General features: G+C 66.0%; 51 protein-coding genes and 1 other RNA gene (2 of these 52 cut by a window edge). 16 read left to right on the top strand and 36 right to left on the bottom strand.

All coding sequences use genetic code 11. The annotated features are described in order from the left end of the window. From AB7M16_RS29595 to rsmH, 13 genes are all read right to left on the bottom strand, one after another. On the bottom strand, nt 1-956 hold the 5' portion of the coding sequence (locus tag AB7M16_RS29595; RefSeq protein WP_439364017.1) for an FtsQ-type POTRA domain-containing protein. Its footprint begins 73 nt before the window's first position; the window shows 956 of its 1,029 coding nt (coding positions 1-956); its start codon is at nt 954-956; the stop codon falls past the left edge of the window. A 347-nt stretch (nt 957-1,303) separates the two neighbouring features. Next, a complete protein-coding gene (locus AB7M16_RS29590) occupies nt 1,304-2,290 on the bottom strand; it encodes a D-alanine--D-alanine ligase family protein (protein ID WP_439403483.1) in 987 nt (328 codons plus the stop codon). A gap of 136 nt (nt 2,291-2,426) precedes the next feature. Continuing rightward, entirely contained in the window at nt 2,427-3,344 is a 918-nt protein-coding gene (gene murB, locus AB7M16_RS29585) for a UDP-N-acetylmuramate dehydrogenase (protein WP_453945980.1), read from the bottom strand. Nucleotides 3,345-3,348: 4 nt separating this feature from the next. Further along, nucleotides 3,349-4,752, bottom strand: a complete 1,404-nt coding sequence (gene murC / locus AB7M16_RS29580) for a UDP-N-acetylmuramate--L-alanine ligase (RefSeq protein ID WP_439401096.1) — start codon at nt 4,750-4,752, stop codon at nt 3,349-3,351. A 149-nt stretch (nt 4,753-4,901) separates the two neighbouring features. Continuing rightward, a complete protein-coding gene (gene murG, locus AB7M16_RS29575) occupies nt 4,902-6,002 on the bottom strand; it encodes an undecaprenyldiphospho-muramoylpentapeptide beta-N-acetylglucosaminyltransferase (protein WP_172787245.1) in 1,101 nt (366 codons plus the stop codon). Nucleotides 6,003-6,109: 107 nt separating this feature from the next. Beyond that, nucleotides 6,110-7,261 carry a putative lipid II flippase FtsW gene (gene ftsW, locus AB7M16_RS29570; protein WP_172787244.1) on the bottom strand — a complete coding sequence of 384 codons (1,152 nt, stop codon included), beginning with the start codon at nt 7,259-7,261 and terminating at the stop codon, nt 6,110-6,112. Between the two features lie 239 nt (nt 7,262-7,500). Then, a complete protein-coding gene (gene murD, locus AB7M16_RS29565) occupies nt 7,501-8,898 on the bottom strand; it encodes a UDP-N-acetylmuramoyl-L-alanine--D-glutamate ligase (RefSeq protein ID WP_453945977.1) in 1,398 nt (465 codons plus the stop codon). A 7-nt stretch (nt 8,899-8,905) separates the two neighbouring features. Further along, complete coding sequence (gene mraY, locus AB7M16_RS29560; protein WP_172787242.1) at nt 8,906-10,009, bottom strand: phospho-N-acetylmuramoyl-pentapeptide-transferase; 1,104 nt, start codon at nt 10,007-10,009, stop codon at nt 8,906-8,908. 138 nt (nt 10,010-10,147) lie between these two features. Continuing rightward, nucleotides 10,148-11,530: a UDP-N-acetylmuramoyl-tripeptide--D-alanyl-D-alanine ligase gene (locus tag AB7M16_RS29555; protein WP_453945975.1), complete on the bottom strand. Its 1,383-nt coding sequence runs from the start codon at nt 11,528-11,530 to the stop codon at nt 10,148-10,150. Beyond that, the gene (locus AB7M16_RS29550; RefSeq protein ID WP_453947282.1) at nt 11,527-12,999 is read right to left on the bottom strand and encodes a UDP-N-acetylmuramoyl-L-alanyl-D-glutamate--2,6-diaminopimelate ligase; all 1,473 of its coding nucleotides are present in this window, start codon (nt 12,997-12,999) and stop codon (nt 11,527-11,529) included. Before AB7M16_RS29550 ends, AB7M16_RS29555 begins: the two co-directional genes overlap by 4 nt. A gap of 84 nt (nt 13,000-13,083) precedes the next feature. Continuing rightward, nucleotides 13,084-14,850, bottom strand: coding sequence for a peptidoglycan D,D-transpeptidase FtsI family protein (locus AB7M16_RS29545; RefSeq protein WP_453945973.1), 1,767 nt, complete (start codon nt 14,848-14,850; stop codon nt 13,084-13,086). Next, nucleotides 14,847-15,239, bottom strand: coding sequence for a cell division protein FtsL (ftsL, locus tag AB7M16_RS29540; protein WP_212254604.1), 393 nt, complete (start codon nt 15,237-15,239; stop codon nt 14,847-14,849). The genes AB7M16_RS29545 and ftsL overlap by 4 nt, the downstream gene beginning before the upstream one ends. 3 nt (nt 15,240-15,242) lie before the next feature. Beyond that, nucleotides 15,243-16,232 (bottom strand): 16S rRNA (cytosine(1402)-N(4))-methyltransferase RsmH, encoded by a 990-nt coding sequence (rsmH, locus tag AB7M16_RS29535; protein ID WP_453945970.1) that lies wholly within the window; start codon nt 16,230-16,232, stop codon nt 15,243-15,245. Nucleotides 16,233-16,673: 441 nt separating this feature from the next. Between rsmH and AB7M16_RS29530 the strand changes: the two genes are divergently transcribed. Further along, nucleotides 16,674-17,537 carry an N-acetylmuramoyl-L-alanine amidase gene (locus AB7M16_RS29530; protein WP_172787237.1) on the top strand — a complete coding sequence of 288 codons (864 nt, stop codon included), beginning with the start codon at nt 16,674-16,676 and terminating at the stop codon, nt 17,535-17,537. Between the two features lie 118 nt (nt 17,538-17,655). On the opposite strand, the gene AB7M16_RS29525 is transcribed toward AB7M16_RS29530, so the two are convergent. Next, the gene (locus AB7M16_RS29525; protein ID WP_453945968.1) at nt 17,656-18,885 is read right to left on the bottom strand and encodes an RNA polymerase sigma factor; all 1,230 of its coding nucleotides are present in this window, start codon (nt 18,883-18,885) and stop codon (nt 17,656-17,658) included. Between the two features lie 136 nt (nt 18,886-19,021). After that, nucleotides 19,022-19,375 (bottom strand): YciI family protein, encoded by a 354-nt coding sequence (locus tag AB7M16_RS29520; RefSeq protein ID WP_172787235.1) that lies wholly within the window; start codon nt 19,373-19,375, stop codon nt 19,022-19,024. Nucleotides 19,376-19,524: 149 nt separating this feature from the next. Between AB7M16_RS29520 and rnpB the strand changes: the two genes are divergently transcribed. After that, nucleotides 19,525-19,942: RNase P RNA component class A (gene rnpB / locus AB7M16_RS29515), an RNA gene on the top strand. A 227-nt stretch (nt 19,943-20,169) separates the two neighbouring features. Here rnpB and AB7M16_RS29510 read toward each other — a convergent pair. Together AB7M16_RS29510 and AB7M16_RS29505 are read right to left on the bottom strand one after the other, a co-directional pair. Further along, nucleotides 20,170-20,883 carry an alpha/beta fold hydrolase gene (locus tag AB7M16_RS29510; RefSeq protein ID WP_453945967.1) on the bottom strand — a complete coding sequence of 238 codons (714 nt, stop codon included), beginning with the start codon at nt 20,881-20,883 and terminating at the stop codon, nt 20,170-20,172. Between the two features lie 67 nt (nt 20,884-20,950). Beyond that, on the bottom strand, nt 20,951-21,388 hold the full coding sequence (locus AB7M16_RS29505) for a DUF983 domain-containing protein (protein ID WP_373569521.1): 438 nt from the start codon (nt 21,386-21,388) through the stop codon (nt 20,951-20,953). Nucleotides 21,389-21,467: 79 nt separating this feature from the next. On the opposite strand from AB7M16_RS29505, the gene AB7M16_RS29500 reads away from it, so the two are divergent. Next, nucleotides 21,468-22,838 (top strand): aminotransferase-like domain-containing protein, encoded by a 1,371-nt coding sequence (locus tag AB7M16_RS29500; RefSeq protein WP_453945964.1) that lies wholly within the window; start codon nt 21,468-21,470, stop codon nt 22,836-22,838. Between the two features lie 135 nt (nt 22,839-22,973). After that, nucleotides 22,974-23,717 carry a TSUP family transporter gene (locus tag AB7M16_RS29495; RefSeq protein ID WP_439364029.1) on the top strand — a complete coding sequence of 248 codons (744 nt, stop codon included), beginning with the start codon at nt 22,974-22,976 and terminating at the stop codon, nt 23,715-23,717. Nucleotides 23,718-23,767: 50 nt separating this feature from the next. Here AB7M16_RS29495 and AB7M16_RS29490 read toward each other — a convergent pair whose 3' ends face one another. From AB7M16_RS29490 to AB7M16_RS29475, 4 genes are all read right to left on the bottom strand, one after another. Continuing rightward, nucleotides 23,768-25,168: an MATE family efflux transporter gene (locus AB7M16_RS29490; RefSeq protein ID WP_453945962.1), complete on the bottom strand. Its 1,401-nt coding sequence runs from the start codon at nt 25,166-25,168 to the stop codon at nt 23,768-23,770. Between the two features lie 52 nt (nt 25,169-25,220). Continuing rightward, nucleotides 25,221-27,020 (bottom strand): ABC transporter ATP-binding protein, encoded by a 1,800-nt coding sequence (locus tag AB7M16_RS29485; RefSeq protein WP_453945960.1) that lies wholly within the window; start codon nt 27,018-27,020, stop codon nt 25,221-25,223. 349 nt (nt 27,021-27,369) lie between these two features. Continuing rightward, the gene (locus tag AB7M16_RS29480; protein WP_172787228.1) at nt 27,370-28,956 is read right to left on the bottom strand and encodes a DHA2 family efflux MFS transporter permease subunit; all 1,587 of its coding nucleotides are present in this window, start codon (nt 28,954-28,956) and stop codon (nt 27,370-27,372) included. Nucleotides 28,957-29,162: 206 nt separating this feature from the next. Then, on the bottom strand, nt 29,163-30,485 hold the full coding sequence (locus tag AB7M16_RS29475) for an HlyD family secretion protein (RefSeq protein ID WP_172787227.1): 1,323 nt from the start codon (nt 30,483-30,485) through the stop codon (nt 29,163-29,165). Between the two features lie 196 nt (nt 30,486-30,681). On the opposite strand from AB7M16_RS29475, the gene AB7M16_RS29470 reads away from it, so the two are divergent. Both AB7M16_RS29470 and AB7M16_RS29465 read left to right on the top strand, forming a co-directional pair. After that, the gene (locus AB7M16_RS29470; RefSeq protein WP_172787226.1) at nt 30,682-31,317 is read left to right on the top strand and encodes a TetR/AcrR family transcriptional regulator; all 636 of its coding nucleotides are present in this window, start codon (nt 30,682-30,684) and stop codon (nt 31,315-31,317) included. Nucleotides 31,318-31,360: 43 nt separating this feature from the next. After that, nucleotides 31,361-31,696, top strand: coding sequence for a DUF6665 family protein (locus tag AB7M16_RS29465; protein WP_212254904.1), 336 nt, complete (start codon nt 31,361-31,363; stop codon nt 31,694-31,696). 15 nt (nt 31,697-31,711) lie between these two features. Here AB7M16_RS29465 and AB7M16_RS29460 read toward each other — a convergent pair whose 3' ends face one another. The 7 genes from AB7M16_RS29460 to AB7M16_RS29430 form a co-directional block, all read right to left on the bottom strand. Beyond that, nucleotides 31,712-32,440: a Crp/Fnr family transcriptional regulator gene (locus AB7M16_RS29460; protein WP_172787224.1), complete on the bottom strand. Its 729-nt coding sequence runs from the start codon at nt 32,438-32,440 to the stop codon at nt 31,712-31,714. Between the two features lie 72 nt (nt 32,441-32,512). Continuing rightward, entirely contained in the window at nt 32,513-33,868 is a 1,356-nt protein-coding gene (locus tag AB7M16_RS29455) for an amidase family protein (RefSeq protein ID WP_453945957.1), read from the bottom strand. Between the two features lie 60 nt (nt 33,869-33,928). After that, on the bottom strand, nt 33,929-34,939 hold the full coding sequence (locus AB7M16_RS29450) for a taurine ABC transporter substrate-binding protein (protein WP_172787222.1): 1,011 nt from the start codon (nt 34,937-34,939) through the stop codon (nt 33,929-33,931). A 21-nt stretch (nt 34,940-34,960) separates the two neighbouring features. Further along, nucleotides 34,961-35,800: an ABC transporter permease gene (locus AB7M16_RS29445; protein ID WP_172787221.1), complete on the bottom strand. Its 840-nt coding sequence runs from the start codon at nt 35,798-35,800 to the stop codon at nt 34,961-34,963. After that, nucleotides 35,797-37,095 carry a M20 family metallopeptidase gene (locus AB7M16_RS29440; RefSeq protein WP_453945955.1) on the bottom strand — a complete coding sequence of 433 codons (1,299 nt, stop codon included), beginning with the start codon at nt 37,093-37,095 and terminating at the stop codon, nt 35,797-35,799. Before AB7M16_RS29440 ends, AB7M16_RS29445 begins: the two co-directional genes overlap by 4 nt. Nucleotides 37,096-37,300: 205 nt before the next feature. Further along, the gene (locus AB7M16_RS29435) at nt 37,301-37,897 is read right to left on the bottom strand and encodes a histidine phosphatase family protein (protein WP_453945953.1); all 597 of its coding nucleotides are present in this window, start codon (nt 37,895-37,897) and stop codon (nt 37,301-37,303) included. 165 nt (nt 37,898-38,062) lie between these two features. Continuing rightward, a complete protein-coding gene (locus AB7M16_RS29430) occupies nt 38,063-39,265 on the bottom strand; it encodes an extensin family protein (protein WP_453945951.1) in 1,203 nt (400 codons plus the stop codon). A gap of 146 nt (nt 39,266-39,411) precedes the next feature. Between AB7M16_RS29430 and AB7M16_RS29425 the strand changes: the two genes are divergently transcribed. After that, nucleotides 39,412-39,534: a hypothetical protein gene (locus AB7M16_RS29425; protein WP_257187567.1), complete on the top strand. Its 123-nt coding sequence runs from the start codon at nt 39,412-39,414 to the stop codon at nt 39,532-39,534. Between the two features lie 57 nt (nt 39,535-39,591). Here AB7M16_RS29425 and AB7M16_RS29420 read toward each other — a convergent pair whose 3' ends face one another. Then, nucleotides 39,592-40,491 (bottom strand): DUF2147 domain-containing protein, encoded by a 900-nt coding sequence (locus AB7M16_RS29420; RefSeq protein ID WP_453945950.1) that lies wholly within the window; start codon nt 40,489-40,491, stop codon nt 39,592-39,594. A gap of 193 nt (nt 40,492-40,684) precedes the next feature. Here AB7M16_RS29420 and AB7M16_RS29415 point away from each other — a divergent pair, with 193 nt between their 5' ends. Both AB7M16_RS29415 and AB7M16_RS29410 read left to right on the top strand, forming a co-directional pair. Continuing rightward, nucleotides 40,685-41,464, top strand: a complete 780-nt coding sequence (locus tag AB7M16_RS29415) for a DUF2147 domain-containing protein (protein WP_453945948.1) — start codon at nt 40,685-40,687, stop codon at nt 41,462-41,464. Nucleotides 41,465-41,775: 311 nt separating this feature from the next. After that, nucleotides 41,776-43,203, top strand: a complete 1,428-nt coding sequence (locus AB7M16_RS29410) for a FecR domain-containing protein (protein ID WP_453947281.1) — start codon at nt 41,776-41,778, stop codon at nt 43,201-43,203. A gap of 213 nt (nt 43,204-43,416) precedes the next feature. On the opposite strand, the gene AB7M16_RS29405 is transcribed toward AB7M16_RS29410, so the two are convergent. Together AB7M16_RS29405 and asd are read right to left on the bottom strand one after the other, a co-directional pair. Beyond that, complete coding sequence (locus tag AB7M16_RS29405) at nt 43,417-43,980, bottom strand: NUDIX hydrolase (RefSeq protein WP_453945946.1); 564 nt, start codon at nt 43,978-43,980, stop codon at nt 43,417-43,419. Between the two features lie 64 nt (nt 43,981-44,044). Beyond that, complete coding sequence (gene asd / locus AB7M16_RS29400; RefSeq protein ID WP_172787215.1) at nt 44,045-44,908, bottom strand: archaetidylserine decarboxylase; 864 nt, start codon at nt 44,906-44,908, stop codon at nt 44,045-44,047. Between the two features lie 35 nt (nt 44,909-44,943). Between asd and AB7M16_RS29395 the strand changes: the two genes are divergently transcribed. Further along, nucleotides 44,944-46,608, top strand: a complete 1,665-nt coding sequence (locus AB7M16_RS29395; RefSeq protein ID WP_453945944.1) for an aminotransferase class III-fold pyridoxal phosphate-dependent enzyme — start codon at nt 44,944-44,946, stop codon at nt 46,606-46,608. Nucleotides 46,609-46,916: 308 nt separating this feature from the next. Here AB7M16_RS29395 and AB7M16_RS29390 read toward each other — a convergent pair whose 3' ends face one another. The 3 genes from AB7M16_RS29390 to AB7M16_RS29380 all read right to left on the bottom strand — a co-directional run bounded on the left by AB7M16_RS29390 (nt 46,917) and on the right by AB7M16_RS29380 (nt 49,472). Further along, nucleotides 46,917-47,576, bottom strand: coding sequence for a hypothetical protein (locus AB7M16_RS29390; RefSeq protein ID WP_172787213.1), 660 nt, complete (start codon nt 47,574-47,576; stop codon nt 46,917-46,919). A gap of 120 nt (nt 47,577-47,696) precedes the next feature. Beyond that, nucleotides 47,697-48,386, bottom strand: coding sequence for a class I SAM-dependent methyltransferase (locus AB7M16_RS29385; protein ID WP_260382588.1), 690 nt, complete (start codon nt 48,384-48,386; stop codon nt 47,697-47,699). A gap of 33 nt (nt 48,387-48,419) precedes the next feature. Further along, nucleotides 48,420-49,472, bottom strand: a complete 1,053-nt coding sequence (locus AB7M16_RS29380; protein ID WP_172787211.1) for a glycosyltransferase family 4 protein — start codon at nt 49,470-49,472, stop codon at nt 48,420-48,422. A gap of 273 nt (nt 49,473-49,745) precedes the next feature. Between AB7M16_RS29380 and AB7M16_RS29375 the strand changes: the two genes are divergently transcribed. From AB7M16_RS29375 to AB7M16_RS29365, 3 genes are all read left to right on the top strand, one after another. Then, nucleotides 49,746-50,462 (top strand): L,D-transpeptidase, encoded by a 717-nt coding sequence (locus AB7M16_RS29375; protein WP_453945941.1) that lies wholly within the window; start codon nt 49,746-49,748, stop codon nt 50,460-50,462. Nucleotides 50,463-50,560: 98 nt separating this feature from the next. Next, a complete protein-coding gene (locus AB7M16_RS29370) occupies nt 50,561-50,983 on the top strand; it encodes a c-type cytochrome (protein WP_453945939.1) in 423 nt (140 codons plus the stop codon). Nucleotides 50,984-51,168: 185 nt separating this feature from the next. Then, the gene (locus AB7M16_RS29365) at nt 51,169-51,507 is read left to right on the top strand and encodes a GIY-YIG nuclease family protein (RefSeq protein ID WP_453945937.1); all 339 of its coding nucleotides are present in this window, start codon (nt 51,169-51,171) and stop codon (nt 51,505-51,507) included. A gap of 106 nt (nt 51,508-51,613) precedes the next feature. Here AB7M16_RS29365 and AB7M16_RS29360 read toward each other — a convergent pair whose 3' ends face one another. Both AB7M16_RS29360 and AB7M16_RS29355 read right to left on the bottom strand, forming a co-directional pair. Then, complete coding sequence (locus AB7M16_RS29360) at nt 51,614-51,892, bottom strand: hypothetical protein (protein ID WP_453945935.1); 279 nt, start codon at nt 51,890-51,892, stop codon at nt 51,614-51,616. Continuing rightward, nucleotides 51,889-52,680, bottom strand: a complete 792-nt coding sequence (locus AB7M16_RS29355; RefSeq protein ID WP_453945933.1) for a DUF899 domain-containing protein — start codon at nt 52,678-52,680, stop codon at nt 51,889-51,891. The genes AB7M16_RS29360 and AB7M16_RS29355 overlap by 4 nt, the downstream gene beginning before the upstream one ends. 143 nt (nt 52,681-52,823) lie before the next feature. Here AB7M16_RS29355 and AB7M16_RS29350 point away from each other — a divergent pair, with 143 nt between their 5' ends. From AB7M16_RS29350 to AB7M16_RS29340, 3 genes are all read left to right on the top strand, one after another. Next, nucleotides 52,824-54,044 (top strand): helix-turn-helix domain-containing protein, encoded by a 1,221-nt coding sequence (locus AB7M16_RS29350; RefSeq protein WP_453945931.1) that lies wholly within the window; start codon nt 52,824-52,826, stop codon nt 54,042-54,044. A 29-nt stretch (nt 54,045-54,073) separates the two neighbouring features. Next, nucleotides 54,074-54,712 carry a Vgb family protein gene (locus AB7M16_RS29345; RefSeq protein WP_453945929.1) on the top strand — a complete coding sequence of 213 codons (639 nt, stop codon included), beginning with the start codon at nt 54,074-54,076 and terminating at the stop codon, nt 54,710-54,712. A 129-nt stretch (nt 54,713-54,841) separates the two neighbouring features. Then, nucleotides 54,842-55,642, top strand: the 5' portion of a protein-coding gene (locus AB7M16_RS29340) for a DUF4403 family protein (protein ID WP_453945927.1). The gene runs 768 nt beyond the window's last position; 801 of the gene's 1,569 nt are visible here — the first part of the coding sequence; the start codon lies at nt 54,842-54,844; its stop codon lies off the right edge, out of view.

The raw sequence follows: 55,642 nt of genomic DNA, 5'->3' as shown, positions 1-55,642 counted from the left end.
GAGAGCTGCACCACCAGCCGGTCCGGCAGGCGCATGTCGACGGCGACGATGTCGCGAGAGAACAGCCGGTCTTCCTTGTCGAGCTTGGACAGCGTCGCAAGCGCGTTGCCGACGTCCTGCTCGGGCAGGCGGATGTCGAGACCGTCCTTGAGCCGCAGGTTCCAGCGCCGCTCGCCCACGTAGATCGCGGCCTTGGTCACCGAATTGACCTGCGGGTAGCGCGACAGCAGCGCCAGGAAATCACGCGCCTGGGTGTCGGCGCCCTTGCCGACCACGAGCGGCAGCGACAGGAAGCGGCGCGAAACATAGGGCTCGAGCACGGCGCCATCGTCGGCGATGACGGAGAGCCGGCCGGCCTCCTGCCACAGCGCGAACGCCTTGCGCTCGGTGAGCTCGATCATGAGCTGGCCCGGATAAAGCTTCAGCACGGTCGCATCCGCAATCCAGGGATTGGCCTTGAGCTTGTCGCGCACCGCGTCCGCATCGAGGAACAGCAGCGAGGAACGGCCGCTGACGCCGCCGATCGCGAGGATCTCGTCCTGCGTCAGCTGCTTGCGGCCGTTGATCACGACGGAGGTGATGCGGAAACCGGCGGAATTGGCCAGCGCATTGCGGGCATCGCTGACCGCGGTGACGAAATCCTGGAGGTGGCCGCCCTTGACGATGCCGAAGCCGCAGCTGCCGATCAGGAGCAGCACGGTCATGCTGAGGCCGACCCGGCGCGGCAGATAGCGCTCGACCAGCGCGACCACGCGCGGCGGCGGCTCGCGCTCGACGACGGCCCTGACCTTGGCCTTGGCTTTGGCCTTGTCGTTGGCGGCAGCGCGCGCCTCTTCGTGCTTGTCCTGCATCCACTCGCGCAGAAGCACGCCCGCTCCGATAGCGGCCGCCTTCAGGTCAGCTTGGGGCCTCAGCGATCTGAAAAGCGACCGGGTGAGGCTTCCTGCTCCATCCATTGCACGAGCTCGTCAACAGTTTGCCCGCGACATCGCGCGGATCCTGGCGAACATGACGTCTCGGTGCCGGGCCGGGTGCTGGTCTTCAGCAGAAGAAAACCTCTCCCCTTCAAAGCGTTCGCTGGAGGTGACATCACCCGCGACAGCTCTCGCGCCGGCAGCCAAAGCGCCATATGCGCCGCCAGCGTTAACCTTCGGACGTCCTGGTAAACAAAAGGTAAAATTCGTTAACGACTTGCGCATTTTGCCCCGCAATGTGAGGCGTTTGCGCCGCGATGTCCGGCATTTTACCGGTTTTGGTCGCCAAACCGGCCGGTTTCGCCGATTCGGCCGTTAACCAGTCCTGACTATTTCCGCACACGCTGGCAGGCGAGCTCGACCAGGCCGCGCAGGAAGTCGACGAACTCGATGCCTTCGGCTTTCAGCGCCTTGGGGTAGAGCGAGGACTTGGTCAGCCCGGGCAGCGTGTTGGTCTCGAGATAGACGAGGCCCTTGTCCGAGACGATGAAGTCCGAGCGGGAATAGCCGGTGCAGGACATTGCGCGATGGGCCAGCATCGCCTGCTCCTTGAGCGCGGCGGTGATCTCGGGTGCGAAGCGGCCGGGGCAGATCTCCTGGGTCGACTTCAGAAGATATTTCGCCGCGTAGTCGAAATTGCCCTCACCCGGAATGATCTCGATCGGCGGCAGCGAGATGATCGAGCCGTCGGTGCGCTCCAGCACGCCGCAGGTCGCCTCCACGCCGGCGATATAGGGCTCGATGACATACTCTTCATGCTTGGCCGCGTTGCGGACGGCGACGAGGTCCTGCTTGGCGTTGACGAAGATCAGGCCGTAGCTCGACCCGTCGCGCGCGGGCTTTGCGATCAACCGGCCGTATTCGGCGAAGGCCTCGTCGATATCATCGAGCGCAAGATTCTCCGGCGGCGTCACGCCGCCGAGCGCGGCGAAGCGCTTGGCTGCGATCTTGTCGAAGGCGAGATGCGAGGACGCCGAGCCCGAGCCGGTGAACGGCACGCCGCGCGCCTCGCACATCACCTGCAATTCGCCGTTCTCGGCACGCCCGCCATGCAGGCCGAGCACCAGCACGCGATCTTCCGCCTTGGCCCGGTCGAGCGCCTGCGCGAGCGGAACGCCTGACGTGCCCGGCTTGAACTCGTCCTCGAACGGGCGGGCATGCTCGAGCAGCTGCTTCGACTGCACGACGTGCACCTTGTCCTCGACGTCCCACCACCAGAGGTCAGCCTCGGGCAGCGCCTGATGCAGCGCCTGGGCGGTGGCAACCGAGACCAGACGTTCGCGGTTGGAGCCGCCGAAGAGGATGGTGATGCGCATGGTCATAGTCCGCAATCTCTCCAGTTCGTCATTCCGGGGCTCGCGAAGCGAGAACCCGGGATCCATCTAGCCGCAGATACAGAGGCGAGATGGATTCCGGGTTCGATGCTAGCGCATCGCCCCGGAATGACGGTGGTCATAAAACCCCGATCCGCTTGATTTCCCAGTGTAGCTCAATTCCGGAATTCGCCTTGACGCGTTCGCGCACGGTCTCGCCGAGCGTCTCGATGTCATGCGCGGTGGCGTCACCCGTGTTGATCAGGAAGTTGCAATGCATCTCCGAGACCTGGGCGCCGCCGACGCGCAGGCCGCGGCAGCCGGCGGCATCCACCAGCTTCCAGGCGGAATGGCCGGGCGGATTCTTGAAGGTCGAGCCGCCGGTCTTCTCGCGGATCGGCTGCGCGGTCTCGCGATGGCTCTGCACGTCCGCCATGCGCGCGCGGATCGCCTCCGCGTCCCTGATCTCGCCGCGAAAGCGCGCGGAGGTGAAGATGATGGAGGGATCGACGCCGCTGTTGCGATAGACGAACTTCATGTCCGCATTGGAGAAGACGTGCTTGGTGCCGTCGCGCCCGACGCCCCTCGCCTCGATCAGCACGTCCTTGGTCTCGCCGCCATTGGCGCCGGCATTCATGCGCAGCGCGCCGCCGATCGTACCCGGAATGCCGAAAAAGAATTCGAGCCCGCCGATATTGGCGGACGCCGCAACCTCCGCCACGCGCTTGTCGAGCGCGGCAGTACCTGCGGTGACGATGTCGCCACTCGCACTCGCCTCGCCGAAGGCGCGCGGCGCGAGACGAATGACGACGCCGGCAATGCCGCCGTCGCGCACGATGAGGTTGGAGCCGACGCCGATGACATAGACGGGAATGTCAGGGGCCAGATGCGCGAGGAAGTAAGCGAGATCGTCCTCGTCCGCCGGCGTGAACAACACCTGCGCGGGACCGCCGACGCGAAACCAGGTGAGCTCGGCCAGTAACTGGTTCGCCAGCAGCCGGCCGCGCAGCTCGGGCATCGCGGCTTTGAGTGAAGGGGTGATGTCGGGAAATCCCACCGCGTTACCCCAGCGCCTTCAATTCGCCGGGCAATGCATACGCCCATTGCGTGATGTTGCCTGCCCCAAGACACACGACGAGATCGCCTGGTTTCGCCAATCCCTTGACGATGCCGGCGAGCTCCGTCGCTGCCGGCAGCGGGACCACCTCGCGGTGACCATGCGCGCGCAGGCCCGCGACGAAATGGTCGCGGTCGATGCCGTCGATCGGCGCTTCGCCCGCGGCATAGACGTCGGCGACGACGACCGCATCGGCGTCGTTGAAGCAGGTGCAGAATTCCTCGAACAGCGATTGCAGACGGGTGTAGCGATGCGGCTGCACCACGGCGATCACCTTACCGGTGTAGGAATCGCGCGCTGCCTTCAGCACGGCCGCGATCTCCACGGGGTGATGGCCGTAATCGTCGATCACGGTGACGCCGTTCCACTCGCCAGTCTTGGTGAAGCGCCGCTTGACGCCGCCGAAGCCAGCCAGCGCCTTGCGGATCGCCTCATCCGACACGCCGAGCTCATGCGCGACCGCAATTGCAGCCGTCGCATTCGAGGCATTGTGCCGGCCCGGCATCGGCAGCGCGAGGTCGGCGATCTCATGCGTGGTGCCGGTCTTGCGGTCGCGGATCACGACCTTGAACTTCGAGCCGCCGCCGCCTGCGGTGAGATCGACCAGGCGCGCATCGGCCTGCGGGTTCTCACCGTAAGTGATGATGCGGCGGTCCTCGATCTTGCCGACGAGGCTCTGCACCACGGGATGATCGATGCACATCACGGCAAAGCCGTAGAACGGAAGGTTCTCGATGAAATGACGGAACGCGTCCTGCACGGCCTCGAAGGTCTTGAAGTGATCGAGATGCTCGGGGTCGACATTGGTGACGATCGCGACATCGGTCGGCAGCTTCAGGAACGTGCCGTCGCTCTCGTCGGCCTCCACCACCATCCAGTCGCCGGCACCTAACCGTGCGTTGGAGCCGTAGGCGTTGATGATGCCGCCGTTGATCACGGTCGGGTCGAGCCCGCCGGCATCGAGCAGCGTTGCGACCATCGTCGTCGTCGTGGTCTTGCCGTGGGTACCGGCGATGGCGACGCAGCTCTTCAGCCGCATCAGCTCGGCCAGCATCTCGGCGCGGCGCACCACGGGAATGCGTTTCTCGCGCGCCGCCATCAGTTCCGGATTGTCGCGCTTGATCGCGGAGGACACGACCACGACCTCGGCGCCGTCGATATTCTCGGCCTTGTGGCCGACCGAGACCTTCGCGCCCTTCTTGCGCAGACGGTCGAGATTGTAATTGTCGGCGGCATCCGAGCCCTGCACGGCATAGCCGAGATTGACCAGCACCTCGGCGATGCCGCTCATGCCGATCCCGCCGATCCCGACGAAGTGGATGGGTCCGATCTCGCGCGGCAGTCTCATGTGGTTTCCTTGGGGTCATCGTCCGCGAAGGCGGACGATCCAGTACTCCGCGACGCCAGAGATTCAAATCAACTGCGTCGGATACTGGATGCCCCGCTTTCGCGGGGCATGACAAGTGGCTTTTTTGGCCATCCGGGCCGGAACAGACGTCAGATTCCCGCGACCTTGACCACGAGATCCGCCAGCCGCTCGGCCGCGTCGAGCCGGCCAGCGCCGCGGGCGGCTTCAGCCATCGCGGCAAGGCGCACGGGCTCGGCGGCGAAGCCAGAAATTTCGGACGCCAGCCGATCGGAGGTGAACTCGGTCTGCGGGATCCGGATTGCGCCCTCGACCTTGACCAGGACGCCGGCATTGGCGAACTGGTCCTGGTCGATCGAGCCGGGCAGCGGCACCAGGATGGAGGGCCGGCCGATCGCGGCGAGCTCGGCCACGGTGCCCGCACCGGAGCGCGATACCACGAGATGATTGGAGGCGAGGCGCGCCGGCAGATCCGTGAAGAACGGCGCGAGCTCGGCCTTGATCTTGAGCTTGTCGTAGACGGCGCGCACGCGGCTCATGTCCTCTTCGCGCACCTGCTGGGTGAGAATGAGACGGCTCCACAGCGCAGGCTCGAGTCGCTCGATCGTATCAGGCACGATGTCGGCCATGATGCGCGCGCCCTGGCTGCCGCCGACGACGAGCAGGCGCAGCGGCCCGTTCGGCTCGGGCGCGGCATATTTCACCGCGGCGGCCGCGAGGATCGCCGGACGCATCGGCGTGCCGACGGTCGTCGTCTTGCCTGCCAGCGCCGGATCGCGATCGAGCACGCCGGGCAAGGACGTCGCGATGGCGCGCACGCGGCTCGACAGGAACCGGTTGGCGCGGCCGAGCACGGCGTTGGCGTCGTGGATGATGCCGGGTACGCCCGCGAACTTCGCCGCGACCAGCGGCGGCAAGGTCGGATAGCCGCCGAAGCCAACGACGGCGACGGGCTTCAACCGCTTGATCAGGGCGTAGGCCGACAGCGTGCCGGCGGCGAGCGTGAGGCCGGCATAGGCGAGCTGAAGCGGATTGCGGCCGCGCGCGGTCTCGCTCCTGACGACGTCGATCATGTCCTTGCTGAACAGCCCGCTGTAGCGCAGCGCGCGCTCGTCGGTGACGAGGCGGACGCGATAACCGCGCCGGATCAATTCGACGCCGAGCGCCTCGGCCGGGAACAGATGGCCGCCGGTGCCGCCCGCGGCGAGAAGAATCAGGGGGGACGTGTCCATGGTAGGCCTTTTTACAAGGTCTGTCCCGTCATTGCGAGCGAAGCGAAGCAATCCAGAATCCCTCCGCGGGACAGTCTGGATTGCTTCGCTGCGCTCGCAATGACGACTTACGCGTAACTGCGCATCGCCTCGGCGTGGCCGCTCGCCTCGACCTCGGTGCGCGGGCGCAGCCGCGTCAGCGCCAGCATCATGCCGACGCCATAGGCGAGCGAGATGATCGAGGAGCCGCCATAGGAGATGAACGGCAGCGTCATGCCCTTGGCGGGGATGAGCTGCAGGTTCACCGACATGTTGATCGCCGCCTGCACGCCGAACAGGATCGCAAGACCCGAGGCGGCAAAGCGCGAGAACATGTCCTCATTGGCATAGGCGCGCGACAGCGTGCGGATGACGACGAAGGCGAACAGCGCCAGCATCGCAAGGCACAGGATGATGCCGAACTCTTCGGCCGCGACCGCGAAGACGAAGTCGGTGTGGCTGTCCGGCAGGCTGCGTTTGGCGATGCCCTCGCCGGGTCCGAGCCCGAACCAGCCGCCGTTATAGAAGGCCTCCATGGCGGTATCGACCTGGAAAGTGTCGCCGGAGGCCGGGTTCATGAAGCGCTTGATGCGGCCCGCGACGTGCGGAACGAAAAGATAGGCGCTGAACAGGCCGGCCGCGCCGAGACCTGCGAGCCCGAACACCCAGATCATGCGCATGCCCGCGATGAAGAACAGCGAGCCCCACACCATCAGGATCAGCATGGTCTGGCCGAAATCCGGCTCCATCACCAATAGCGCGACCAGCATCAACAGCAGCACCAGCGCCATCGAGGTCGCCGGCATCTCCGGCCGCCTGGTCGATTCCGCGAACAGCCAGGCCGCGATCACGACGAAAGATGGTTTTGCGATCTCGGAGGCCTGGATGTTGACGCCGAGCAGCGTGATCCAGCGGCGCGAACCCTTCACCTCGGGGCCGATGGCGAGCGTGAGCACGATCAGGATGATGCTCGCCGCGAAGATGATCAGGGCCGAGCGGCGGATCGCGCGCGGCGACAGGAACGACACCCCGAGCAGCACGATGCAGGAGGGCACGAGGAACAGCACATGGCGGCTGAAGAAGTGGAAGGCATCGAGCCCGATGCGGGTCGCAACCGGCGGGCTCGCCGCCAGCGACAGGATGACCCCGGTCAGCATCAGCCCCAGGATGGCGCCCATCAGCGGCTTGTCGACGGTCCACCACCACTCGGAAAAGGGGGTGCGTTCTTCACGGGAGAGCATGGGCGGCCGCTTTCGGACAGAGGTCCGTCCATTGGTCGCCGAGGTTGGTTACCGGGGGGTTAAGGAAGTGCGGATGTTTGAAGATGATCTCTGGCCACAAGACACAATGTCATGCCCCGGCTTGACCGGGGCATCCAGTACGCCGCGGCTCCTCGGTTCAATCACAACCGTCTCTGGAATACTGGGTCGCCCGGTCAAGCCGGGCGACGACAGCGGAGTTGGCCGGACGAGTGCGCGCCCTACACCACCGGCTTCACACCCGGCAGCGCCTGCACCAGCTCGCGGAACTTGGTGCCGCGGACCTCGAAGTTGCGGTACTGGTCGAACGAGGCGCAGGCCGGTGACAGCAGCACGACGGCATCGGCGAGGCCCGAGCCTTCCGCATCGCGCGCGGCGTGCTCGACGGCGACATCGAGGGTCTGGCAGATCTCGTGCGCGACCGAGCCGAGCGTTCCGGAAAATTCCTGCGCGGCTTCGCCGATCAGATAGGCTTTTCGAATCCGCGGGAAGAAACCGGTCAGGCTAGTAATGCCGCCGGCCTTCGGCTTGCCGCCGGCGATCCAGAAGATGTCGCCGAAAGACGACAGCGCGTGCGCGGTGGCATCCGCGTTGGTGCCCTTGGAATCATTGACGAACAGCACGTTGCCGCGGCGGCCGACCTGCTCCATGCGATGCGCAAGGCCCGGAAAGCTGCGCAGGCCGTTCTGCAGCACGTCCTGGCTGATGCCCATCGCAAGCGCGGCAGCGGCGGCGCAAGCAGCGTTCTGCGCGTTGTGCTGGCCGCGCAGCGAGCCGATGCCGCCGAGCGCGGCAATTTCACTGCGGGCGCCGCCCGAGGCGCGCACGATGGTGCCGTGCTCGACGTAAATGCCTGACGCGAGCGGGTTCTTGACGGAGATGCGCACCACGTTCTTGCCCGCGCGATCGAGCCGGTCGGCGATATCGCGGCAATAGCCGTCATCGACGCCGACGATCGAGGTGCCGCCGCCTTGCACGCCGGCAACGAGGCGTTCCTTCACCGCGGCGTAATGCTCGATCGTGCCGTGCCGGTCGATATGGTCCTCGCTGACATTGAGCAGGATGCCGACGGAGGGATCGAGCGAGGGCGTGAGGTCGATCTGGTAGGACGACATCTCGATGACGTGGACGCGGCCCATGCGCGGCGGCTCCAGCGACAGGATCGCGGTGCCGATATTGCCGCCCATCTGGGTGTCGTAGCCGGCGACCTTGGTCAGATGCGCAATCAGCGCCGTCGTGGTCGACTTGCCGTTGGTGCCGGTGATGGCGACGAACGGCGCATCGGGTGCGTGGCGGCGCCGCTCGCGGCAGAACAGCTCGATGTCGCCGATCACCTCGACGCCGGCCTCGCGCGCCTTCAAGACGCTCCAGTGCGGCACAGGATGGGTGAGCGGCACGCCGGGCGCGAGCACGAGGCTTGCGAACTTGGCCCAGGAGACGTTGCGCATGTCCGCTGTGATGAAGCCGGCCTGCGCGGCCTTGGCGACGTTCTCGGCGTTGTCGTCGGCGGCGACCACCTCGGCACCGCCGGCTTTCAACGCATGGCAGGAGGCGAGCCCCGAGCCGCCGAGGCCGAACACCGCGACCGTCTTGCCGGCGAAGGACGTGACGGGGATCATCGATCGGTCACCGCAGCTTCAGCGTCGAAAGGCCGGCGAGCGCCAGCATCACCGAGATGATCCAGAAGCGGATCACGATCTGCGGCTCGGTCCAGCCCTTCTGCTCGAAGTGATGGTGGATCGGCGCCATCCGGAACACGCGCTTGCCCGTGAGCTTGAAGGACACCACCTGCACGATGACCGAAACTGCCTCGAGCACGAACAGGCCGCCGATCACGGCGAGCACGATCTCGTGCTTCACCGCGACCGCGATCGCGCCGAGCATGCCGCCGAGCGCAAGCGAGCCGGTGTCGCCCATGAAGATCGAGGCCGGCGGCGCGTTGAACCAGAGGAAGCCGAGACCGGCGCCGAGCAACGCGCCGCAGAGCACCGCGAGCTCGCCGGTGCCGGCGACATATTTGATCTGGAGGTAGTCGGCGAACACCAAGTTGCCGGTGAGATAGGCGATCATCGCGAAGCTCGCCGTGGCAATCATCACGGGCACGATGGCGAGGCCGTCGAGACCGTCGGTGAGGTTCACCGCATTGCCGGAGCCGACGATGACGAAGGCGCCGAAGACGACGAAGAACCAGCCGAAATGCAGCACGGTATCCTTCAGGAAGGGAATCGTCAGCGCGGTCGAGGCGGGGTCGCGGTTCAGCCGCACCAGCGCGTAGCAGGCGACCAGCGCGATGACGGCTTCGATCAAGAGGCGGAGCTTGCTGCCGAACCCGGTCGTGGTCTGCTTGGTCACCTTGAGGTAATCGTCATAGAAGCCGACGAAGCCGAAGCCGAGCGTCACCGCCAGCACGATCCAGACATAGGGGTTGAGCGGATTGGCCCACAGCACGGTGCCGACCGTGAGCCCGGACAGGATCATCAGCCCGCCCATGGTGGGCGTGCCCTTCTTGGCGAGGTGCGATTGCGGACCGTCGGTGCGGATCGGCTGGCCCTTGCCCTGACGGATGCGCAAATGATCGATGATCCAGGGGCCGAACAGGAACACGAACAGCGCGCCGGTCACGATGGCGCCGCCGGTGCGGAAGGTGATGTAGCGAAAGACGTTCAGGACGGTGCGAAAGGCACCGAAGCCCGGAAATGTGTTGGAAAGCTCGATCAGCCAGTAAAACATTCAGACGGTCCTATGGCGCCTTTGCATATCCAGGTGCCTCATGCGCATTCGCTGGTCTTCGTCATGGGCCGCGCGTTTCGGGAAACGGACGGCTTCCGCCGCAAAGGTGGGATTCGGGAACGGCGCCTTCCAAGCAGTTTACGCCTTTGCCTGCAAGGCGGCCACCAGCCCCGGCACAAACTTGTTGACCCAGAACATCTTCTTGCTGCCCTTGACAACCACGACGTCGCCTGCCTTCAGCAGATTTGCGACCTCGGCCGGTTTCAGCGTGGCGGGATCGTCATGCCAGCCGAGGCCCTTGCCCGCTGGCAATGCGTCGAACAGGTGGCGCATCAGCGGCCCGACGCAAAAGACGCCGTCGATGCCGTCGAGATGCCTGGCGAGGCCGGTGTGATACCTCGGTGCGTCCTCGCCGAGCTCGAGCATGTCGCCGAGAATCGCGATGCGGCGGCCACCGCTCATGTTGCGCGCCTGCAGGCTTTGCAGCGCCGCCGCCACGCTGGCCGGATTGCCGTTGAAGCTGTCGTCGATCACCGTGATGTCACTGACCGCCTGCTCGACGCCGCGGCCGGTCATGATGCCGACGCGGTCGAGCTTGACCGCGAGCGTCGCGACGTCGAGATGCGCGGCATGAACCGAGGCGAGCGCAGCCAGCGCGTTGTGCACCCGGTGCGGCGCGCCAGGGGTGAGGCTGAAGGCGATCTCCTTCTTGCCGATCGCGGCCACGACCTGCCAGCTCTCGCCGTGCGGCGCGTGCGCGACCTCGTGCACCTCGGCATGCTCGCCGCCGAAGCGCACGACCTTGCCCTTCCACTCGGAAGCCTTGATTCCGGCGGGCAGCACCAGCACGCCGTCCTCGGGCAGGCCGAGCGCGATCGACACCTTCTCGCGCCTGATGGCCTCGAGCGAGCCGAGCTTTTCCAGATGCACCGGCTGGACGTTGACGACGAGCGCGACGGTCGGCTGCGTGAGCTCGCTGAGCCGGGCGATCTCGCCTTGCTGGTTCATGCCCATCTCGACGACCCAGAGGCTGGCGTCCCGCCTGGCATTGCACAGCGTCAGCGGCACGCCCCAGAAATTGTTGAAGCTCGACGGGCTGGCATAGGCGTTCGGATAGGCGGCGAGAAATTCCTTGGTGCTGGTCTTGCCGGCGCTGCCGGTGAGCCCGATCACCGGGCCATTGAAGCGCGCGCGTGCGGCGCGGGCGAGGCCCCAGAGGCCGTCGATCAGCGTGTCCTTGACGACGATCTGGGGAATGCGGATGCCCGCGATCTCGTGCGGCCCGATGATCGCGACCGCGCCTGAAGCTTCCGCCTTGTCGGCGAATTCCCAGCCGTCGCGCGCGCTGGCGAAAGCCGAGACGAAGCCGCCACTCGGCGTGCCGCTCAGCGCGACGAACAGGCTGCCCGGCTTCACCAGGCGGCTGTCCTGGGTGACGAAATCGATTCCCGTCTCCGGGAACGATCCGGCCACGCCCAGCGCACGCGCGACCTCGGCAACCGTCCATATTGGCCCGCTCATGCAACCCTCGACGCTAGTGCGGCGGCGACCGCCTCGTGATCACTGAAGGGCAGCGTCTGGCCGCCGACGATCTGCCCGGTCTCGTGGCCCTTGCCGGCGATGAGCAGCGCATCGCCCTCCTGCAAGTCATCGATCGCGGCGCGGATCGCCTCGGCCCGGTCGCCGATCTCGCGGGCGCCCTTCGCGGTGGCGAGGATGGCGGCGCGGATGGCTTCCGGCTTCTCGCTGCGCGGATTGTCATCGGTGATGATGACGGCATCGGCATTCTCCGCCGCGATCTCGCCCATGATCGGACGCTTGCCGGCATCGCGGTCGCCACCGGCGCCGAACACGACGACCAGCCTGCGCTTGGCATACGGCCGCAGCGCCTGCAGCGCCTTCGCCAGCGCGTCGGGCTTGTGCGCGTAGTCGACGAAGATCGGCGCGCCGTTGCGCGCGCCGACGCGCTCGAGCCGGCCCTTGGCGCCTTCGAGATGTTCGAGGCTCGCAAACACGTTTTCAGCATCGCTGCCGGTGCCGATGGCAAGCCCGGCCGACACCAGCGCATTCTCGATCTGGAATTCGCCGACCAGCGGCAGCCGGATCGCGTAAGCCCTGCCGCGATGCTCGACCGTGAGCTTTTGCGAGAAACCGTCGACCACGGCCTCCGTGAGGCGGATGCCCTCGCCCGCGCCATCGCCGTTGCGGCCGACCGCCATGACGCGCAGGCCGCGCGATGTCGCCGCCTCGATCGCTTCCGCCGAGCAATCATGATCGGCCGAGATCACCGCGGCGCCATCAGGCGGCACCAGCTCGCGGAACAAGCGGAGCTTGGCCGCGAGATAATGCGCAACGGTCGGATGGTAATCCATGTGGTCGCGCGAGAGATTGGTGAAGCCGCCGGCCGAGATGCGCACGCCATCGAGTCGATATTGATCGAGCCCGTGCGAGGACGCCTCGAAGGCAAGATGCGTGACGCCCTCGCGCGCGATCTGATCTAACTGCCGGTGCAGCGCGATCGGATCCGGCGTGGTCAGCGAACCGTAGACGGTGCGCTTTTGCGAGACGAGACCGATGGTGCCGATGCTGGCGGAGGCGTGCCCGAGCCGCTCCCAGATCTGGCGCGTGAACGCGGCGACCGAGGTCTTGCCGCTGGTTCCGGTCACCGCGGCAATCGTCGCAGGCTGCGCCGGGAAAAATCTTGCCGCGGCCAGTGCCAGCGCGCGGCGCGGATTGGCGACCACGATGAACGGCACCTTGCAAGCGGCCGGTGCGTGGTCACCGACGACGGCCACCGCGCCGGCGGCGACCGCAGCATCGACGAAGCGGGCGCCGTCGGTCTTGCTGCCTGCCAGCGCGAAGAAGAGATCGCCCGGCTTCACCGCGCGGCTGTCGAGCGCAACGCCGCTCACCTCGAGCGCCGCGGCAGCGGGCTCGATCGCGGCATCATTGCCCGGAACATCCTGACCCAAGAGGTCGCGCAGCTTCATGGTCTTCCAGTCGATATGCCCAGCCGGAAAGCCGATTCCAAAGGACAATCCCGACTCAGCACCGGCGATGGCCCACCCGGTTGATTACTGGGTTGTCCTGGATGCTGCAAGAATAAGGCGCTCGGACGGCGGCAGGTCGAACCGCGGTTCGACGCCGAGAAGCGGCGCGATCCGCTCGATCACCTTGCCCCCAGTGGGCACCGCGTTCCAGCCCGAGGTGATGAAGCCCTTCGTTTCAGGTATCGCCTGAGGCTCGTCCAGCATGATCAGGACGTGATATTTGGGATCGTCGCAGGGCAGGATGGCCGTGAAGGAGTTGAGGACGCGCTTCTTGGCGTAGCGGCCATTGATGACCTTCTCGGACGTGCCGGTCTTGCCGCCGACGTAATAGCCTTTGACGTCGGCGGTCTTGGCGGTGCCGATCTCAGCATTGAGCCGCATCAGGAACCGCATTTTGTCGCTGGTCTCCGGCTTGATGACGCGCTTGGCCATCGCCATGGCTTCGGACTCGCTGCGTTTCATGAATGTCGGCGGAACCAGATAGCCGCCGTTCACGAGCGCGTTGATTCCCATCACCGCTTGCAGCGGCGCTACGGACAGGCCCTGGCCGAACGCAGCGGTGACCGTGTTCAGCTCGCTCCAGCGCCGCGGCAGGAGCGGCGCCGCGCTCTCCGGCAATTCGGTGCGCAGCCGCGTCATCTGGCCCATCTTGGCGAGGAAGGCCTTGTGCGCCTCCACGCCCTGGCCGAGCGCGATCCGCGCCGCGCCGATGTTGGAGGAGTAGGTGAACACTTCCTTGGTGTTGATGAAACGCCCGAGCGGATGACTGTCGTGGATCGTGAACTTGCCGTAGTGCAGGTTTCCGCGCGCGTCCCACATCGAGTTCAGATTGATCTTGCCGGAATCGAGCGCCATCGCCAGCGTGAACGCCTTGAAGGTCGAGCCCATCTCGTAGACGCCGGTGGTCAGGCGGTTGATCCGATCGGGGTCGTGCGCTTCCTTCGGATTGTTGGGGTCGAAGTCCGGCAGCGAGACCATCGCCACGATCTCGCCGGTCTTGACGTTGGAGACGATGCCGGAGGCGGCCTTGGCGTGGAACTTGTCCTTGGCCTTCACGAGCTCGTCGCGCAGCGCATGCTCGACGCGCAGATCGACCGCGAGCTCGATCGGCTTCTGCAACCGGTCGGTGGCAAAGCCGGCGCGGTGGAGATCGGCGAGGCCCTGATTGTCGAGCCACTTCTCGAGGCCGGCGATACCCTGGTTGTCGATATTGACGAGACCGATGAGGTGGGCGACCTCGTTGCCGGTCGGATAGACCCGCTTGTTCTCGCGCAGGAAGCCGATGCCGGGAATGCCGAGCTTGTGGACGGCCTGCTGCTGCGCCGCCGTGACCTCGCGCTTGAGCCAGACGAAGCCCTTGCGCGTCTTCAGGCGCTCGCGCACCTCGGCCTCGTCGAGGTCGGGAATGGTCGCGGTCAAGAGCTCGATCGCCTCGTCCTTGTCGATGATGCGGCGCGGTTCGCCGAACAGGCTCGCCGCCTTGACGTCGGTGGCAAGGATGGCGCCGTTGCGGTCGACGATGTCGGGCCGCGCGGTCGCAACCACCTCCTGCGCTGCGGCACGGCGCGCGCTGTGGGCGTCGGCGCCGATCGCGAACATCACGAGCCGCCCGCCGATCAGGGCGTAGACCGAAGCGAAGGCAAGCATCGCAAGGCCGACGCGCGCGCGCGCCTTCGCGGCGCGATCGACGTTGCGCCCGTAGAGCAGGCTTCGGATCAGCCGCCGCCGCCAAGGTTCAACTGACCGCTGGGTCGACTTTTCGGTTGGTCTTGCAGGCGTTGCCGGGCTCATTGCTTGTCCTCGCGCTGAGGCACGGAACCCGTGACCGTGTCGGGATCGCTCGCGGCTTCGATGGTCTTGAGCATGGCCCCGATCGGATCGGGCTCGCCCGGCCTGAACATCCGCGGCGGACGCTCCGGCAGGTTCTTCAGCGAATCATATTGCGTGCCGTTGACCGGCTTGAGGTGCAGATGCCGGTCGGACAGCCCTTGCAGGCGGTGAGGCGCATCGAGCTTGGCCCACTCGGCCCGCAGCCCCGCGATCGCATCGCGCTGCTCGCGGATCTCCGCACGCAGCCGCAGCACCTTCTCGGTGCGCGCCGTGGAGTCCATCTTGATGCGGTAGACATGGGCGGCTGCGAAGATCAGCGCGCCGATGACGAGGAGGTGGATGATGCGCATGCGCTAGCCGCCCCTCATCACGTCGGCGAGCTTGGGCCAGGACGATGCCTCATCGATCTCATGCGCCGGCGCCGAGGTGCGCTCGGCGGCGCGCAGCTTTGCCGAGCGCGCGCGCTGATTGTGCGCCACTTCGTCCTCGCCGGCGACGAGCGGCCGCCGCGTCAGCAGCTGGAAACTCGGCGCAATCTGCGCGACTTCCGGCAGATGCCGCGAGCCGCCGCCGGTCTTGGAACGCCCGGAGAGGAAATTCTTGACGATGCGGTCTTCCAGCGAATGGAACGAGACGACGACGAGGCGGCCGCCGGGCCTCAGCACGCGCTCGGCGGCAGCGAGCGCCGTCTGGAGTTCCTCGAGCTCTTCGTTGACGAAGATGCGCAGCGCCTGGAACGTCCGCGTCGCCGGGTGAATGTCGCCGGGCTTCGATCGCACCACCCTGCCGACGAGATCGGCGAGCGCGCGCGTGGTCGTGAACGGAGTGTCCTGCCGGTCCGCCACGATGGCGCGGGCGATGCGGCGCGAATGCCGCTCCTCGCCGAAGAGATAGATGATGTCGGCGAGATCGCCTTCGGAGGCGCGGGCGACGACGTCGGCCGCGGTCGGGCCTGCCTGCCCCATCCGCATGTCGAGCGGACCGTCGAGGCGGAAGGAGAAGCCGCGGCCGGCCTGGTCGAGCTGCATCGAGGACACGCCGACATCCATCACGACGCCGTCGACGCCGTCGACGCCTTGCGCGGCGCAGACCTCGGCGAGGTTGGAGAAGCGGTCCTCGACCAGCGTCAGCCGGCCCGCGGAGCGTTCGACCAGTTCGGCACCCCCGGCAATCGCGGTGCGGTCGCGATCGATGGCAATGAGTCGGGTTCCCGGCACTTCCAGGATCGCGCGGCTATAGCCGCCGGCACCAAAAGTGGCGTCGACATAGACGCCGCCCTCGCGCGGGGCGAGATGGGCGATGGCCTCACGGCCAAGAACGGGAATGTGCGGAGCCGAGCTCATGCGCAACGCCTGCCGACCGCCCGGCCCGATATCCAAGCGAGATCGGGGCCGAACAAGCCCATAACGCCTCGAATCATTGCGCGTCGCGGCGGTTCCACGACAAAGCCCCTGTCCAGCATGGTTACCGAGCCCGGCCGTCCCGGGCCACAAACCCGGTGTTCCCAGTGGAATTTGTCGGGCAGCCATGGGATTTCGAGCCAAAATACGCTTTGGCCGCCTCCGGACGCGGGTCGGCTCTTCATCCCTCAGTAACGGCCCTTAGCGTTAAGAAAGCGTTGCTCGGTTCATGACAAGTGGAAAAGGTAACGAGGGCAGTGATGCTGCATCCACACACATCGCCAAAATGAATCCGTTAACCGCGCCGCGCGATTGCGCGCGATGGAGGGTAAAGGAATAGTAAAGAGAAGGGCTTGCCCCACTCTCCGTCCGTCCGAGCTGCTCATGCCCTCCGGTTCGTCCACGCCGTCTGGATCTGATTCGAAGCGTCACCGCGTTCTCCCGGTTCCCAAGACCGTGGCGGGCCTGCGGACGTTCGAGCCCGATTCCTCGATCGTCTCGGACATCATCCCCTCGCCGAACCATGGCGAGCGCAACAAGGGACGGCAGCCGGACATGATCCTGCTGCACTACACCGGCATGCCCGATGTCGAGGGCGCGCTGGCACGCCTCTGCACGGCCGGCACCGAAGTGTCGGCGCATTATGTCGTGCTGGAGGACGGGCGCATCGTGCAATGCGTGCCCGAGGCCAAGCGGGCCTGGCACGCCGGCGTCTCCTCCTGGGCCGGCGAGGACGACATCAACTCCTGCTCGATCGGCATCGAGATCATCAATCGCGGCCATGACTGGGGCTATCCGGAGTTTCCGCTGCGCCAGATCGCCGCCGTGATCGCGCTGTGCCGCGGCATCATGCTGCGGCGGAAGGTGCCGGCGCACCGGGTGCTCGGCCATTCCGACGTCGCGCCCGCCCGCAAGAAGGATCCCGGCGAGAAATTTCCGTGGCACTCGCTGGCCAATTCCGGCGTCGGCCATTGGGTGACGCCGGCACCGATCGTCCGCGGCGACAGCCTGATGCTCGGCACCATCAGCGACGCGGTGCTGAGCATGCAGCAGGCGCTCGCAAGGTACGGCTATGGCGTGCCCCTGAACGGCAAGTACGACGCTGCCACGATGGAAGTCGTCACCGCCTTCCAACGCCATTTCCGCCCGGCGCGGCTGGACGGCGTCGCCGATCACTCGACGCTGTCGACCTTGCAGGCGCTGCTGGCGAGCCTGCCGGCGGAAGCAACGCCGGTCGCGTCGAAGTGACGGCGTAGCCGCACACGCCGTCATTGCGAGAAGCTCTTGCGACGAAGCAACCCAGACTGTCTCCGCGGTGATAGCCTGGATTGCTTCGCTGCGCTCGCAATGACGGCATGTGAGGCCCCTATTCCATCTCCCTCATCCGTCGCGCATAGAGCCTCCGCAACGGCTCGAGCTGCGTCGCTTCCGTCGCCGCACGATAGGCCTCGCGTGCCTCCTTCGTCCTGCCGAGCCGCCGCAACAAATCCGCGCGCACGGCGGGCAGCAGCTCATAGCCGCGAAGCCCGCCGCGCGCGGCGATCGCATCGACGAGATCGAGCGCACGCGCCGGCCCATCGACCATCGACAGCGCCGCGGCGTGGTTGAGTTCGATCACCGGTGACGGATTGATGCGCAGCAGCACCTCGTACAAACCTGCGATCTGCGGCCAGTCGGTGGCTTCGAAGCTCGGCGCACGCGCATGCAGCGCTGCGATCGCGGCTTGCACCGCATAGGGCTGCGGCCGGCCCGGCACGCGCAACGCATCCTCCACCAGACGTAGGCCCTCCTCGATCTGCGCGCGGTCCCACAGTGCGCGGTCCTGCTCTTCGAGCAGGACGATGTCGCCGGCCGGCGTCTGTCGCCCGGCGCGGCGCGCGTCGTGCAGCAGCATCAGGGCCAGCAGGCCCTTGATGCCGGCGCGATCGGGCATCAGCCGATTCAGCAGCCGGCCAAGCCGGATGGCCTCGGTCGCCAGATCAGGCCGCATCAGGTCCGCGCCCTCGGTCGCGACATAGCCTTCGGTGAAGACGAGATAGATCACGGCGAGCACGCCATCGAGCCGCGGCGCCAGCGCCTCGCGCTCCGGCACCTCATAGGGGATGCCGGCAAGCCTGATCTTCTGCTTGGCGCGGACGAGCCGCTGCGCCATCGCCTCCTCGCCGACGAGGAAGGCGCGTGCCACCTGCGCCGTCGACAGCCCGCAGACGGTGCGCAGCGTCAGTGCGACCTGCACCTCGGGCGCGAAGGCGGGATGGCAGCAGGTGAAGATCAGCCGCAGCATGTCGTCGTCCAGCATCGCCGGCGGCTCGTCGGGGCCCAGCGCATTCAGCTCGAGCTCGTGCACCAGCGCCTGCTGCTTGCCGCGGAAGACGGCCTGGCGGCGGATGCGGTCGATCACCTTGTGCTTGGCGACATTGACGAGCCAGGCGCGCGGATTGTCGGGGACCTCACACGCCCAGCGTTCCAGCGCGACCGCAAACGCATCCTGGAGCGCGTCCTCGGCGAGATCGAAATCGCCGACGAGACGGATCAGCGTGGCCAGCGTCCGCCCCGCCTCGTCGCGGAAGATTTTGTCAATCTCGCCAGGGGTCATGTCACGCGATCACTCCCCTCTCGTCATTCCGGGGCGCGGCAAAGCCGCGAGCCCGGAATCCATAACCACGATTCGGGGACATGGATTCCGGGCCTGCGCCTTGCGGCGCATCCCGGAATGACGAAGGTGAGAGCCGTCACTTCTCGTACACCCAGATCGGCCGCACCTCGATCGAGCCGATGCGTGCGCTGGGAATCCGCGCCGCGATCTCGATGGCGGCGTTGAGATCCTTGGCTTCGATCAGGTAGTAGCCGCCGAGCTGCTCGCGCGTTTCCGCGAACGGACCATCGGTCGTCAGCGTCTTGCCCTCGCGCACACGCACGGTCGTTGCGGTCGTGGTCGGCTGCAGGCGGTCGCCGGCCTTGAAATTGCCGCTCTGGATGATGGCTTGCGTGAAGGTCTGGTATTCGGCCAGCATCTTCTGGCTGGTCGCCGCGTCGTTCTTCGCGTACTCGACCTCGTTCTGGTAGATCATCAGCAGGTATTGCATCGCTTCACTCCTGTTGTTCGGCTGTGTTGCCGGCATCCAGTCGAACGGGTTGCGCGCCAAACGACATCTTCACGATAAATTATTTCTGGCCGAGCGTGCCTCGCGATATCGGCTTGACGAAACCGTCACAAATGCCCATGCCTAAGCCGTCAGTCGGCCGGACGGCCGCTCCGGCAGGTGCCGAAAGGCCGCCGGGGAGGAAAGTCCGGGCTCCCTTGACATGCGGTGCCGGATAACGTCCGGCGGGGGTGACCCCAGGGAAAGTGCCACAGAGAACGAACCGCTCCCTCCTCGGAGGAAGTAAGGGTGAAAAGGTGCGGTAAGAGCGCACCGCGGTTCCGGCAACGGAGCCGGCAGGGCAAACCCCACCGGGAGCAAAACCGAATAGGGACGGCTTAAGCGGGCTGTTCGCGAAAGCGATAACACCGCGGGGCGATGTCAGGCCCGCCGTCCGGGTAGGTTGCTCGAGGCCGTGTGCAAACATGGTCCCAGAGGAATGGCCGTCACGTATCGTTCGCGCAAGTGGACGGTGCCCTACAGAACCCGGCTTACAGGCCGGCTGATGCTCTAAAGCGTTTTCGAGCGAAGTGGGTTTCCGGTTCGCGTGAAGAAAACGCGTCTTGCTAAGGAAGCAACGAGGGGTTCGATGCTAGCGCATCGGACCCCTCACCAATTTGGGCTGCTGTCATTCCGGGGCGTGCGCAGCACGAACCCGGAATCCATTCATCCACCGACTCCGCTGCCTGATGGATTCCGGGCTCTCGCTGCGCGAGCCCCGGAATGACGGCTGTGAGCTACGCGACGATCTCGTTCAACACCTTCATCAACGCCTCCGGCGCCGTCACATTCGGCGCGTGACTGGCGTCGAGCTCGACATAGCGCCAGCCCTCCTCGCTCTTCGTGCGCTGGGCGAACTGCCTGAACACATCTCCGGGCGGAAGGCGCGTGCAATAGATGTAGCTGCGCGGCATCGCCGGCTCGCCGTGCTCGAGCCTCAAGCGCGTCTCGAAGCACTTGATCGGCATCGGAACGCGGCGCGCATTGAGCCAGTCGAGATCGGCTTGCGCGGTGTCCGGCGGCGGCGGGTTCGGCGGGATGCGATAGCCGTCGCCCGAGCGGACTGCCTTGCGCATCGGCTCGCGCCCGCCCTCGTTGAGGTCGAACAGCGACTGGCCGTCACGCGGCACGAACGCATCGAGATAGATCAGCTGCGTCACGCGCTCGCGCGCGCGGTCGGCGACGCCGGTCGCGACCATGCCGCCGTAGCTGTGGCCGAGCAGCACGATGTCGTTGAGATCCTCGAAAGCGATGACGTTGAGGATATCCTGGATATGCGTGTCGAGATCGACCGAAGGATTCGCCAGATGCGCGCGCTCGCCGAGCCCGGTGTAGGTCGGCGCCACCAGGCGGTGGCCGGCCTGCGCCATCAGCGGGTGCATCTTCTTCCAGGCCCATCCGCCGGACCATGCGCCATGACAGAGCAGGAAGGTCTTCGCGCGTGCGGCCATCGGCGTTTCCATCGTTCTTGTTTGATACGACGGAGTGTAGCGGCCGGCCGCGCGATGTAAACGCTGCTTACGCGGCGCGCGTGTCCTTCACCAGCACCGGCGCAAGCTCGCCGGCTTCGCGCCGCAGCTTGCCCGCCTCGAAACCGTGCATGCCGAGCTGCCATTGCAGGCCGACGATGGCGCCCTTGGTGGGTTGCAGCAGCGCGAGCGAGGCGAACAGCGTCACCGGCAGCCATACCGCGAGCTGCAGCCATTCCGGCGGCGCGTAGGCGGTCTCGACCGCGAGGATCGCCGGCACCACGAGATGACCGACCACGACCATCACGAGATAGGCGGGAAAGTCGTCGGCGCGCTGGTGGAACAGCTCCTCGCCGCAATGGTCGCAAGCCTCCGCCACCTTCAGGAAGCGGCCGAACATGTGCCCTTCCCCGCAATGCGGACATTTGCCGCTGAAACCGCGCCACATCGCCTTGGCCAGAGAGACCGTCGCCAGAGAGACAGACATGCCCACACCTCTTCCTTTTCGACGATCCATACAATAATATCTTGCATCCATACATTCAAAGGTTATGGGCCCAAATTGCATGGAATGGATCCCTACAATCTCGGAGCTTTCGGGCCCGCGCTATCAGCGGATCGTCGAGGCCATGGAGGCCGACATTGCCGCCGGCAGGCTGGTGCGCGGTCAACAGCTGCCGACGCAGCGCGCGCTGGCAAAAGCACTCGGCATCGACCTCACGACGGTGACGCGCGCCTACACCGAGGCGCGGCGCCGCGGCATCATGGAAGCTCGCGTCGGACAGGGCTCGTTCGTGTCGGAGACCAGCGCGCGGCGCGCGGTCGACCTGCCGCACCCGGTCGCGATCGACCTGTCGATGAATGTGCCGCCGCACCCGCTGGAGGCGCAGCTCGACGAGCGCATCATCGCCGGGCTGGAAGCCCTCCGCGCGCAATCGGGCCTGACGGCGTATCTCAACTACCAGCCGCCCGGCGGCAGCGCGCATGAGCGCGAGGTCGCGGCGCGCTGGATGCGCGCCCGCGTCGCGCATGCGCAGGCCGATAGGCTGGTGATCTTTCCCGGCGCACAGACGATCCTCTTCAACCTGCTCGCCCATGTTGCGCGACCCGGCGAAACCGTGCTGACCGAAGCCCTCACCTTCCCCGGCATCAAGGCCGCCGCTGCCCGGCTCGGCGTCAAGCTCGTCGGTGTCCCCATGGATGAGGACGGCATCCTGCCGGATGCGCTGGCAAAGGCGTGCCGCGTGCACAAGCCGAAAGCCGTCTATCTCATTCCGACGCTGCACAATCCGACCACGGCGACGCTTTCCGCCGAGAGGCGCGGCGCGATCGCGAAGATCATCCGCGATGCCGGCACCATCCTGATCGAGGACGACGCCTACGGGCTGCTCGACCGCGCGGCCTCGCCGATCGCGAACCTCATTCCGGAGCGAACATATCTTGCGACCACGCTGTCAAAATGCATCGCGCCGGCGCTGCGCGTTGCCTATCTGGTGACGCCCGACAGTGGCGCGCAGCGGGACATGCGCAGCTCCCTGCAGGCGACCGTGCAGATGCCGGCGCCCCTGATGGTCGCGCTGGTGACGCATTGGATCGAAAACGGCATTGCCGATCGCATCATCGGCGCCATCCGAAGCGAGGCGGTCGGGCGCCAGCAGCTCGCGCAACGCGCGCTGAAAGGTTTTCAGTTCCTGGCCAGGCCCGCGGCGCATCATCTCTGGCTGCGACTGCCGGAAGAGCGACCCGATCTCGCCGCACATCTTCTGCGGAACGGGCTTGCGGTCGTCGCCGGCGATGCCTTCACCGTCGACGGGGCACCGCCGCAGGCGGCACGCGTCTCGCTGGGCGCGGCCCGAAACAGATCGGAATTGACGGAGGCGCTGCGCATCCTGGTCGGCGCGCTGCAGAAGCCTGCCGACACCAGGCAGATCGTCTAGATCATCGACGATGACGGCGATGGAGCGCCGCAGATCACGCTTGCATGCGGCACGGATTGACCTGCATGCCGGCAGGCATGTTATGCGAGCCGTGGCGATCAGCTCGGGATCGCCCCTGGCGACAAGGACAGTCTGTTGGAAACGCTCACCTACGTCCTGCTGCTGCTCGGCGCGCTGGCCGGCGGCTTCGTCTCGGGACTGGCCGGTTTCGGCACGGCGCTGATGGCGCTCGGCATCTGGCTCTATGTGCTGCCGCCCTCGCTCGCGGTCCCCTTGGTGCTGATCTGCTCGGTGATCGCGCAGACCTCGACGCTGCCCTCGATGTGGAAGAGCTTCAACCTCTCGCTGGTCTGGCCGTTCCTGATCGGCGGCCTGCTCGGCGTCCCGCTCGGCACCATGATGGTGGCCTCGGCCGATCCAAAAGTGTTCAAGCTGAGCGTCGGTGTGCTGATCCTGATTTTCTCTACGGCGCTCTATCTGAACAAGAGGTCGCTCGCGATCAAATCCGGCGGCCGGATTGCCGACGGCGCGGTCGGCTTTGCCGGCGGCATTCTTGGTGGCCTCGCTGGGCTCTCGGGACCGCTGCCGATCCTGTGGGCCAATATCCGCGGCTGGAACAAGCACGAGCGGCGCGGCATCTTCCAGCTCTTTAACTTCACGGTGCTCGCCACCGCACTGCTGCTGCAGACCGCATCGGGTCTCGTCGAGCTCAAAGTGGTCTGGCTCGCGCTGGTCGCCTTTCCGGGCACCTTGATCGGCGCATGGGCGGGCGCGCGCGTCTATCACGCGCTGAACGACAAGCATTTCGGCGATGTCGTGCTCGGCCTCTTGTTTCTGTCGGGCCTCACTCTCGTCTGGAACAGCCTTGGCGCGCATTAGCCCCACGGCGCCGCAAGCTGGCGGGAGCCGTGGGAGGGATGTCACTTTCGCTACGCGGGAGCACGGGCCGGAGGCGCGACCGGCTCGGCTTCCACTGCCTTCGCGGCCTCGTCCTGCGACGCGAAGCGCTTGCCGAACTCGCGGCGCATGAGCCACAGGCTCATTGCGGCCTGCAGCGTCGTCGCCGCGATCGAGAGATACCAGACATGCTCGATGCGGAAGCCCGGCCGCGTCGACAGCCAGAGCACCGGCAGCGAATAGGTGAACACGCGCGTCACCGAGCTGACCAGCACAGGCCTGGTGTTGCCGAGGCCCTGGAACATGCTGGAGCAGGTGAAGATGAGGCCCTGCGCCACCATGTTGAGCGAGATGATCCGCAGGAACAGGAAGGCGATCGCCATCGTCTCCCGGTCGTTGGAAAACCCGGCCAGCAGCAGCTCCGGCTTCAGCTGCGCGAGGATCATGAAGCCGACCGCTACGACGGTGGTGATCAGCGCCGTCTTGACGAAGGTTTCCCGCACCCGCGCGCCGTTGCCGGCACCGACGTTCTGGCCGGCGATGGGCGCGGCCGCCAGCGCAACCGCGAGCGCCGGCATCTGAATCAGGCCGAGCACGCGCTGCCCGATGCCGAAGCCCGCCTGCGCCGCCGCGCCGAAGTCGCGCAGCACGTAATAGACCACCGCCATGAAGATGAACATCATCGCGAACTCGCCGCCGGCCGGCAGGCCGACATTCAGGATGCGCATCAGGTGCCGCGGCTGCGGACGCCACTGCGCCGCGTTGAAGGCGACGTAGCGCTCGACCTTGCGGAAATAGGCCAGCAGCATCAGCACGCCGACGGCGACTGCGATCGAGCTCGCCAGCCCCGCGCCGGCGACACCGAGTGCGCAGCCCGTGCCCCAGCCCGAGATCAGCACCGGCGCCAATGCGATATTGATCGCGACCGCGAGCGCGCGCACGACCATCGCGGGACGCACGATCCCGGTCGCGCGCAGCGCCGAAGCCAGCACCTGCATGGCGAATTCCAGCGCGAGCGCCGGCATGAACCACAACAGGTAGGTGGTCCCCGCCTCGACCGTGGCCTGGTCGGCCGCGACCGAACGCATGTAAGGGCGCGACAGCGCTGCGCCGATCACGAGGGTCAAGAGGCCGGCCAGCACCGACAGCACGACCGCCTGGTTGAAGATCAGGTTCGCATCCGCCCGGTCCTTGCGTCCCACGGCATGCGCGATCAGCGCCACCGTGCCGACGCCGAGCACCTGCATCAAGGCATTGACGAGAAAGCCGGCATTGCCGGCCGCGGCGACGCCGGCAACCGCCGCATCGCCGAGGCTAGATACGAAATACAGATCGACCAGCTGGCAGATCATGATCGAGATCATGCCGACCATGATCGGCGGCGCCATGGCCAGGATGTGTCTCACGATAGAGCCGTGTGTCAGGTCTTTCATGTCGTTCCATCCCCACGCGACGTGGCCGGCATTCGTCCACCGGCCACGCGCGTCATTCCGCTGCTGCGATCTCTCCGAGCTCCACCACCTGGCGCTCGAACAGGCTGCGATAGATGCCGCCGGGCTTGGCCGCGAGCAGAGCGTGCGTGCCCTGCTCGACGATCTCGCCGCGGTCGAACACCAGGATGCGATCGAGGCTCTTCACCGTCGACAGCCGGTGCGCGATCACGATGGAGGTGCGTCCCTTCATCAGCCGCTCCATCGCCTCCTGGATCAGCGCCTCCGATTCCGAATCGAGACTCGAGGTCGCCTCGTCCAGGATCAGCACCGGAGCATCCGCCAGGAAGGCGCGCGCCAGCGCCACGCGCTGCCGCTCGCCGCCCGACAATTTCACGCCCCGCTCACCGACCAGGGTGCCGTAACCCTTCGGCAGGCGCAGGATGAAGTCGTGCGCATTGGCAAGCCGCGCCGCCTGCTCGATCGCCTCGAGGCTGGCGCCGGGCCGGCCATAGGCGATGTTCTCGGCGAGCGTACGGTGAAACAGGATCGGCTCCTGCTGCACGATCGCGATCTGGCTGCGCAGCGATTGCTGCGTGGCCAGCGCGATGCCCTGCCCGTCGATCAGCACGCGGCCGCCGGTGACGTCATAGAGCCGCTGCACCAGCTTGACGAAGGTGGTCTTGCCGGAGCCGGAGCGGCCGACGAGGCCGACCCGCTCGCCGGCGCGGATCGTCAGCGACAGCCCGTCATAGAGCGGCGCACGATGGCCGCCATAGTGGAACGTGACGTCGTCGAACACGATCTCGCCGCCTTCGATCGCGATCGGCTGCGCATTGGCCGCATCGGCGATGCCGATCGGCTCGTCGTGGATCGCCACCAGCTCCTCCATGTCGTTGACCGAGCGCTGGAGGTTGTTGATGTGCATGCCGACGTCGCGCAAATAGGCGTGGATCACGTAGTAGCTCGTCAGCACATAGGTGACATCGCCGGGCGAGGCGTAGCCGGAGACCCACAGCAAAACGGAGCCGCCGATCACCGAGGCGCGCAAGCCCAGCAGCAGCGTCAGCTGCGCCATGGCGGTGTAGTTGTAGCGAAACCAGGTCCGCCGCACGCGCACGCCCCAGCGGTTGATGACGCGGGTGAGCCGCGCGTCCTCGCGCAGTTCCGCGCCGAAGGATTTCACCACGGCGTTGCAGGTCAGCGCATCCGCCAGCGTGCCGCCCACCTTGGTGTCCCAGGCATTGGAGACGCGCGCGGCCGGCGCGACGTAGCGGGTCGAGAACAGCACCGTCATGGTGACATAGACCAGCGCGCCGAGCGCGATCACCGCGCCGAGCGAGGCCCAGTGCAGGCCGAGCAGGATCATCGAGCCGATCAGAACGACGAACGAGGGCAATAGCGCGAGCAGCAGCGTGTCGTTGAGCAGGTCGAGCGCCCACATGCCGCGGGTGATCTTCCGAACCGTGGAGCCGGCGAAGGAGTTCGCGTGCCAGTCGGTCGAGAAGCGCTGCACGCGCGTGAACGCCTCCTGCGCGACCTCGGACATGATCTGCAGCGTGAACGGCACGATCGCCTGCAATCCCGCGAGCCGCAGCACCATCGAGGCCGCGCCCAGCGCCACGATGGCGCCGAACGCGACCAGCGCCGCGTGCCGCGCATCGGGGTCGGACGGACCGCGGGTCAGCGCATCGATCAGGTGTCCGGAGAAGACCGGCATGAACAAATCGGCGGCGGTTGCGCCGAGCAGGCCGCCGGCCACGACGAGGCCGCGCCCCGGCTGCTTCAGCCAATGTTTGAACACGAAGGGAAGCACGACGCGAATCGCCGCAGGCTTCTTGGACAGAGCGGTCATGGCATCATCCGGCCGCTTCGCGCGGGCCGGCTCCATCGATGGACGCAAGTCGGCCCGAAGGCCGCAACGGCGTCACGTAAGACTGATTTTGACTTGGGAAACGAAGCGATCGGGACGCTCGGCCAAAACCTTGGCCCAATCGAAGCTGGCGGAAGAGGCCTCTAACAGGCCGCGTACATACCGAACCAGAACGTCATCGAGGTGATCATCGAGCGCGGGCGTACGATCTGCGATTGCGACGAAATCATGCAAATCTCTCCCCGGTTCGAATGAATGAGGCGCGCTTTATAGATGTGTCGCCAGCCGATTGCAACGGGGCTCGCGCGAGATCACGCACGAGTGTTGCAAATTAGTGCCCGTCGCCGCCGGCGCCGAACGGCGACGGCGGTCTCTTCAGCAGCACCACCAGGAAACTGAGGGCGAGATAGAACAGCGACAGGATGAAGAAGGCATCGCCAAAGCTCATCACCACGGCCTGGCGATGAACCAGCTGGGAAAGCTGCTTCATGGCCATCAGCGTGGAATCGCCAAGTCCCTGAAATTTCTGCATGAACATGCTCAGGGTTTCGGTCGCGGTCGTGTTGCCCCAGGTCACGCGCTCCTGCAGACGGGTGATATGCAGGTCGGTGCGGTCGTTGAGCACGGTGTTGATGACGGCGAGGCCGAGCGCGCCGCCGAGATTGCGCATCAGGTTGAACAGGCCGCTCGCGTTCTTCACCTTGTCAGGTGGCAGCGTGCCGAGCGCGACGTTGTTGGTCGGGACCATCGCGAACATCATGCCGATGCCGCGCAGGATCTGCGGCACCAGCAGCTCGTAGAAATCGTATTCGCGGGTGATCCAGGTCATCTGGTAGGAGCCGATCGCGAACACGACGAGGCCGAACGCGATCATGTAGCGCATGTCGAGCTTGGCCATGAGCCGGCCGACCAGCGGTGCGACCAGGAACATGGTGATGCCGGAGACGAACATGGTGTCGCCGATCATCAGCGCGCTGTAGCCGCGCACTTCGGCGAGATAGCGCGGATAGATGTAGGTCAGGCCGTAGAGACCGATGCCGATGCAGAATTGCAGCGTGCATCCGACGGCGAAATTGCGGTCGGAGAAGGTGCGCAGATTGACGATCGGCTCGGCCGCCGTGAACACGCGCCAGAAGAAGGCGATGGCCGAGATCGCGCAGATCCAGGCGCAGATCGCGACCGACGTGTCCTGCATCCATTGATATTGCGGGCCCTCTTCCAGCACATATTCCAGCGTGCCGAGGAAGCTGGCCATGAACAACAAGCCCCACCAGTCGAAGCGATCGAGCAGCTCGAAATGCGGCTCGTCGAAATCGACCAGCGCCAGCACGCCCACTGTGATGCCGATGCCGGGCACGACGTTGATGAAGAACAGCCAGTTCCACGACATCGCGTCGGTGATGTAGCCGCCGACCGTCGGTCCGATGGTCGGAGCCAAGGTTGCGACGAGGCCGATGATGGGACCGACGATGTGGAATTTCGTGCGCGGGAAGACGGTGTAGGCCGAGGCGAACACGGTCGGGATCATGCCGGCGCCGAGAAAGCCCTGCAGCGCGCGCCAGAGGATCATCTCCTCGATCGTCGTGGCGAAGCCGCAGAGCAGGCTCGCGAAGGTGAAGCCGGCCGCCGAGATCGCGAACAACAGCCGCGTGCCGAAGGCGCGCGACAGGAATCCCGACAGCGGGATCGCGATCACCTCGGCGATCAGATAGGCGGTCTGAACCCAGGAGACCTCGCTGGAGCTCGCCGACAGCCCGGCCTGGATTTCGCTCAATGAGGCCGAGACGATCTGGATGTCCAGGATCGACATGAACATCCCGAACACCATGATGATGAACGCAAACAGCCGCTTCGGCGCAATGCGCTCCGAAGCGGGATCCGCCATCATGGCAGGTGAAGCGGTGGTGGCGTTGGCCATTTTCTCACTCAGCTCGCGCGAGAGGGCACGCTCCACCTCTTCCCATCGGGGAGAGTTCGATTTGCGCAGCAAATCGGGTGAGGGGCCGCAGCTTCCACGAGAGAGCGTAACCCCTCACCCGGATCGCATCTTCCGATGCGATCCGACCTCTCCCTCCGGGAGAGGTGAAAGGCGAAGCGGCGCTCGTCTCGAACATCATAGCATCCCTACTGCGGATGGACCGCGGTGGGATCGTCGAGGTCGACCGCGCTGTCGGCGTCGGCGGCGCCCTTGTTGGTGTCGACGGTGGCGTAGACCGACATGCCGGCGCGGAGCAGGTTCTGCTTCGCCACCGATTTGGGCACGCGGATGCGGACCGGCACGCGCTGCACGATCTTGGTGAAGTTGCCGGTGGCGTTGTCGGGCGGCAGCAGCGTGAACACCGACCCCGCGCCCGCCGCGATGCTGTCGACGACGCCGGAGAACTTGCGCATGCCGTAGGCATCGACCTTGATCGTCACCGGCTGGCCCGGGCGGATGCGCTTGAGCTGTGTCTCCTTGAAGTTGGCGTCGATATAGACGTCGTCCAGCGGCACGATGTTGCCGAGGCGCTGTCCGACCGCGACGAAGTCGCCGGTGTTGACAAGGCGGTTCGAGAACGTGCCGTTCACCGGCGCGCGCACCGCCGTGAAGCCGAGGTCGCGCTCGGCTTTGGCGAGCGTGGTCTTGAGCTCGGCGAGCTGGGCCTGCGCTTCGGCCTGCTGCGCCTTGGCGACGTCGACATTGCTGACGGCAACCTCGTAGGCGGCTCGCGCGGCCTTGACCGCGGCGGCGCCCTGGTCGCGTCCGGCTTCCGAGCTTTCGAAGGTGGCGCGCGAGGCAAAGCCCTTGCTGCTCAGCGCCTGCTGGCGCTCATAATCGAGGTCGGCGCGCTTGAGGCCCGCTTCGGCGGAGACGAGCTGCGCCTTGGCCTGGGCGACCTGGCTGTCGAGAGCGGCGACCTGGCGGCCGATGCGATCGATGGTGGCTTGCTGGGTCGCGATCTTGGTCGCGGCGGCCTCGACCGCGATCCTGTAGTCGCCGTCGTCGATGCGGAGGACGATGTCGCCGGCTTGGACTTGTGTGTTGTCGCCGGCAAGGATCGAGGAGATGTGGCCGGCAACGCGCGCGCCGAGCATGGTGTTGTTGGCGCGCACATAGGCGTCGTCGGTCGAGATGTAGAAGCGACCGACCAAAGTGTAATAGCCGGCATACCCCGCAACAGCCAGCGCGAGGACGAGGCCGACGCCCATCAGGACGAATTTGCGCTTGCCGGACTTTGGCGCACCGGACGCAGCGGCGGCGGGCGCGTCCGGCGCAGGTGCGGCCGGCTTGTCGATCACGGGCTGCTCCGGCGCCTCGCGGGTCGGACGCTTGGTTTCCTCGGCCACGTGAGCGCGCAGCTGCTCGGCAGGGGGTGCGGGTGTCTCGGAGGCAGCATCAGCGCCCGTCTGGTCCTCCGCCGTTTCCTGGCGAAGGACGCGAGCCGTCTGATCTCTCGATATGGCCATCACGGCCTCCCCAAAAAAGCGCAACCCGAGGGCGGCCGCTGTTGCAGGCGGTTTCCTCGCGTGGATCTCAAATAGCATTGACCGAACGGTTCGGTCAATATACACATTATTCCCGACAGACCTTACAGCCGCGAAATCCTTTATGGGCGTTTCATGGCTTAATCCCGACCCAAAAACCTTCCGAGACCCTAAACCAATGGTTGTAGCTGCCAGCGAACAATTGCGTATCGTCCAGGACGAGGACAATTCCAAGCGCCGCCAGATCCTGGACGGCGCCCGCAAGGTGTTCATGGATCTGGGCTTCGACGGGGCCAGCATGGGCGAGATCGCGCGCGCCGCGCAGGTCTCCAAGGGCACACTCTACGTCTACTTCGCCGACAAATGCGCGCTGTTCGAAGCCATCGTCGAACAGGAGGCGCTCCAGCACGGCCAGGTCGTGTTCAGTTTCGATCCCGACCGCGAGGCCGAGAGCACGCTGAAGGAGTTCGGCCTCGCCTATCTTCACCTGGTCTGCCGGCCCGGCGGCGGATCGGCGATCCGCACCGTGATGGCGATCGCCGAGCGCATGCCGGATGTCGGCCGGCGTTACTATGCGCGCGTGCTGGACAAGAGCATCAACCGCCTCTCCGCTTATCTCAAGGCACGTGTCGCATCGGGCGATCTTTCGATCGATGATTGCGATCTTGCCGCCTCGCAGTTCATGGAACTGTGCAAGGCCTCGCTGTTCCTGCCCTTCGTGTTTCAGGCGGAGCCCGCGCCGTCGGAACAGCGCATGAGCGCGGTGGTCGAGAGTGCAACGCGGATGTTCCTGGCGGCGTACAAGGCGAGGTAGCCGCGCGTTGCGCCTGCGGGCCGGGCGACACTATATTGCGGCCATGTCTCGTGATCTTCGCCCGCCAGTCGACATCCTCCACTACGAGATCGTCCAGGAACAGGCCTCGGCGCTTGGGCGGATGGGCCGCGCCCTCGAACAGAGCCTTTCGCGTTTGCGCGAGTTCGACGTCGCTCACGCCGCGACCGAAGTGCCGGACGCGATGCAACCGGCGAGGCGCAAGCTGGTGCTGGAAGCCGGCCAGGCGCTTTGGATGTTCGTGGTGCAGCGCGAAGCGTCCGGCCTGCGCGACAGCCGCCACATCATGCGCACCTACAATGTACCGGGTGAAGTGCAGCGCTGCATGGGATTGGCACCATCGAAGCCTAAAGCGCGATGACGACATCATCGCGCTTTAGTCCGTGACCTGCTTTCTCAGCGCCGAGAGATCATTCACGACCATCTTGGTCGGGCCGGTCGTGATGATGCCCTCGTCCTGGAGACGGTTGAGAATGAGGCTGATCGACTGCCGCGTCGCGCCGATCATGCGCGCGAGATTGGCCTGCGTGAGGCGGCCGAGCGAGATCGGACCGTTCTCGTCCTGCGCCGCGTTCTCGCACAGCTTCACCAGCAGCAGCACCAATCGTTCCGCAGCCTTCTGCCCAGCCAGCGTCTGCGCCAGCATCGAATAGGTCTCGCCCTTGAAGCCGAGACATTCGATCAGCGCGACTGCGAACGAGGGCGACTGTGCGATCAGGCGGCGGATGGCATCCTGGTCGAGATGCAAAGCTTCGACCCGGCCGAGCGCGCGCGCCGACCAGCTATGGCGGTGATTGCCGAGAATGTAGGGGGCGCCGACGAAGTCGCCGGCTTCCCATGTCGCCAGCATCAGCTCGCGACCTTGCGTGCCGGCATGGGTGCTTTCGACGATCCCGCTCAAAATGACGTGGATGCCGTTCGCCGGCTCGCCTTCGCGCAGCAGATGTTCGCGGTTCTGGTAAGTCGCCAACCTGCCGGTCCGCATCACCAGGTCCAGATCAGACTTGTCCAGCGCCTTCAGCACATAGCGACCCGTTCCGGCGCCTTGCACTTCCGCACAGGGCTCACCCGGATCGGCGACTTCATGCGCATGGCCCCGCCCCACGACCAGTCTCCCTTCGAGTGACGGCTCGAAGGCTAGGAGGTATCGCATCCGATTGCAACGCGGTGCGACCGCTCAACGCACGGCCGCCGCAGCCGTGAACGCACAAGCGAGGTCAGCGAGCAGGCGCTCCCGCCCCGCCGGCGCCAGGAACGTGACTCCATAGGGCACGCCGGCCCCGGTCATCGCATTCGGCACCGCAATCGCGGCGAGCCCGAGCGAATTGGCGTAGTTGGTGTAATAGCCGTTGTTGAAATTGGCCGTCAGCGGATCGCGCGCAACTTCATCAATGCTGAGGACGGTGCCGACCGTCGGCACCACCAGCGCATCGTGAGCTTCCCAGAAGCCGCGAAGCTGACGCTGGACGTCCTTGACTTCGTAGAACGCGCGGTAGGCATCGGCGGCCGAGAACTTCCGGCTGCCGAGAACGAGATCGCGCACGATCTTGACCCCTGCACCGGGATGGGCGTCGAGAAAGGCGCCGACCGAAACATCACGCTCCGCAAGAAACGGCCCGAAGAACATCAGATCGTTGATCGAGGTGAATGGCGAGAAATCCACCGGCACGACCGGCAGGTCGAGTCGGCGCAGCCGGTGCAGCGCGTCGCCGAACAGCCTCTCCGTCTCTGGATTGCCAAAGAACTTGAGCTGATCAAGGCGCGGCGTTGCGATCTTCAGCGGCCGCGCCGGGGACGCCTGCTCTGTCCAGCCGGCGAACTGCAGCGGCGAAAAGCTGTCCGCGGGATCGCGCCGCGCCAGCACGCGATAGACATCATAGCCGTCGGCGGGATCGCGGGTGTAGAGCGAGATCGTGTCGAAGCTTCGGCACGCATACACCATCCCGCGCTGGCTGAACGCGCCCGGCGCCGGCTTGAAGCCGGTCACGCCGCAATAGGACGCAGGCACCCTGCCCGACCCGCCGGTGTCGGTCCCGAACGCGAAGGACGACGTGCCGGTCGCGACCGACACCGCCGCGCCCGAGCTGGAGCCGCCGGGAATGTAGTCTGCGTTGTATGGATTCCGGGCGATGCCGTAGGGCGAGCGGACGCCGACGAGCCCGGTCGCGAACTGGTCCATGTTGGTCTTGCCGACATAAATCGCACCGGCTGCAATCGCGTCAGCCACCACGGGGCTCGTATCCTCCGCCACATAGGCGAATTCCGGACAGGCCGACGTCGTCTGCTCGCCTGCGACATCGATGCAGTCCTTGACCGAGAATACGAGCCCATAGAGCGGTAGCTCATCGATCTCGCCGACGCGGGCATCGATCGCGCGCGCCGCGGCCATGACGCTCTCGGGCCTTCCCGTCGATATCCAGACACCGCTCTGGTCGGCATCAGTCAGGCGCGACAGCACGTGCGCGGCGACGTCTGACGGCTTCAGCGTGCCGTTGCGATAGGCAGCGCGAAGATGGCGAGGCGAGATATCCATGGCGTCACATGCTTATGGGAACAGGGCGCGCCGGCGAGACAAGCCCGCCGGCAGCAGGCGTCAACGGCCGATCACCTTCTCGATATAGGCCGGCTGGATGAAGGCTTCGAAGCCGGCGCGCGGCAGCAGCTTCGGGAGACGCTCCTGCTTGACCAGGAAGTCGGCCGTGGAGACCAGCGTGTCGACGAACTTGCCCTTCTTTGTCGTTGTGCCGAGATATTCCTCGGTGAGCTGCTGGTTGCAAGGGACCATGCCCGTGCCCTTCATCATCCGCATCGCATCGGGCAGCGGCAGCGAAAGCTCCTCGGCGATGATCTCGGCCGTCTTCTCCGGGTTCTTCAGCCAGAAATCGATCCCCTCGCATTCGGCCTTGATGAACTTCTCGACGTAGGACGGATATTTTTCCGCAAAAGCATTCATCACGACGCCGATGTCCCAGGTCGGATAGCCGCGCTTGGTCATCTCACCCGAGGTGATCAGGATCTTGCCGCCGTTCTTGACGGCCTTGTCGAGGTTCGGCTCCCAGAACCAGGCGGCATCGATATCGCCGCGAAGCCAGGCGGAGGCGATGTCCGAGGGTGCGAGATCGATAATCTTCAGCGAGGCAGGATCGACGCCGTCGTCCTTCAATGCCTGCAACAGCAGGTAATGTGTGGTGGATCCGAACGGCGCGGCGACCGTCTTGCCTTTAAGATCTTTAAGCGAATTGATGTTCTTGTCGGTGCGCACCACCATCGACTCGACATAGTCGAGCAGATTGATCACCAGGATGCCCTTGATCGGCAGGGCCCGGGTCGCGCCGATCGCGGTCGGAGGATTGCCGAGGCCGCCGAAATCGACGTCGTTTCCGGCGATCGCGCGCAGCATGTCGCCGCCGCCACCGATCTTGACGTATTTGATGTCGACACCAGGCATCTCCTTGGCCAGCAGGCCGAGATGCTTGGTGACGAGCTGCGCGTTCACTAAATTCAGATAGCCGACGGTCACCTTGGCCGGCTTGTCCTCGGCACGAGCGGGGGCCGAGAGCGTCAGCGCAGCGAATGCAAGCGTCGCAACCAGTCTCTTCATCATCTCATCTCTCCTCGATCAGGATCAGGTTCGGGCCCACGGCATCAGTAATTTCGCAATTCCGCGCATCATCAGGTCGAGCACGACGCCGGTCAGGCCAAGCACGATCAGGCCCATGATCACGACGTCGGACAGCAGGAATTTCGCGGCATCCCAGATCATCCAGCCGATGCCGGCGGAGGCCGCGACGATCTCGGCGGCGACGAGGACGGTGTAGGTGAAGCCGAGCGAGATGCGCATCCCGGCGAGGATCAGTGGTCCCGCTGCGGGCAGGTAGACGTGAAAGAGCAGGTGGCGCCGGGTTGCGCCAAGGGATTGCGCGGCACGCACGTAGACGGGATCGACGCTGGTGACGGCCTGGATCGTCGAAATCACGATGCCGGGCAGGCCTGCAAGGAACAACAACGACAGTTTGGAGCTCTCGCCGATGCCGAGCCACATCACCAGCAACGTATAGAGCCCGAGTGGCGGTAGCGGACGATAGAACTCGATCAGCGGATTGAGCAGCGCACGGGCATTTTTCGAGACGCCCATGAGCACGCCGAGCGGAATGCCGACGAGACAGGCCAACGCGAAGGCCACGAGGATGCGGTAGAGGCTGGCGCCGAGATGCTGAAGCAGCGTGGCGCCCTGGTAGCCCTTCGTCATGGTCTTGACGAATGCCGCCCACACCGCCTGCGGCTTCGGCAGGAACAGTTCGTTGGCCCAGCCCATCTCCGTAACGATGACCCACGCGGCCAGCAGCAGGGCGACGGTGAGGGTGGAGAGCAGCACCGACCGCGACACTGTTGGCAGCCGCAAGCTGCCCCGCCGTGTACGGTCGGCCGAGATCGGAATGGCCATGGGACTTGCCTCGACGCTCATGTGCGCACTCCCAAGATCTGCATGATGGTCAGTGCATAGATCCGCGTTGCCATCACCGACTTGGTGATTGAGATGTTCTCGTTGTCGACGGCCCAGCCGTCCTCGCCCGGACCGAAGGTGACCGCATTGATGCCTGCTTCGCGGAAGCGGATGGTGTCATTGAAGGCATTCTTGCGATTGACGCCGGGCTCACGGCCCATCAGCCGCCGATACACCGCACGAAGCGAACGGCAGGGCTCCTCCTCGACCGGCACCGGCTCGGTCGCGTTGACGAACAGCGAGCCGGGCACCTGGCGCACTCCGACCTTGACGTCGTTGATTCCGGCAAATGTTTCCAGCCCGAGCCGCTCGATGTCGGAGATCACGCTGGCGAGCGTCATGCCCGGCACGATGCCGACCACCGCGAGCGTGATGGTGCAGGCATCCGGCGAGAACTGCATCTCGCCGGGCAGGCCGCCACGGATGCGCACCACCGAGCAGCAGGGCGGCGTATGCCCCATGAACTTGCTCGGCACGTGGGTGAACGCCATCTCCTTCAGCTTAGGCAGCAGCTTGCCCGCCTCCATGATGGCGTTGACGCTGATATCGGGCCGCCAAATGTGCGACTTGATTCCCTCGACCGTGACCTCGATCAGGCAGTGGCCGGAATTGGCCACCGAGAGGTTGATGCCCCAGTCTTTGCTGACATCTCCCCAGGCAGTCGGCTCGGCCGTGATCTCGTAGTCGGCAGTGAGACCCACCTTCTCGAGCATGTAGATCGAGCCTTCGGTGCCGTTACGCTCCTCGTCGACGGTGTAGCAGCACATCAAGGTGCCATCGAACGTCACGCCCTCCTCGATCAAGGCCTGCACCGCGAGCAGCGATGCGGCAAGGTTGCCGCGCGTGTCCGACGTGCCGCGCGCGTAGAGCAGATCGCCATGGCGCGTCGCCTTGAACGGATCGAAATCCGTCATGTGCCATTTCTCGGGCTCGACCACCGGATAGGTGTCGAGATGATCGTTCAGGATCAGCGACGGTGCGCCCTCCCGCCCTTTCAGCACGCCGAGCACGTTCGGCCGGTGCGGCTGCGCACTGTGCTTGGTGACCACCATGCCGAGGGCCTCGAGCTTGCCCGCGACCAGCATCGAAATCGCCTCCTCCTCGGCCGGCGGCAGATCGGGATCGAGCGGATTGCCGGAGCGCGGCTGACCGGTTCGGATCAGCTCGGAGGCAAGGTCGAGCCATCGCTGCTCCGTGATGCGCGACAGCACGCGCTGCTCGAGATCGGAGTAGGGCGGGGCGACGGGCATCTGCATGATGGGTTCCGCTGGCTCACAGCGCCGGCTGCGCTGCTTCGTTTCAGCACCATCATTGCAGCGACCGTGCCAATCGCGGGAAAAGCCCGTCCTGGCCCGATTAGCGATTTTGATTCAATGAGTTGGAGGCGAATCGGGACGGCGCAAATTTTTGCGCCTCAACTGGGCTTTGCCGAAGACGCAGCGTCCACTGAACAGCCGGGCCTCAGCCGGCCGCTGACCCCAGGTCTTCCATCCTGCGCCATCCATGCAGGATGCGACGCCCTTCCGGCGCGAACGCAAAGTAGTTGCCGCCGCCTGCCGGCTGATCGTGGACGCGATCGATGGAATGGCCGGAATAGTGACAGAACAGCAGCGTGCCGACTGCGCCGTGGCCGACGAACAGGACGTCGCCGGGTCGATTTCGCGTCAGCACTGCCTCAGCCTCGCGCACGATCCGCGCCTGTGCATCCGCAGCGCGCTCCCAGCCGCGCACGCTGAGATGAGGCGCGGCGAAGAACTGGTCGGCGACAGCTTCGAACTCGACCGGCTTCAGGAAGCCGGTCGCCGAACGGTCGTTTTCGTGCATGGCCTCGCGGATCTCGATCATGAGTCCGAGCCGAGCGGCAATGATCTCGGCGGTCTCGATCGCCTTCCGCTCGCCGCTGGAGACGATCTGCGTGGTGCTTGCGAGCCAGCCTGCTTTCGCCAAGGCCTCGGTACGCGCGCGGCCGAGCGGGCTCAGGCCCCATTGCGGCACCGGCACATCGGGATCGATTTGCACCTGCGGGTGGGTGAGATAGCGGACGATGTCGGCGGTCATAATGAATCTCAGTCTCTCCTCGTCATTGCGAGGAGCTCGCGACAAAATTGCGAAGCAATTTTGCGCTGATGCGACGAAGCAATCCGGACTGCCGCCGCGGTGACAGTCTGGATTGCTTCGCTCCGCTCGCAATGACGGTGGAGGTCGATTTTCGCAAGGTAATGCCTAATCGTCGGCGTACTCGTCCTCTTCCCGCTTGTGCATCGTGCTCTTGCGCGCACCGAGTGAACCGGTCACCGACGGCTCGCGCGCACTCGCATAGGGTCTGCGCGACTGGGCGCGCGAGGCGACCTCTTCGCCCGACACCGCGGCGGGCTGGCAGATCAGGCGGCGGCTGGCGCGGCGCATCAGATCGACGTGGATGTGATCGTAGTGGTAGACGTTCGAGCCCGGCGCCAGCACGGTGCTGAAATGCGCGCACGCACCCGACTGCACATCGCGCAGGAATCCCTGCTCTTCCGGCATGCCGCGCCAGCCGTCCTTGATGGTGACGCGGCGTCCGTCAGCGAGCACGAAGGCCGAAATGTCGAGCGCATTGCCGTAGGCGTGCTCTGAGATGTGGGCGTGCGGATTGCCGTTCATGCCGCGGCAGGAATAGGCGGAGATCTGCTTGATCTCGGCGACGCGCACGCCGAACCAGCGCATCGCCGAAGGCTGCACCGTGTCGGCGAGCCAGCGATCGAGCTCGGACACGATCGGACAGGCGAGCGTCGCGGTCGGCTTGATCGCGACCGGACCGACGCTCGCGACGGGATTGCCCTGCGCAGGACCAAGACGCGGCAGCGGCTGCTGTGCCGGCGCCTGCGAGTAAGGCGCCGGACGAGCCGGATAGCTCGGTGCGTTCATGTAGCGCGCCGCACCCGCGGCGTCGGTACCCTCGGGCGGCAGATCGATCTCGTCCTCCTGCGCGGCCACGCCGGGTGCGTTCAGCGACATCGGCCCCGACGATGCACCATAGCCGGCCGGCTGGCGCACCGCGCTCTCGGGATAGTTCGAGCGCTGCCGATAGGACGATGCCGGATAGCCTTGGCTCTGCGGATAGTTCGACTGCGGCTGCACCGGCCAACGCGGCTGGTTGCCGATGCTGCCGGGCGGGCGCAGCGACTCGTCGGCAAAGCCATAGGTGCTGGAGCCTTCGCCGATGGCGGCGACCTTGAGCGGAAACTCGGCGCCGCAGCTGCCAGGCCCGGAGATCGGGTCGATGCGGACGATGTCCGCACTTTCCTTGACTGCGCCCGATTTCAGGCATGCGGCTTCCGCCTCGGCCCGCCACGGTTCGCGTTCGGCCTGGAAGAAGCCGCGACCGCAACCCGCTAGCGAAACAAGGACGATGGAGCCGACGAGATACAAACGAACTCCGCGCGTCATGCACGCACGTTCGGTGAATTTACTTAAAGACTCTTCAACACGTCTATTTCAGCATTCCTTAACCATGCCGGCCGCACTGGCGCGGCCGCTACCGCCGATGAGCGACAGCAAGACTGACTTTTTCGTTGAGAGACTCTCTGTTAACCATGACGGCCGCGGCAAAGCGCGACCAGCGGAGCGACCTCATGACGTTCGCCGGCAGACTGAGCGTGATCACCGCCTACCTCGCCATGGCCTTCGTCGGCGCCATCGTGCTCGGGATGATTTAGAAGCGCTGATCAACACACGACAGTTCGCTCAACCCGCCCTGGAGGGCAGGAAAAACACTACGACCGCGTGCGCGAGGGCTGCGACGAGGCGGTGATCTCCTCCCGCTGCGGCTCGACCCGCGTCCAGTCGTTGCCGGAGCACCAGAAGCGGCCGAGCGCGCAGGCTTCGACGTGCAGCTTGCCGGAGCCCTTCAACCTCATCGTCGCGTAGTAGGTGTTGCCGCTGGAACGGCTGTAGATGCTCCCGGTCCAGACATCGTGCTTCTTCGGCTTCATGTTGACGAGCACGCTCTCGCCCCGGCCCGAGGCTTCACTGAGCGCGTAGCCGCACAATGCGGATCCACAACGCTCGATGCGGACCGTGCCCTTGGCGCCGGCGCTCTCCCATTCGCCGAGCGGCGCATGGCTGTCATCGCCGCTGACCTGCGCCACAATTGTGGTCTGACCGATCTCGGCGCTGGGGACGATGACCGGCGGCTCGATGCGCGGCGGTTCTAGCGCGGCGGTCTTCGGCCGATCGATCTGCTCCAGATCAACCCGCGGCGGACCGGGGCTCAGCGTCTCCAATCTCGAGATCTCCAAGCTTGGTGCCGGCGGCGGCGCAACGGGCTGCGACGTCGCCGCGGCAAGGACGGGAGGCGCCGGTGGCGGCACGACCGCAGCCGCTTGTGGCGGCTTGACCGCTGCCGCCGGACAAGCTGGCTGCGGTGCCTGGACTACCGGCGCGGGCGCCGGCTGCAAGGCCGGTGCTGTGGAGACCTCGTCCGATGGCCGAAGGCCGCGATTGGAGGACACGGTGACACAGGACGAGGATCGGCAATTGCGCGGCGCCTCGACATGAAACCGGTGGCCGCCGATCGAGAACGTGTAGGAGCCGGCCTGCGCGGTCGGCGCCATCGCCAGCAGCGCGATCGATGTGCCAAGATAGGTGGCAAGCCAGGTCGCAAGTCGCGGCATCTGCGTCTCCTCGTGTCACGACGACGTTACGCAGGGCACGCGCGGCCGAATGTGCGCTGCATCACCCAGGCGGCGTCAGGTCGTTGTGACGCCCATCACAGAACGCCAAGCCGCCCCAGCGTAGGGTCGAACCACGCTTCATCCACCAGCGACTTCGGTCCATCTCGGGACCACGCCATTTTCGGAGGTTGTCATGAACAGGCTCTCCATCGCCGCCACCGCCCTCTTCCTCGCTTCGACCGCCGCCGCGCATGCCGGCAATTCGATTTCGTTCCAGATCGAGGGCCAGCACATCCGCATCGAGACGCCGCGCAACTGCGCTTCGCTCGATTGCGTGACCATCGTCGCGCCGGGTCTGTCGGACAAGCCGATCAAGCTGAACAACATCAACCTCAAGGGCCTCGGTGGCTCCAAGGACGATGACGTCGACACCACGCCGGCTCCCGCGCCCACGACGGCGCAACCCGCGCCGGCTCCGGTGCAGCAGCAGCCCGTGCCGCAAGCGCCGGTGCAGGCGACCGCGCCGGCCGCGCCCGCTGCCCCGGCCGCGACTGTTGCTGCCGCTCCTTCTATCGGCTTCGACAACTCGCAGCCTGCTCCGGTCGCGGCGCCCGCGCCTGTTGCCGCACCCGCTCCCGTCGCCGCGGCTCCCGCGCCGGCTCCGGTGGCTGCCGCGCCCGTGGCTGCAGCGAACTCGCCGATCGGCGTCTGGGCGACCGAAGAGAACAAGGGCAATGTCCGCGTCGAGCAGTGTGGCGCCAATCTCTGCGGCTATGCCGAGAAGACCAACGAACGCATCCTGATCAACATGAAGCCCGAGGGATCGAAGTGGAGCGGCCGCATTCGCGATCCCAACTCCGGCCGCAATTACGACTCGACGATCTCGATGAAGGGTCCGAACGCGATGCGCGTGCAGGGCTGCGCCTTCGGCGGCATGTTCTGCGGCGGCCAGACCTGGAAGCGCGTGAGCTGACGCGCGGAGCGGGTCAGCTCCCACACACGCACACTCTTCGTCATGCCCGGGCTTGTCCCGGGCATCCACGTTCTCAGTGCCGCAAAGCGTGGATGGCCGGGCCTTCGCCGCGCCGTAGCGGCTTCGGCCGCGCAGGCGGGACAAGCCCGGCCATGACGCTGCGGAGAAGACTAAATCCCATTCGCGAGCATCGCGCCCCTTTGAACGTTCGCCTCTCCTGTGCCACACACATTCATCCGTCATTCAGCTCTGTCCGGCTGATATCAACCCATCTCGCCTCACGCTCTCATCGGGACTTCCTCGTGACATCAATGCTGGCTTGGCGCCGCTTCGTGTTCGCGCTCGTGCTGCCGGCATTGCCGCTGGCGGGCAGCAGCGCGGCTCGTGCATCCGAGACGATCGAATTCGCACAGGCGCAGCCGCAAGCCCAGCCAGCGCCCGCACCCTCGCCGACGCCATCGGCCGCCCCGACACCGTCCGCAGACGCACAGCCCGCCGCCGTCGAGCCGATCGGCAACGTCGCAACCGTGACGGGGATCGCGACCGTGATCCGCGACAAGAATTCCTATCCGCTGCGCGTGCGCGACGACATCTATCTCAACGACGTCGTGCAGACCTCGTCGAACTCCGCGCTCGGCATCACCTTCAACGACGCCACCACGTTCAATCTCTCGGCGAGCGCGAAGATCACCATCGACAATTACGTCTATGAAGACGGCGGCAAGCAGAATTCGGCGATCTTCGACGTCGGCAAGGGCACGGTTGCCTTCGTGGCGGCCGCGGTGGCGAAGACGGGCGACATGAAGATCACGACGCCAACGGCAACGCTCGGCATCCGCGGCACCACCGGGGTCGTCGACGTGCCCGAAGGCGCGGCGGCGAACAGGGCGAGCAACGTCAACATCAAGCTCTATCCCGACGCCGACGGCCGCGTCGGCCACATCGATGTCGACGACCGCTCGAGCGGCGCGCGGCTCGGCGCGCTGACGCAAGCCGCGAGCGGCTTTGCGATCCGCCCGGGCGCGGCCACCGCCGGCGTCGTGCGTTTTGCGGCCGTGCCGATCACGATCCCCGCGCCGCAGATCGCGCGCGACCGCGGCTTTGTCAGCCAGGTGCATCTGGCGCAGACCGCGGGCCGGCAGATCGTCATCGAGCAGCGCGACTTCCGTCGCGCCAATCCGACGGCGCTCAGCCGCATTCCGCGGCCGGCACAACCGCCGCAGCAGCAACAATTGCGGCCGACGACGGCCCCAGGCCAATTGCCGCAACGGCCGAACGGCCAGCCGCGTCAGGACAACCGTCCGGGTCAGCAGCAGCCGGGCACGCCGGGCCGGCAGGGAACACAGCAAGGCGCGCAGCCGCCGCAGCGGCAGGGACAAGGACAACACGGCGGCGCGGTGCAGCCGGGCACGCCGCGTGCCGGGCAAGGGCAGCAGCAAGGTGCCGGGCGTCCAGGCGCACCACGCGCCGGACAGGGCACGGCGCCCAACAACACGCCGCAAAGCCAACCGCGGCGCGGTGGACAGATTCAGCCCGGAGGAATCGTGCCGCCACAACCGGGCGGGACACCGCAGCCGCAAGCGCCGCGCACCGGATCGCAGCTGGGCCAGCCCCCCGCGGTCCAGCAGCCCGGTGGCGTCCAGCGCCAGGGCGGATTCCAGCAGCGCCCACCCGCCGCACAACGCCCCGCAGCGCCGCGCAAGCCGGCGCCCGCTCCAAAGGAGAAAGAGCGGCGTTGACAGCGCCGCCCCTCACCCTGAGGAGCGTCGTCGAGCACGATCAGCCTCCTCCGTCATTGCGAGCGCAGCGAAGCAATCCAGAGCCCCTCCGCGGAGAAAGTCTGGATTGCTTCGCTGCGCTCGCAATGACGACGTTGAAAGGGCTGCTGCTGCTCACACAGCCGCATTAACTTGCGGATACGTCCTCACCCGCAAGCAGGGCGCGATGACAACTCACGCCTCGCCGCGCAGCCAGGCTTTCACCTTCTGCAACAGGCCTTGCCGCAGCTCGTCGACGGAAGCTGCTTCGGCGGGTGTCAGTGTCTGCAAAGCTGCATCCACGTCGTCGTTCGACGGCGTCGGCTCTTGCGGCGGCGATGGCGGCAGCCCTGCCGCCGCGAGCGCGATCGGGCCGATCTGGGTCAGGAACGCGCGCTCATATTCGCGCGACAGACGCGCGATCGCCTCGTCCAGCGTCAGCCAGTCGACCGCCTTGATGTCGTTCGTCAGCTTGCGAACGGGGCCCCCGTCGGCCTCCATCCGCCAGAAATGCACGACCTTGGAGCGGCCGCCGGACTGGTAGACGAGCGTGCCCAAGAATTCGTGGATGGCGACGTCGTGGCCGGTCTCTTCCAGCACCTCGCGATGCGCGGCTTCCTTCGGCGTCTCGCCGTCATCGAGCTTGCCCTTGGGCAGGACCCATTCGTTGCGCTTGCGCTGGCGCACGACTGCAACCAGCGGCACCGGCCCGCGCCGCAGCACAATACCACCCGCCGCCATGACCGGCGCCCGCGCCATCACCACATCCGTATCGAATCGCCCCCGCCCGACGATATAGGCGGCGGGGACGGCGGATTGAAGGCTACTTTCTTCTGAGCAGCGCTTGACCGGCGCGGATGCGCGTGCCCTCGGCAATGCCGTCGCAGAAGGTGAAATCGCCGGGCGCGAGGATGATGATGGTCGAGCCATGCTCGAACCAGCCGAGCTCCTCGCCTTTGGTCACGTCGACGTCGCAGGGAAAATTGACCGGGCCCTTCGTCTGCGCGTTCAGCACCATGTCGAGGAAGTGCAGGCGGATGCTCGCGACCAGGATGGCCGCAACGGGCACCAGCGTCACGGCTTCGCCGGTCGACAGATGCGTGCGGATCACCGCGCGCTCGTTCTTGCAGAACAGACGCTCGACGCGCTTGAGTGCGATCGGGTTGACGTTCCAGACGTCGCCATGGATCAGCGTGACCCGCTCGATATGCGCGTCATAGGGCGCATGGAAGCGGTGATACATGCTCGAGGTCAGCCGCAGCGTGACGAAGGAGCCGTTGCGGTGCTGCTCGACCAGCGCGGAATCGCCGACGAGATCGAGCAGCGAATAGGGCGCGCCCTTGACCTGGAACAGCTCGGTGTCCGCGATTTTCCCATGAGCGCCGACGATGCCGTCCGAGGGGCTCGCCACCACCGCAGCATCAGGATCGAACGGCCGCAGCCCCGGCTTCAACTCCCGGGTGAAGCAGTCGTGCAGGCTCCTGAAATGCGTCTTGCGCGCTTCCGACAGATCGAGGTCGGAGAACAGCTTCCACAGCGCGATCGAGAAGTCCCGCACCAGGGGATTCTCGATCTTGGAGAACCAGCCCATGAAGCGCGTCAGGGCCGCGCGCGGGATGCGATTGGTCAGCAGGAAGTTGAGGTCTTCCTGCTGGGTGAAAGAGGCGATGAGGGCTTTGACTGTCATGAATCTGTCAGCTCACAGGTTTAGCGCTTGTTGTCATGGAAACGACACTCCCGATTCTCTCGATGTCCGTGGCCGCCGCAGCGTCCGCTGCCGCCGTCCTCCCGAAGATCAAGGCGCGGGTCGAGCTCTCCCGCGCCAAGCACCGCTCGCTCGCCGGGCACTCCAAGATGTCGCGCAGGGTGGCACGGCTGCTGCCGTTCTACGAGTTCGCGGGTGATCAGTACTTCGCATGCGACGGCGCGCCGGCGAACATCGCAGCGCAGCGCAAGGACGCCTTCTTCCGTCTCGCCAGGCTCTACGCCGAGCGCTACCCCAAGGGCCGCGCGATGACGAAGGAAGCGGCGGAGACGATCTCCGACCTGAACTTCACCGAGAGCTACCGCGTGCCGTTCCAGTTCTCGCGTCTCGTCCGCGAGCATCTGGGCACCTCGACCTTCATGGAATCCTCGCGCGGCGTCACCATCACCGATGTCGACGGCAACACTGCTTACGACCTCACGGGCTCCTACGGCGTCAACATCTTCGGCAACGATTTCTACAAGGAGTGCATCGAGGGCGCCGAGAAGCGCGCGCATGCGCTCGGCCCCGTGCTCGGCCCCTACCATCCCGTCATCCTCGAGAATGTGCAGCGGCTCTGCCAGATCTCGGGCCTCGACGAGGTCTCGTTCCACATGTCCGGCACCGAAGCCGTGATGCAGGCGGTGCGGCTGGCGCGCTACCACACCAAGCGCACGCATCTGGTTCGCTTCGCCGGCGCCTATCACGGCTGGTGGGGCGACGTGCAGCCGGGCGTCGGCAATCCGATTCCTGCGCACGAGACCTACACCCTCGCCGAAATGTCGGAGAAGACGCTGCACGTCCTGCGCACGCGCAAGGACATCGCCTGCGTGCTGGTCAACCCGCTGCAGGGGCTGCATCCCAACGCCAACGCGCCCGGCGATTCCTCGCTGGTCGATTCCTCCCGCGGCGGCAATTTCGATCGCGCGGCGTACACCGAGTGGCTGAAGAAGCTGCGCGAGGTCTGCGACCAGCGCGGCATCGTGCTGATCTTCGACGAGGTGTTCGTCGGCTTCCGCCTCGCCGCCGGCGGTGCCCAGGAATATTTCGGCGTCAAGGCCGACATGGTGACCTACGGCAAGAGCCTCGCCGGCGGCCTGCCGGTCGGCGTGGTCTGCGGCAAGCGCGAATTGATGCGCCGCTTCCGCGACGACCGCCCCGCCGACATCTGCTTCGCCCGCGGCACCTTCAACTCGCACCCCTACGTCATGACGGCGATGGACGAGTTCCTGAGCCGCCTCGCCAGCCCGAATTTCCGCGCGGTCTATGACGGGCTGGAGGAGACCTGGAACGGGCGCGTAAAGAAGCTCAACCAGATGATGACGGACGCCGACCTGCCGGTGCGCTTCGCCAACTTCTCCTCGATCTGGACGGTGAAATACACCACGCCGTCCCGCTACAATTGGATGCTGCAATATTATCTGCGCGCCGAAGGCCTGGCGTTGAGCTGGGTCGGCACCGGCCGGCTGATCTTCAGCCTCAACTACACCGACGCCGACTTCACCGAAGTCGCCGACCGCTTCGTTCGCGCCGCACAGAAGATGAAGGCCGACGGCTTCTGGTGGCACGACGGCGCGCTCACCAACAAGCAGATCAAGCGCCAGATCCTGAAAGAGATGCTGGCCAAGCGCTTCGGGCGCTGAGGCCCTTCCCCTTACAACAGTCATTCCGGGGCGAGGTCCATCCTCCCCCTCTCCCCGCTTGCGGGGAGAGGGTTGCGGTGAGGGGGACTCTCCGCGCGCGCGGTGAAAGTTGGCGGACCACCGTCTGGCAGCGCCCCCGCAGAGACTCCCCCTCACCCGGATCGCATCTACGATGCGTTCCGGCCTCTCCCCGCAGGCGGGGCGAGGCGAAGAAGCCGCAGCGACTGCCCCCCACACGTGGATGCCCGGGACAAGCCCGGGCATGACGCAACCATTGGACATCGAAGTGCTTGGTGGGGCCAGCGCGCTCAGGCGTGCTGCTCTTCGAGCACGGGCTCGTCGATGAAGCCCAGCGTGTGCTCGGGGTTGAGGTGCAGGCCGGGGTCCATCAGTTCGCCGCGCATCAAGGCGAGCGGAGCGCCGCGATAGAGCATCAGGTCGTGGAACGGGTCGGTCAGGATCTTGGTCATCCAGACGAGGCCGGTCTCGACGTCACGGATGAAGAACAGATGCACGGTGCGGAACAACAGGCCGCCGCCGCCGACCACGAGCCAGATCTTCGCCACCTGCCGCATGAAATCGGTCGCGCTGGCCCACGGCGTGAACAGGCCGAACAGGGTGGGATCGATGACCAGGACCAGCGGCGACAGCGCCCAGATCGCCATCAGCACCACCTTGCGCTGTAGATTGTAACCGACCTTGATCTCTTCCTTGTACTCGTGCGTCGCCTGGTTGATGTGGTCGTAAGTGTGCGGCTCGAAGAAGAAGTGGCCGGCCTGGCGCGAGGTCATCGAGACCAGCCAGCCGACCAGGGCGGAGACGACGGGATCGATGAACAGCCAGACATAGGCGAAGAGGAAGCTCAGCGCGCTGACGAAGTGCAGGCTCTGATTGATGCGGCTGTGGTGATAGTAGCGATGGTCGTCCCAGCGCTGGATCCGCAGCTGCTCGAGATAGTTCTTGATCATGCTCTCCCCCAAAATGCTTTCGGGTTCAGGATTTACAGAGATTCGATGTAGGCCGTGTGACATCATCATTTTGTCATGTGACGATGTGCAGCGGCGCGATGACGCACGCGATGCGTGAGCTCACGCTGCCTTGGCGACGTCGATCTTGCGGAAGCGCACCAGCGAGAAGTGCCCCAGCGGCGGAATCAAGCGGCGCTCGGCAAGCTCGATGCCGCGCGCGCCGGCGAGCCATTTGGCGTAGCGCGACCAGGCGAACTCGGCGGTGCGGAAGCCGAGCGGACGCACCACCGGCTGCAGCTTCTGCTCGATGAAGCGGCGCATGCCGGTGTCGGCGCTGACGCGGGTGAGGATGATCAATTCGCCGCCCGGACGCAGCACGCGGGCGAATTCGTCGAGCGCCTTCTCCGGGTTCGGCACGGCGGTGACGACGTATTGCGCCATCACGACGTCGAACGAGTTGTCGGGGAATTCGAGCTTCTCGGCGTCCATCACCGCGAGGCCCTCGACGTTCTTCAGATTGCCTTCGCTGACGCGGCGGCGCGCCTTGTCCAGCATCGCTTCCGAGATGTCGGTGCCGAAGATGCGCAGGTTCGGCGCGTAGAGCGGCAGCGAGATGCCGGTGCCGACGCCGACCTCGAGCACGCGGCCGCCGATCTTGTTGGTGGCCGCAATCGCGGCCTGCCGGCCCTTGGCGAACACGCCGCCGAACACGAGATCATAGACCGGCGCCCAGCGGTCATAGGCCTGCTCGACCGTGCCGCGCGTGAGGTCGAGCTGCTGGGTGCCGTCAAGGTTCATGATCTTAGCCATCGATGAGGTTCTCGCTGTGGTTCGAATGGACGATCAACCGCGTACCGGCCGCCGCGCCATGCGAGGCGAGGCGCGCAGGACGCGGCTGGGCTGCAGTGAGGTGAGGTTGCCGACGAACTGGCGCGCGCTGTTCTCCCAGGAGCGCTCCAGCGCGAAATTGCGGCAGGTCTGACGCGACATGGTGAGCGCGCGCAGGCACGCGGTGCGCAGATCGTGGTCGATGGCGCCGATCGGGTGATCGGCAATGACGTCCTTCGGTCCCGTGACCGGAAACGCCGCAACCGGCGTGCCGCAGGCGAGCGCCTCGAGTTGCACCACGCCGAACGTATCGGTCAGGCTCGGAAACACGAACACGTCGGCGGAGGCGAGGTGCGCGGTGAGATCCGCACCCTTCTTCTCGCCGAGGAATACCGTGTCCGGATATTTCTTCTCCAGCGCCGCCTTCTGCGGGCCGTCGCCGACGACGACCTTGGTGCCGGGCAGGTCGAGCGAGAGGAACGCTTCGAGATTCTTCTCCACCGCCACGCGCCCCATCGTCATGAAGATCGGGCGCGGCAGGTCGAGCTCTGCCGGAGCGTCGGGATGAAACAGCTCGGTGTCGACGCCGCGCGTCCAGAAGCCGAGCCGCTTGAAGCCGCGCTCGGACAGCTCCTGCCGCAGCGAGGGCGTCGCCACCATCGTCATCGCGGCGGCATCGTGGAAATGGCGCAGCACCGCGTAGCCGACCCCCGCCGGGATGCCGGTCCGCACCGAGACGTATTCCGGAAAGCGCGTCGTGTAGGAGGTGGTGAAGGCGAGCCGGTTGCGGCGGCAATAGGCGCGCGCGGCCCAGCCGATCGGGCCTTCGGTGGCGATATGCAGCGCCTCCGGCGCGCACCTCTCGATCCGCCGTGCGATTTCTTTGCCGCTCGGCAGCGCAAAGCGCAGGCCCGGGTAGGTCGGCAGCGGCCAGGACGGAAAGCCGTCCGGGGTGAGAAAGTCGATCTCGACATCGAGGGCCTTGGCCGCATTCGCCAGCGAGGTCAGGGTGCGCACCACCCCGTTGACCTGCGGATGCCAGGCGTCGGTCGCGATTAATACCCGCATGGGAAAATCCCGAGAGTTTGATGATTCTCAGGCATCGACCATCAACGAAGGATATTTCAGGCGTGTGACGTCACAGAAGTGTCGGCGTGCTGTTTTGTTCGTTAACGGGCCCGCGGGGCCACGAAACTGTCATGAAACAATTCTTGCCGCCGTGAAACCGTTTTCGGTTTTCCGCGCAAATGTCCCGAAACGTTTTGCCGTTAGGACTTTAGGCAACGGAGCACCGCAATGGTGCCGCGGTGAGCAAAACACCGAGCAAACAGGGGCGATCACATGTTCAATCTGGACAGGTTCAAGACGTTTTCGCGCGCGGTTGCGCTCAGTGCAGTCGCGGTCTCCGCAATCGCGTTCGCAGGTGCAGCCAAGGCCGCGCCGGTGCAGATCTTCCCGTTCTTCCAGCCACTGCCGCCGTTCGCCGCGCCGCAGCCGCTGCAGCCTTATCAGCCCTATCAGTCGCCGACCTACCAGACCGAGCCGTCCGAGGATCAGGACGCCGTCGAGATGCCGGCCCGCTTCCGCCGCCAGACCGTCTCTTACGCGACGCGCGAAGCGCCGGGCACGATCATCATCGATACGCCCAACACCTATCTCTATTACGTGCTCGGCAATGGCCAGGCGCTGCGCTACGGCATCGGCGTCGGCCGCGACGGTTTCACCTGGTCCGGCATCCAGTCGGTGAGCCGCAAGGCCGAGTGGCCGGCCTGGACTCCGCCGCCGGAGATGATCGCCCGCCAGCCCTATCTGCCGCGCCACATGGCCGGCGGCCCCGGCAACCCGTTGGGGGCCCGTGCCATGTATCTCGGCGGCACCATCTACCGTATCCACGGCACCAACGCCCCCGAGACCATCGGCAAGCGCGTCTCCTCCGGCTGCATCCGCATGACCAACGACGACGTCACCGACCTCTATTCCCGCGTCAACGTCGGCACCAAGGTGATCGTGCTGCCGATGAATGAGCGCCGTGCCGACCTCGGCGCCGCGACCCGCTAAAGCGACAGGACATCATGACGCGAACGGCCCCGGAACCCACCGGGGCCGTTTTCGTTTGCCCTCGACATCCCTCGGCGCGATCCGCGATGGAGGCGCAAATGCGACCACGAAGCCAACCCTCGCCACGGCCATGGCTGCACGCCCTCGCCGGCGCCGGAGCGCTGACGCTGCTCCTGTCCGTGCCCTGCTCGCTCGCGCAGCAACCCGCCAATGACGACACGGGCCAGCAAGCCTTCAACAATTCCTGCCGCACCTGCCACTCCATGAAGGAGGGCGACAATCGCCTCGGTCCCAATCTGAACAAGATCGTCGGACGCAAGGCCGGCTCGCTGACGGACTACAATTACTCCTCGTCGATGAAGGACGCCGGCTTCGCCTGGGACCAGGACAAGCTCACCCGCTTCATGGTCAAGCCGGACGAGGTCGTGTCCGGCCACAAGATGCAGCCCTATGGCGGTATCTCGGCGGAAGAGGCGGGCAAGATCGTTGCGCACTTGCAGGCCGCTTCAGGTTCGCAATAGAAGGCGCAGCCGTAGTGCAATTGGCTTGCACGGGGTGCGGCCATCCTTCGAGACGCCCGCCTCCGGCGGTCTCCTCAGGATGAGGACTGAGTGCGCGGCTTCATGCTTGTAGCAAGCCTTGAACGTCAGTTAGCCTCATCCTGAGGAGATCGCGAAGCGGTCGTCTCGAAGGATGGGGCGGCACGATGACAGACGGCGCGTACCTCTACATTCTCCAATGCGCGGACGGCAGCTACTACATCGGCACGACGCGCACCGAGCTCGAGATCAGGGTCGCGCAGCACAACGCCGGTGCGTTCGGCGGCTACACGAAGTCGCGCAGACCTGTGACGCTGGTGTTCTCGCAATGGTTCGACAGGATCACCGACGCGATCGAATGCGAGCGCAAACTCAAGAAATGGAGCCGCGCCAAGAAGGAAGCTTTCATGCGTGGCGATTTTGCCGAGCTGCATGAGCTGGCAAAGCGAGGATCACATCATCCTTCGAGACGCCCGCCTACGGCGGGCCCTCAGGATGAGGACTGAGTGCGGGGCAGCTCTCTAGCCGCGGCGACGATGTCGATTAGCCTCATCCTGAGGAGACCGCGAAGCGGTCGTCTCGAAGGACGAGGCGTTCACACCGGCGGCGCGCTTACCGGCTGACTGCGCCCCGCCACTCCGCGATCAACCTCAGCCACGCCCCAGCATGAAACGCGCTCATCAGGAGATACATCGGCACCATCCCGCCGAGCAGCGAGCCCTGCCCGGCGCCGCACAGCATGTCCGCCGGGCCACCGCCGAGCATGGCCGTCAGCAGCGCCATCATCGCGAAGGTCGGCGTGGCCGCCAGGCCCAGCCATCTGGCGAGGTGGCGCGCGGCCGCCACAGCCTCGGGGCTGACGCTGGGGGCCGCGCTGACCGGACCGGTCATTGCCGTTCTCCCGTAGCCTCCTCGCGGAAGGCTTTCTCGCCGGCGTCCGAGATCTCCACCCATCGCTTGTCGGGCGCCGCACCGTCCGTGTAGCTGTCGTGCCAGTTCCACCATTTGTAGGTCGGGGTCTGCGGATAGCCCGGAGGCGAATCCTCCCACACCTCCTGCCGGCCGAGCGGGGTGATGTCGAGATAGTTCCAAGTGCCGCCCATCTGCTCGTCGCCGCGGCTCTTGACGAAATAGGTGCGGAAGATGCGCGTCCCGTCGCGGTAGAACACGTTAGTGCCGTGCCATTCGTCCACGCCGAAATCGGCATCGAAGCTGTCGGTGACGGTGACCCAGGGCATGATCCAGCCCATCCGCTGCTTCAGCCTGACGATGTCGGCTTGCGGCGCACGCGAGGCGAACACCAGCGTCGTATCGCGGGCATTCAGGTGCGAGACATGGGCGACCTGGTCGGCCACCATCGAGCAGCCGCGGCAGGCCTGATCGGGCCAGCCGAACACGCCGGGCTCGAAAAAGGCGCGATAGACGATCAGCTGCCGCCGGCCCTGGAACAGATCAGGCAGACTGAGCTTGCCGCCAGGCCCCTCGAACGCATAGGTTTTGTCGACAGCCATCCACGGCATGCGGCGCCGCTCGGCGGCCAGGGCGTCGCGGGCACGGGTATGCGCCTTTTCCTTCGCGAGCAGTTGCAGACGGGCCGCCTCCCAGTCCTGCGGCGACACCACCGGTGGGGTCTGCATGGCGGTCTGCCCCTTGGTCCTTAGGTTTTCAGTCGATGTCATGATCACTCTCCAAATCTCTTGCCGCGGCCGCCGTTCCGCGCCCCGCCACGCCGGAGGCGGAACTGCCCGCCTCGCATCGGCCGTCCACGATTTCTGGCACCAAGCGGCCGCACGGTGGGAGTAACAAGTGTGGCGGGATTGACATGGAGTCGCTGATCACGGCCGCTGCGCGCGCGCTCGAAGCCGGCGATCCGCTCGGCGCCTTGAACCGCGTCGCGCTGCGCAACGACGCGCCGTCGCTGGCGCTGCGCGGCATCGCGATGGCGCAGCTCGGCGATCTCGCCAAGGCCAAGTCGCTGCTGCGCACCGCCGCGCGCGCCTTCGGTCCGCGCGAGGCTGTGGCGCGTGCAAGATGCGTGGTAGCCGAAGCCGAGATCGCGCTGGTCTCGCGCGATCTGAACTGGCCGGTGAAGACGCTCGCGGCGGCACGGGCGACGCTGGAAAAGCACGGCGATCTCGTCAATGCCGCCCATGCAGGCCATATCGAGGCGCGCCGCCTGCTTCTGGTCGGGCGCCTCGACGAGGCCGAGCGCACGCTCGCCGAAGTCCGCCCTGCGATGCTCCCGCCCGCGTCCCAAGTCGTCCGCGAGCTCGTGCTCGCCGGCATCGCCATCAGGCGGCTCAGAACGAAAGACGCGCGCACGGCGCTCAGCCGCGCAGCTCGCGCGGCGCGCCTTGCCAGCATCCCTGCGCTCCTGGCCGAGGTCGACAGCGCGAACCTGATCCTCGACACGCCGGCAGCGCGCCTGATCGCGCGCGGCAGCGAACATCCGTTGTTGCTCGGAGAGGTCGAACGGCTGGCGACCTCGACGGCGCTCGTCGTGGATACCTTCCATCACGTCGTGCGCAGGCAAGGCGTCGTCGTCTCGCTCGGAACGCGCCCCGTGCTGTTCGCGCTGGCGCGCCTTTTGGCGCAGGCATGGCCTGCAGATGTCTCGCGAGAGATGCTGATCTCGGGCGCCTTTCAAGCCAGGCACGCCGACGAATCGCACCGCGCGCGCTTGCGCGTCGAGATCGGACGGCTCCGCACCCAGCTCGCGCCGCTGGCCGACATCAGCGCGACGAAGCAGGGCTTCATGCTGGCGCCGCGGAAGACGCGCGACGTCCTCGTGCTGGCGCGGCCCGCTGAGGAGAAGCACGCCGCTGTCCTCGCCTTTCTCGCCGACGGCGAGCCCTGGTCGAGCTCGGCGCTCGCACTTGCGCTTCGCATCAGTCCGCGCACCGTGCAGCGCGCGCTCGAGGAGCTGGCGCGATCGGGCAAGGTGCAGTCGTTCGGACACGGGCGGGCACGCCGCTGGATGACGCCGCCCGTCCCGGGTTTCCCGACAGGCTTGTTACTCCCCACGCCGCTCCTGAAGACGTAGGATGAGCGTCAAGCACAGGGATCGCGCACATGAAACGTTCAGCCGCCGAGATCGTCACCGAGTATGGGCCTTTTCCAGGCGTCGAGGCCGTGCATGGCGTCACCTATGACGGCAAGCACGTCTGGTTCGCATCCGGCGACAAGTTGAACGCCGTCGATCCGGCCGACGGCAACATCGCGCGCTCCATCGACGTCGCCGCGCATGCGGGAACGGCGTTCGACGGCAGGCACCTGTTCCAGATCGCCGAGGACCGCATCCAGAAGATCGATGCGGCCTCGGGCAAGGTGCTCGGCACCATTCCGGCCCCCGGCGGCGGCGGCGATTCCGGCCTGGCCTGGGCCGAGGGCTCGCTCTGGGTCGGGCAATATCGCGAGCGCAAGATCCATCAGATCGATCCCGAGACGGGGAAGATCCTGCGCACCATCGAGAGCAAGCGCTTCGTCACCGGCGTGACCTGGGTCGACGGCGAGCTCTGGCACGGCACCTGGGAAGGCGAGGACAGCGACATCAGGCGGGTCGATCCTGAAACGGGCAAGGTGCTGGAGCAGCTCGACATGCCCGCCGGCACCATGGTCTCGGGCCTGGAGTCCGACGGCGGTGACCGCTTCTACTGCGGTGGCGGAGATCGCGGCAAAGTGAGAGCAGTCCGCCGTCCGCGGCGCGGTTAGGCGCGCAATACACGGCAACGGCTCGTTCAGACACGTTAACCCATTCGCCCCAATTCCACCCCACCGGTGCGCTCTAGCGCCCTCCTCGCCCGCCCTGTAGAATCCCTGCCCGGGCGGCTTGGGGGATTGATGCGTCTGACGTGGAATTTGAAGACTATCCTGATCGGCGTCGCGGCGCTCGCGGCGTCGTTCTTCATCAGCCTGAAGGCGATGGACTGGCTGTCGCCGCGCGCGACGAATTCGGCGCCGCCGGTCGCGCAGCTGCCGCCGCTGCCGCCGGCCTCGAAGAGCTCCATCGTGATCGCGCCGGTCGCTATCGCACTGTCGGCGATCCGCGAGCAGGCCGAGAAGGCCGCGCCGCGCAATTTCGCCGGGAAGGCCGACAACCCGATCTCGCAGATCCTGGAGAATGCCGATATCGGCTGGACCGCGGTGCGCGGACCGATGGCGGCCACCGGCGACAAGGACGTGCTGACGATTTCGACGCCGCTCACCGGCAAGCTCAACGTGACCGGCTCGCTGTCGTCGAAGGCTACCGGCGCGCTCGGCGACGCGCTCGGCAGCGTGCTCGGCGGTGACGCCGCGAAGCGGATCGGCGCGGTCAACATCAAGAACCTGAACGCGAGCGCGGAGATCAAGGGCAACGTCGTCGTCACCTCGCGCCCGAAGCTCGCCGCCGCCTGGCATCTGGAGCCCAATCTCGGCGCCCAGGTCAATCTCGGCGACACCAACGTCAACGTCGCCGGCGCCAAGGTCAACGTGCCCGCGCAGGTGAAGCCGCTGATCGACAAGACCGTCGGCGAGCAGATCAACGCCGTCTCCGAGCGCATCCGCAACGATCCCAGCCTGCGCGAGAATGCCAAAGCGCAATGGATCAAGGCCTGCCGCTCGATCCCGCTGCAAGGATCCGGCGCCTCGGCAGCGCTGCCG

It is taken from the genome of Bradyrhizobium sp. USDA 372 (assembly GCF_053629095.1).
The sequence above is the reverse complement of the archived record's forward strand: the minus strand, read 5'-3'. Positions and strand labels throughout refer to the sequence as shown.

What these genes read in the sequence shown, in the direction of transcription:
- AB7M16_RS29590 (WP_439403483.1), bottom strand. Translation starts at nt 2,290, where the DNA reads ATGCGCATCACCATCCTCTTCGGCGGCTCCAACCGCGAACGTCTGGTC.
- murC (WP_439401096.1), bottom strand. Translation starts at nt 4,752, where the DNA reads ATGAGACTGCCGCGCGAGATCGGACCCATCCACTTCGTCGGGATCGGC.
- murG (WP_172787245.1), bottom strand. Translation starts at nt 6,002, where the DNA reads ATGGACACGTCCCCCCTGATTCTTCTCGCCGCGGGCGGCACCGGCGGC.
- ftsW (WP_172787244.1), bottom strand. Translation starts at nt 7,261, where the DNA reads ATGCTCTCCCGTGAAGAACGCACCCCCTTTTCCGAGTGGTGGTGGACC.
- murD (WP_453945977.1), bottom strand. Translation starts at nt 8,898, where the DNA reads ATGATCCCCGTCACGTCCTTCGCCGGCAAGACGGTCGCGGTGTTCGGC.
- mraY (WP_172787242.1), bottom strand. Translation starts at nt 10,009, where the DNA reads ATGTTTTACTGGCTGATCGAGCTTTCCAACACATTTCCGGGCTTCGGT.
- AB7M16_RS29555 (WP_453945975.1), bottom strand. Translation starts at nt 11,530, where the DNA reads ATGAGCGGGCCAATATGGACGGTTGCCGAGGTCGCGCGTGCGCTGGGC.
- AB7M16_RS29550 (WP_453947282.1), bottom strand. Translation starts at nt 12,999, where the DNA reads ATGAAGCTGCGCGACCTCTTGGGTCAGGATGTTCCGGGCAATGATGCC.
- AB7M16_RS29545 (WP_453945973.1), bottom strand. Translation starts at nt 14,850, where the DNA reads ATGAGCCCGGCAACGCCTGCAAGACCAACCGAAAAGTCGACCCAGCGG.
- ftsL (WP_212254604.1), bottom strand. Translation starts at nt 15,239, where the DNA reads ATGCGCATCATCCACCTCCTCGTCATCGGCGCGCTGATCTTCGCAGCC.
- rsmH (WP_453945970.1), bottom strand. Translation starts at nt 16,232, where the DNA reads ATGAGCTCGGCTCCGCACATTCCCGTTCTTGGCCGTGAGGCCATCGCC.
- AB7M16_RS29530 (WP_172787237.1), top strand. Translation starts at nt 16,674, where the DNA reads ATGCCCTCCGGTTCGTCCACGCCGTCTGGATCTGATTCGAAGCGTCAC.
- AB7M16_RS29525 (WP_453945968.1), bottom strand. Translation starts at nt 18,885, where the DNA reads ATGACCCCTGGCGAGATTGACAAAATCTTCCGCGACGAGGCGGGGCGG.
- AB7M16_RS29520 (WP_172787235.1), bottom strand. Translation starts at nt 19,375, where the DNA reads ATGCAATACCTGCTGATGATCTACCAGAACGAGGTCGAGTACGCGAAG.
- AB7M16_RS29510 (WP_453945967.1), bottom strand. Translation starts at nt 20,883, where the DNA reads ATGGCCGCACGCGCGAAGACCTTCCTGCTCTGTCATGGCGCATGGTCC.
- AB7M16_RS29505 (WP_373569521.1), bottom strand. Translation starts at nt 21,388, where the DNA reads ATGTCTGTCTCTCTGGCGACGGTCTCTCTGGCCAAGGCGATGTGGCGC.
- AB7M16_RS29500 (WP_453945964.1), top strand. Translation starts at nt 21,468, where the DNA reads ATGGAATGGATCCCTACAATCTCGGAGCTTTCGGGCCCGCGCTATCAG.
- AB7M16_RS29490 (WP_453945962.1), bottom strand. Translation starts at nt 25,168, where the DNA reads ATGAAAGACCTGACACACGGCTCTATCGTGAGACACATCCTGGCCATG.
- AB7M16_RS29485 (WP_453945960.1), bottom strand. Translation starts at nt 27,020, where the DNA reads ATGACCGCTCTGTCCAAGAAGCCTGCGGCGATTCGCGTCGTGCTTCCC.
- AB7M16_RS29480 (WP_172787228.1), bottom strand. Translation starts at nt 28,956, where the DNA reads ATGGCCAACGCCACCACCGCTTCACCTGCCATGATGGCGGATCCCGCT.
- AB7M16_RS29475 (WP_172787227.1), bottom strand. Translation starts at nt 30,485, where the DNA reads ATGGCCATATCGAGAGATCAGACGGCTCGCGTCCTTCGCCAGGAAACG.
- AB7M16_RS29470 (WP_172787226.1), top strand. Translation starts at nt 30,682, where the DNA reads ATGGTTGTAGCTGCCAGCGAACAATTGCGTATCGTCCAGGACGAGGAC.
- AB7M16_RS29465 (WP_212254904.1), top strand. Translation starts at nt 31,361, where the DNA reads ATGTCTCGTGATCTTCGCCCGCCAGTCGACATCCTCCACTACGAGATC.
- AB7M16_RS29455 (WP_453945957.1), bottom strand. Translation starts at nt 33,868, where the DNA reads ATGGATATCTCGCCTCGCCATCTTCGCGCTGCCTATCGCAACGGCACG.
- AB7M16_RS29450 (WP_172787222.1), bottom strand. Translation starts at nt 34,939, where the DNA reads ATGATGAAGAGACTGGTTGCGACGCTTGCATTCGCTGCGCTGACGCTC.
- AB7M16_RS29445 (WP_172787221.1), bottom strand. Translation starts at nt 35,800, where the DNA reads ATGAGCGTCGAGGCAAGTCCCATGGCCATTCCGATCTCGGCCGACCGT.
- AB7M16_RS29440 (WP_453945955.1), bottom strand. Translation starts at nt 37,095, where the DNA reads ATGCAGATGCCCGTCGCCCCGCCCTACTCCGATCTCGAGCAGCGCGTG.
- AB7M16_RS29435 (WP_453945953.1), bottom strand. Translation starts at nt 37,897, where the DNA reads ATGACCGCCGACATCGTCCGCTATCTCACCCACCCGCAGGTGCAAATC.
- AB7M16_RS29430 (WP_453945951.1), bottom strand. Translation starts at nt 39,265, where the DNA reads ATGACGCGCGGAGTTCGTTTGTATCTCGTCGGCTCCATCGTCCTTGTT.
- AB7M16_RS29425 (WP_257187567.1), top strand. Translation starts at nt 39,412, where the DNA reads ATGACGGCCGCGGCAAAGCGCGACCAGCGGAGCGACCTCATGACGTTC.
- AB7M16_RS29420 (WP_453945950.1), bottom strand. Translation starts at nt 40,491, where the DNA reads ATGCCGCGACTTGCGACCTGGCTTGCCACCTATCTTGGCACATCGATC.
- AB7M16_RS29415 (WP_453945948.1), top strand. Translation starts at nt 40,685, where the DNA reads ATGAACAGGCTCTCCATCGCCGCCACCGCCCTCTTCCTCGCTTCGACC.
- AB7M16_RS29410 (WP_453947281.1), top strand. Translation starts at nt 41,776, where the DNA reads ATGCTGGCTTGGCGCCGCTTCGTGTTCGCGCTCGTGCTGCCGGCATTG.
- AB7M16_RS29405 (WP_453945946.1), bottom strand. Translation starts at nt 43,980, where the DNA reads ATGGCGCGGGCGCCGGTCATGGCGGCGGGTGGTATTGTGCTGCGGCGC.
- asd (WP_172787215.1), bottom strand. Translation starts at nt 44,908, where the DNA reads ATGACAGTCAAAGCCCTCATCGCCTCTTTCACCCAGCAGGAAGACCTC.
- AB7M16_RS29395 (WP_453945944.1), top strand. Translation starts at nt 44,944, where the DNA reads ATGGAAACGACACTCCCGATTCTCTCGATGTCCGTGGCCGCCGCAGCG.
- AB7M16_RS29390 (WP_172787213.1), bottom strand. Translation starts at nt 47,576, where the DNA reads ATGATCAAGAACTATCTCGAGCAGCTGCGGATCCAGCGCTGGGACGAC.
- AB7M16_RS29385 (WP_260382588.1), bottom strand. Translation starts at nt 48,386, where the DNA reads ATGGCTAAGATCATGAACCTTGACGGCACCCAGCAGCTCGACCTCACG.
- AB7M16_RS29380 (WP_172787211.1), bottom strand. Translation starts at nt 49,472, where the DNA reads ATGCGGGTATTAATCGCGACCGACGCCTGGCATCCGCAGGTCAACGGG.
- AB7M16_RS29375 (WP_453945941.1), top strand. Translation starts at nt 49,746, where the DNA reads ATGTTCAATCTGGACAGGTTCAAGACGTTTTCGCGCGCGGTTGCGCTC.
- AB7M16_RS29370 (WP_453945939.1), top strand. Translation starts at nt 50,561, where the DNA reads ATGCGACCACGAAGCCAACCCTCGCCACGGCCATGGCTGCACGCCCTC.
- AB7M16_RS29365 (WP_453945937.1), top strand. Translation starts at nt 51,169, where the DNA reads ATGACAGACGGCGCGTACCTCTACATTCTCCAATGCGCGGACGGCAGC.
- AB7M16_RS29360 (WP_453945935.1), bottom strand. Translation starts at nt 51,892, where the DNA reads ATGACCGGTCCGGTCAGCGCGGCCCCCAGCGTCAGCCCCGAGGCTGTG.
- AB7M16_RS29355 (WP_453945933.1), bottom strand. Translation starts at nt 52,680, where the DNA reads ATGACATCGACTGAAAACCTAAGGACCAAGGGGCAGACCGCCATGCAG.
- AB7M16_RS29350 (WP_453945931.1), top strand. Translation starts at nt 52,824, where the DNA reads ATGGAGTCGCTGATCACGGCCGCTGCGCGCGCGCTCGAAGCCGGCGAT.
- AB7M16_RS29345 (WP_453945929.1), top strand. Translation starts at nt 54,074, where the DNA reads ATGAAACGTTCAGCCGCCGAGATCGTCACCGAGTATGGGCCTTTTCCA.